Origin of the sequence: Roseivirga seohaensis subsp. aquiponti, assembly GCF_001267955.1 — a bacterium.
Classification (GTDB): Bacteria; Bacteroidota; Bacteroidia; order Cytophagales; family Cyclobacteriaceae; genus Roseivirga; species Roseivirga seohaensis.
On the sequence record NZ_JSVA01000010.1, the window covers coordinates 57,672 to 115,342 of the forward strand.

Sequence of the window (57,671 nt, forward strand, 5' to 3'; positions counted from 1 at the left end):
AACAATGCGAGCACCTCAGGATTAGAGAATTTTGCTTTTTTTAGGCGATTATCATTCGGGTTGAATTGGTAACCATAAGCTTCACGAAAATCGGTTTTGGATAAATTACAGTTCACGAAAGTGCTACCTACCAAATTTGAGCCTTTGAAAATGGCGGCAGATAAATCGGTGTCTATAAAATCACATTCCTTGATTTCACTATTTAAAAAACGGGTAGAAGGAATTTTCAACCCTTTGAAATAGCAATAACTGATTTGGCAATTTTCAAACGAGAAAGACAGTAGCATTTTACTGATGGGCTCGAAATCAATCCCACTAAGCTTACAGCCCTTGAAGCTAATGTCATCCCATTTGGCACTCACCACTTTCACCGCAGTGAGGTTGCAGCTTTCGAAAGTACAGCCCTCAAACGAGCTACTTCTAAAATCGGCACCAGTTAAATCGCAGTTAACAAAGTGGCATTCATCATAAAATTCACCATCAAACAAATGACCTTTAAAGTCTTCGTTCTTAAATGTGATTTCGCTGTGTTCTTTCATGGGAATGTTTTTATCGTTGAGTATTCGATCCTTCCCCTAATTCTCGAGGTTAGGATAGAAAAATGAGCGGACGGGTTTCAATTGGTTTTTGAAGTATATTCAATCATCATTTTCTACAAACATTAAACTTTTTCTTGTAAGCTCATCATAAGTTATGTGCACAATGCTTTTCATCCTGACGCAGGAAGGATCTAAACTTCTCGATTAGCAATACAATTTCTAGATCCTTCGCTACCACTCAGGATGAAAAGAAGAGTGCGTAGAATAACAGTTGAGCTTAATTTTGACAATGTAAGGTATAAGAAATTGGATAGTGAGAGTACACTTACTTCATTGCCAATAACTGTGTGGAAGTAAACTGCCCATTTTCTTTTCCTGACCCCGGGAATTCGGGAGAAGAAACTAGAAACCGATCCTGAATAGAAAATTCCGATTTACCAATTCCTCCTAACTCATTCCTCTTAACTAGTAACTATTTACCTTTTCCTGAGCCAAGCGTCTCTTCTCGCTTTTGCCTTGGCGTCCGCGTTGGCGTCCATTGCGGTTGACCAAGCTTGAGCTTCTTCTAAAGTAAGTTTCGAAGTTTTCTCTTCGCCCCAAATTTTGCGGTACTTAATCTCAATAGTATCGCCCGGTTTGTGTGCGGCTATAATTTCGTTGATGTTAGAGTCATCAGTCAATACGGTTCCGGCTAGGCTCAAAATCACATCTTCTGATTCTACACCAGCTTTATAGATTGGCGAGCCCACTGTGGCGTTGCCTGTCAGTTGCCAGCCGTCTCTTTGCTTGCGAATGTTGCCGCCTATGCTTGCACGGCCTTCCGCTCGATTAGTGTAGGTCACGCCCATTTTCTTGAACAAGCTTGCGTAATCTGGCATTTGACTGTCCAAAATGTATTTTCCGAAAAACTCATTGGCGAAGCTTTCTCCGGCATATTCAGCCATTCGGGCCTGTAAGTCGCGAACGGTGTAAGGAATTTCCGTTTTGCCGTGCTTCTGCCAAACGTATTTCATGTAATCATCTAAGTTTTTACCATTGTCCATGGTGCGTAAGGACATATCCAGCGCCAAGCCCAATACCGAACCATAGGTGTAATAAGAAATGAAAATATTGCTCAGGTTGGTGGGGTCAATCGATGTGGCTGCATCAACAAATGGCGCCTGGTAACTCATTTCAATTGGGTTGTGGTAATTTCGGCCTGGGGCTGTCATTACATAACCGACACTTCCGCCCAATCCGTTTACATATTGATCAGTGGAAATACTTCCAGAACGCGCCTGCATTAAGGCAGTGTAATAACTGGTAAATCCTTCGGCAAACCACAATTCACCCGACATGTTGGCGTCTTCAAAACTGAAAGGTTCTAAAGATTTAGGCCGAATGCGTTCCACATTCCAGTTATGGAAAAACTCATGCGACATGGTGCCCATCGAGGTGGAGCCTAGCGGCCTTTCTACTGGCAATCCACTTACTACATAAGTTGAGTTTCGGTGCTCCATACCATCGCCACTGGCATTGGGCATATAGCAAGAAAGGAAAGTATACTGACCGAAATCATAAGTAGCCAATTCACCAAAAACTGCTTTTTGCTGCATTACAATACCCATAGTTTCTTCAAAATAAGCATCCACTTCTACATCGGTAGTGCCGTCTTTATGCAAGGCCAAACGTATGGTTTGTCCATCTACATTTCTTTCTCTGAAATACAAATCGGCAATTTCGGTGGGGCTGTCCATTAAGTAATAGGTGTTTGGCGCGTAGAATGTATTATTGCCCAAATCTTTGAGTTGAGTAGCTACTTTCCAGTTTCTGTCTTCCCTCACATTGAACTTTACTTTTACCGGACGTTGGTCTAAACCTCTGGCCCAAGCCAAAGTAGCGGGCATGTTGAGGTGGGCGTGGCTTTCATCAATGCCAGAATAAGTACCGCCCGCGCGGTTGGCATAAAGCGTATATTCAAAGTTGACTGTCCCGTTATGCCCAGCCACATTCCACTGATAAGGGTTTTCTCTGGTAATAGGCAAAGCCTTTCCATTGCCATCTGTTGCCTTAACGTTGTACACGTTTTTGGCAAACTCATGCACGGCATAACGGCCAGGCGAACTGCGGCTCATGCGCACTTCCAATACTTTGTTTTCTAAGTTGCTGAACTTGATTTTAATATTTGCTTCGTGGTGTACTGCATTGTCAAACGAAAGTTCGTATTCGTTGTAGGTTTGGGCTTGTAGGCTGATGGCCAAGAAGCTCAGTAAGGCTATGGTTAGGTTTCTTAGTTTCATGTTTTCGACTCAAAGTTGGATGTTGTTGTATTAATCTTCTCTTCCAAAGATTGCTGTATTCTGGATACAAAGGAATCAAAATAAAGAGAAAAGCAAAATGTAGAAAGTTGCCTCAAAACCAAACTGCTATTCCTTAGCAGTCACGGATAGTTAATCGTTAGCTAGAATTCTTATGTGACTGTTATGTGACTAAGCCTAATAATAATAGCTATATTTGCTCATAAACAACAATTTTAATATGATTTATGAGTGATCGAGAACTGAACATCCTGTTGAGTGAGTTGCGTTCACTTCCCAATGAAACAGAGTGGCTTGAATTCAAGGTTAATAATGATGTTGAACTTGGAGAGTATATTTCAGCATTATCAAATTCGGCATGTATTCATGACAAACCACATGGGTATATTGTGTTCGGCATTGACGACAAAACTCACAGAATCGTTGGTACAAACTTTAACCCCAATAAAAAAGGTAAAGGCAATGAAGATCTAATTCCATGGATCACTAGACTTTTGAATCCAAGAATTCATTTTGAAGTATTCACTATAAATCACGCTGAAGGAAACGTAGTTATATTCCGAATAAAGGCAACAACGAACACTCCTGTTGCATTTCAAGGTACTCCTTTTGTCAGGATTGGCTCTTACAAGCAAAAACTCTCGGATAATCCTGAAAAAGAAAGACTGATCTGGACTAAAAAGCCAGTTGTTCAATTTGAGAATGAAATAGCAGAAGATAATTTAGACATAGACCAAGTATTAAAACTATTAGATTATCCATCATACTTCGATTTAATGAATATCCCACTTCCATCGGATAAAAGTGGGATAGCTGAAAAGCTAATAAATGAGAAGCTTATTCTGAAGGAAGGTTCTAAATATGCCATCACAAACCTTGGAGCCATACTATTTGCAAAGGAAATAGAACATTTTGAAACTCTTGAAAGAAAGGCTGTTAGAGTCATTATATATGATGGAAAGAATAAAAGAAAAACTATAAAAGAACAAACAGGAAAAAGAGGTTATGCTGTTGGGTTTGAAGGCCTAGTAAACTATATAGATGACCAACTTCCATCTAATGAGATAATAGATAGTGCTTTAAGAAAAGAGGTGAAAATGTATCCTAAATTGGCGATTAGGGAACTAGTAGCGAATGTAATTATTCATCAAGATTTTAGAGAAAGGGGTACTGGTCCGATGGTAGAATTATTTTCTGACAGAATCGAGATTTCTAATCCAGGCAAGCCATTAATTAATACGCTCAGGTTTGTAGATCATAATCCTCAGTCAAGAAATGAAAGATTAGCACACTTTATGCGGAGATTGAATATATGTGAGGAAAGGGGAAGTGGAATAGACAAGGTTCTATTCGAATGCGAATTTTTCCAACTTCCCGCTCCAAAGATCATTGAAGGCGAGAACTACACTAGGATCATTTTGTACTCCTATAAGACTTTACGTCAAATGGATAAAGAGGATAAAATTAGAGCATGTTATATGCATAGTTGCTTAAAAATTGTATCCGGAGAATACATGACAAATCAAACACTCCGGGAGCGGTTTGGGATTGATGAGAAGAATTATTCTATAGCATCAAGAATAATATCAGAAACGATTAAATCTGGTTTAGTGAAAGACTATGACCCTGATAGTAGCTCTAAAAAACACGCTAAATACGTTCCATTCTGGGCTTAGTTTAAGTGATGCTAATGTGACTGAGCTAGACAAATCCTCTTTAAAAGGGCAGAGAAGCAATTTCTTATGTGATAAAATCTTGCTAATCGAGTACCACCTCGCCAATTGTAACTAACGAGGTGCGGCTCTCACATCTCATAAAAAAACGATCAATGTTTTAGTAAACCCTACTTTGATAGTATCAAATGATACTATCATAAAACCCCAAACGATTACTTATAAACCGCCCTTACCTCCACCTCAATAAAGATATTTGGGTTGACCAAAGTGTAAACGCCAATGGTTGATCGGGCTACTTTATTGGGGTTTTCTTCGGTTGCGAAGAATTCAGCATAAGCTTTAAACCAGCCATCAAAATCAGGTTTGTTGTCGTTTTCTGGGTCGGGAGCAACATACACTTTCATGGCTACTACATCTTCTAAACCCAAACCTTCTTCGCCCAAATAATCCGCAATTCGCTTAAGGGTGCTCACGCTTTGTTCATAGGTATTCCCAAATCGCTCGCGGTCGCCTTCGGGCTTGGTTTCATCTTTTGGATTGGCCACTATGCCACTGGCAAAATAGATGCTTTTTCCCGCAGGTACTTTTACTCCTTTTAGAATAGAAGAGCCTTCTCTTTCGAAGCGAACAATCTCCTCTGTGGAGTGCTCATTATCATCATCGTTGTCTTCGGTTTCACAAGAAGGAAGGACAGCTAAAATAATAAAGAGAAGTAAAAGGTGTTTAGCTTTTAGTGTCATTGGTTTAGATTTTAAGTTGAAGATACAAAAGTTAATATATGGTTCGAATTGGAGCCGCCTTAATTCCTATAATCTGACCTTAGGTAAAAAAACGCCAGCCAGATCAGGCTTTCTGTATTATCTTAGAAAAAAATATTTATTCTAGAAGAAGGGAGAATGCGAAAGCAGTGAAGCATTGGATAGATATTTGCAGAGCCAAAAAGAGTTTTGATAATGTGTTGGCTTGGTATTAATTGATCAACGGGAGCGCAAATATTGCTTCTTCCCAAAAAGAAGAGATAATTGGAAAGGAACATAATTGAAGAATTGGGCAGTTTAGCTTTGGCTACTCGCCTGAAAAACTTAAGCGAACGGTTGGCCAAAGATGTGGCCGCTATTTATAAAGAATCTGACTTCGATTTTGAACCCCGTTGGTTTGCTGTGGTTTATGCCCTAAAGAATGGGGAAGAGCTGGCAGTAACAGAGCTGGCAGCCAGTTTACAACAAACCCATCCTGCCGTAAATCAAGTCGCAAATATTTTAGTAAAGAAGAAGTTGGTGATAGAATCGAAAGATGATGCCGACCAAAGAAAGCGCCTTTTAAAGCTGAGTGATTCTGGAATGGAATTGGTAGGTAAAATGGAAGGCCTTTGGCTTAAAATTAAAAAGGCCAACGATCAGCTTTTAATCGATAGCAAGCAAAACTTCCTAGACGACATAAAGACCATAGAATCTGCATTAGATGAAAAATCCATGTATGACAGGGTGAAGTCGCTATTGTAATTCTTACCATATCAATTCGAACCGCTTAAAGCTCATAAAATCTTCTTTATTCTCGGAGTTTTCTGGATGGTTAATGGAAATGTAAAGACCATCTTTTCCAACAAATGAATTGTAGGGAGCCAGCTTTGCGTTTTTCCCGAAGTACGTTTCTCCAACTGGACTCAAGTCCTTATCCAATATTAGAATTGAAAAAGTTTTAGGGAATGACAAAAGCTGAGAGATATTGTCTCCCTCTTGTATTTCAACCGCTGGAAAGCAAAACCTGTAATATACCTCTCGGTATTGATCATAAATAATGTTTCCATAATGAGGTGTCACAATCGGATACATCCCTCTATCCTCTGGCGAACCATCTGTAGGGTAGCGGTCGATACTTTTCTTAAAATATTTACTTTCTGCTAGTACAGGCGTGAGTTTTGAGTTTGGCGAATCTGAATAATAAACATTATGATCTCCAAAAAATGAATAAACAAACTTAGAGCCAGCGCTCATACTGAAACGGAAATAAGTCTTTTTGTCTCCCCAATATCCCTTCGGGAAAAAATGTGGAAGGGGAGTAGTCCGGCCTGAATTAAGATCAATAGAATATGCTAAATGTGTAGAGGCCATTTGATCGTCTGAGAGTAAGTATGGATTCCCCATAAAACTAGTTTTCACTATGAGATTACCGTTTGTTAATGCCGAGTTCGAGGGAAAAGCACTAGGTCTAAACGAGGCATTGGTATAGCCCAAAGGGGGTTCATATTTCAATCCTTCCACCGAACCCTTTAAAATGTTGGACTTGTAAACTGAATTTTTGTTAGCAGGGAAAATAATGATACTGTCGAATCGAACAATATGAAAGGCTGAGATTTCTCCTACTCCCTTTGGTCCATCAATATCATAAGAGTGTTGGTAAACCAGTTTCTGCTCATTAAGGGAGTAAGCCTGAATTTCATTGGTTTGCTGATTTAGGGAAAACAACAAACCGTCCTCAGAATTATCGTGGTAGGCTAAGAAGCTACTGACATTTGAGGTACTATTATCTATGGGGAAGTTAATAGTTTCACTGGGGACTAAGCTTGCCTCAGGCTTGTCTTTTGGCTTGGAGTTTCCACAGCTGAAGATCAAAAAACTAAAGGCTATAATAGCGAGAGTGTAAAGGCTTTGTTTCGTTTTCATAAGGTGAATCTAATGTAAACTAATTTTATAGTTTTATGTAAGGTTGAACAAATATTTCTGCTCTAGAATCGTGCAGCCTACTGTTCGTGAACGTTCATTTTTCAATGCTACTCTATCTGAATAATTTTTTAAGGTGTTGTTTAACAGTGGATTATATTGATGAATCGAATTAGGTATGTTTTTTGGTAAGCAGTTACGTATTAACTTAATAAACATGCCAAGAATCGTCATTTCTCTTCTTATAACTTTTTGTTCGGTTTGTTTACAAGCTCAATCATTTAACCGAACGGAAGTGGTTACTCAGCTTGCTCAAATCATGGATCGCAATTATGTATTTCCAGAGAAGGGAAAGGCCATGAGCGACCTGATTTTATCAAAACTGAAAAACGGAGAATACAAAGCCATTGAGTCCCTTGACGATTTAGCCAAACAGCTTGATGCCGATTTAAAGTCGGTGGCCAATGACAAGCATATTCGGGTAACTTATAACCCTACACGTTTTAAGGCCATTCAGCAAGGTAGCCCGACAGGCGGCAGGCCAGCCCAAGGAAATTACGGATTTGAAGAGGTAGATATTCTTGAGGGAAACATTGGTTATTTGGACCTAAGAGGTTTTTCGGATATCCGCTTTGCGGAAGAAGTAGCAAAGGCAACAATGGATGAACTGATTCAGTCCGATGTTATAATCTTCGACCTAAGAAAAAACGGTGGAGGTTCTCCGTCCATGATCAGGTTTATTTCTAGCTACCTTTTTGGTGATAAACCTGTTCACTTAAATACTTTTTATTGGCGACCAAGCGACAGGTATTCAGAAACATGGACATCCCCAGACTTAGCGTCTGTTTATAAACCGAATGTGCCGGTTTATGTGCTCACCAGTAGTTACACTTTTTCGGCTGCAGAAGAGTTTACCTACAACTTAAAAAATTTAAAACGTGCCACCATTATTGGGGAAACCACTGGCGGAGGGGCGCATCCAGGTGGACCAATGCTGCTAACAGATGGTTTTATTGTCAATGTACCTCAAGGCAGAGCCATTAATCCAATTACCAAAACCAACTGGGAAGGAGTGGGGGTGAAACCCAATATTGAAATCAAAGCTGATGCCGCTTTGGATAAGGCATTGGAGCTTATTAAAGCAAAGAATTAGGAAGTCAAGTTTTTAAGTATGATCAAGAACTACATCAAAATCGCATTCAGAAGTCTATTGAAAAGTAAGGCTACTTCTGTTATTAATGTACTAGGTCTTTCAATTGGTATGGCCTGTTGCATTGTTATTTTCTTATTCGTTCAGAATGAAATGTCTTATGACAGATTTCATTCTAAATCAGACAAAATATTTAGGGTGCTCACTATCGACAAGGCACTAGGGGTAAGTAATAGTTTAGTAGGGATTACACTTCCTGTTTTAGGTGCTTCTATGGAAGATAATTTTCCGGAGGTGGTGAATAGAGTAAGAATGCTGCCGCAAGGAAGGCAACGGATTACCTACGAGCAGCAAGGCTTCTATACCGACCATTTTGCTTATGCCGAACCCTCAATTTTTGAAATGTTTGATTTTAAACTGGTAGACGGAGATGTAGAGAATGCTTTGAAAAACCCCAATACTGTGGTGGTAACTCAGAGTATGGCCGAGAAGACTTTTGGCTCAGATAATCCTATTGGAAAGCGAATTGATATTGGAGGTCAGCCGGGTTTGGAAGTGGTAGCAGTAATGAAAGATGTAACCGAAAACAGCCACCTTAATTTTGATGTAATTGTTTCTATGCAGCAAGCAGATACTACATCGGGCTTTGCGCAATTCCTCAATTCTTGGCGAAGCATCAGTATGGTTACTTATGTGGAGCTGGCCAATCCGGCCAGTGAAGAAAGTGTGGAGGAGAAAATGGAAACCTTGATTAGAGCGAATAATGTAGGAGAAAACTTTAGTGTTACACTACAACCACTAAAGGATGTCCATTTAAAATCGAGCGGAATTCTTTTCGAGAACTACAACTTGAATAAAACTGATGAAGGTTATGTATATACACTGGCAGCAGTTGGGCTTTTTGTAATGTTGATCGCGTCTTTCAACTTTATGAATTTATCTACGGCCAGATCGGCCAATAGGGCGATGGAAGTGGGGGTACGAAAAGTGTTTGGGGCAGTGAAAAAACAGCTCATCAATCAATTTATGGTGGAATCAGTTTTCCTTTGCCTTTTCTCTCTGTTCGTAGCCATAGGTTTAGTCGCAGCTTTAGGCTCTTTTGTCAACCTTCCGTTTAGTAATAACTTGGCCATTCACTTTATTTCTAACCCAGTCTGGGTTGTTGGGGCATTGGTTTTTACTGTAATTCTAGGCTTGTTTTCTGGGAGTTACCCAGCCTTTATGCTGTCTAGTTTCAGTCCAATTAGTATTCTTCGTGGTTCATTTAAAACCAGCGGAAAAGGAGTTTTACTAAGAAAATCCTTGGTGGTTTTTCAGTTTATGGTGTCCATAGTGATGATTATTGGAACCGCCATAGTGTATGACCAACTGCAACTTTTACGCAATGCCGACAAAGGTTTTGATACGGAGCAAATTCTCACTTTAGATGTAAGTCACCCAAGCCTGCAACCTTCCATTCAAGTGCTTAAAAACAAGCTAGAGCAAAACCCTTCCATTTTGGCCACAGCCGGAACCGCCTCTATGCCAGGGAGAACCTTTGGCCGAAGAGGTGTGCGGCCTGAGGGTGCTGCGCCAGATGATACCTGGATTGTTAGTGTGCTAAATTTCGATGAACATTTTGTGGACTTAATGGGGATGGAAATTGCCCAAGGAAGACTTTTCAATCGAGAAATAACTACAGATCAGCAACAGGCAGTAATGATTAATGAGGCCATGGCAAAGCAGCTGGGTTGGGAGAATCCTATTGGTAAAAAACTAACTTTTGGTCAAAACGAGTCTACCATTATTGGCGTAGTGAAGGATTTTCATTTCGCTTCACTTCGCTATCAAATAGAACCGCTGGCTATGTTTTACAGTCCTGATGGAGGAGGTAGTTTGGCCATTAAATTGAATGCCGCAGATATAAGCAAAACAATGGCTTTTGTGCAATCTACTTGGGACGAAGTGTTTCCGAATAGCCCTTTGGAATATCGTTTTTTTGATGAAGAATTTGGTCAGCAATATCAGTCCGATGAAAAGTTCGGCACCCTAGTTTTTAGCTTTACTTGGCTCGCCATTTTTATTGCTTGCTTGGGTTTGTTTGGCCTTTCGGCTTTTACTGCACAACAAAAAATCAAGGAAATAGGAGTAAGAAAAGTGTTAGGAGCTTCTGTTTTGGGTATTGTTGTATTGCTTTCAAATCAGTTTACTAAGCTTATCATTCTTGCTGTGATTTTGGCCAGCCCTTTGGCTTATTATATGATGGAATACTGGTTGAGTGATTTCGCCTATCGTGTAGAAATTAACTGGCTTTGGTTTTTAGCATCTGCCATCGTGGCATTGCTTATCGCTTTAGCTACGGTCACCTATCAATCCGTAAAAGCGGCAATGGTTAATCCTGCCAAATCATTGAGGTATGAATGAGTAGAATTTAGCAAACTTTAACATAATGGAGAGTAAGGGTCGTAACCTAAATGCTTAGAATTGGTTTAATTGTTGTTACCCAAAGAATGTGACCATCGGTAAAGACGAAAAGCGCTTATTTTCGTTAGATTTATATCCTTACCTCTATTTGGGTTTTTTGAGTTTGAAAAGCTTACTACGTATTATGAAATTGTTTAAAAAGTTAATTATCATACCTGCTCTCATACTATTGGGCAGCACCAATATTTACGCTTCCGATGCGGCTGATACTACAAAATATTTGCAGCCGAAAGCTGAGCACATCAAGGAAGCCATTATGGTCACGCAAATCCTTGATTATTTCCACTACCGAGATGTTGATTTAAATGACTCATTGTCATCTGTCATCCTTGATAATTTCATTGAATCACTAGATGCGAGTAAAAATTACTTTTTGGCTTCAGATATCAAGTCATTTCAAAAATACCGATTTGCCTTTGATGATGATTTGAAACGAGGAAATCTAGTGCCAGCATTCTACATTTTTAATATTTATAAGAAGCGTGTTGAAGAACGCTTAAAATATGCGTTGGCAGAATCAAAAAAGAAATTTGATTTTACGAAAAACGAAGAGTTTGTTTTTGATAGAGAGAAGGCTCCGTACCCACAGTCACTTCAAGAGCAAGATGAGCTTTGGAGAAAAGTTGTAAAACATCAGGCTTTGAGTTTAAAGCTTAGCGGTTCTGATGATAATAAGATTTCTGAAACGCTTGTTACGCGTTATGAACGTTTCAAAAGCAATGTAGATAAATACAATAGCACGGATGTCTTCGAGATTTTAATGAACTCTGTTACCGAAGCCTTCGATCCACATACCAATTATTTTGGACCAAGAAGTGCCGAAGATTTTCAGCGTGAAAGCTCTAAAGCCATGGAAGGAATTGGAGCAACTTTGCAGCAAGATGATGATTTCACCAAGATTGTTGAGTTGCGCCCTGGTGGTCCGGCTTTCTTAAGTGGCCAAATCGATATTGACGATAGAGTAGTAGGTATAGCTCAAGGAGCCGATGGTGAAATGGTTGATGTTGTAGGCTGGAGGTCTGATGAAGTGGCAGGTCAAATTAGAGGACCCAAAGGAACCTTGGTTAGAATTGAATTTTTGCCTGCCGGTAGACCAATTGGTAGCCAAACCAAAATAGTAAATATTGTTCGAGATAAAATCAAGTACGATGAAGCCAAGGCGAAAAGCCAAGTGGTGCAGTATGAAGAAGGTGGTAAAACATACAACTTAGGTATAATTACCCTTCCCGATTTTTATTTGGATTCAGAAGGTCTTGAAGAAGGCGAAAAGGATTTTAGTAGTGCCACCAGTGACGTTAAAAAGTTAATCACTCAACTGCAAGAAGATGGGGTTGATGGCGTGATGCTTGACCTTAGAAATAATGGTGGAGGCTCTCTGCTTGAGGCCATAAGTTTATCAGGGCTGTTCTTGCCAGGTGGGCCAGTGGTTCAAATCAAATACGCCAACGGGCAAATTGCCAAAGAAGACGATAAAGAGAAAATGTTTTATTCGGGGCCATTGAGCGTAATGACCAACCGTTTTTCAGCTTCGGCTTCTGAGATTTTTGCTGGAGCATTGCAGGATTACAAAAGAGCGGTGATTGTTGGTGAGCAAACTTACGGAAAGGGTACAGTTCAAAACGTAAGAGGTTTGAATGATTTCTTAAGAGAACCGACTACCGATGAATTAGGCTTGATTAAATACACAATTGCCAAGTTCTATAGAGTATCGGGAAGTAGCACTCAACATTTAGGGGTTTCGCCAGATATTAGTCTACCGTCTGCTTTTAGTGCCGAAGAATTTGGCGAAAGTTCTAAGCCAAGTGCCCTACCTTGGGATAAAATTCCAGCAGCAAAGTTTACTCCTCTTGATTATGTAGACAATGATTTGATTGCTCAGCTGAGAAAATCGCATGAGAAAAGGTTAAAGACGGATCAGAGCTTAATTGATTACCAATATGATATTAATGAACTGAACAAAGCAAGAGCGAAAACTACAGTTTCATTAAACTATGAAGTGCGTAAGAAAGAAGCTGCAGACTTTGAAGCTAAAAGAGATGCTAGAGTGAAAATCGGAGACTCATTAAAAGAGCTAGGCTCAAGCAAAGGTGTGAAAAACCATGCTTTAGACGAATTGAAAGACCCTTTCTTAAAAGAGAGTATTATACTTCTGGCAGAACAGATTGCCGCCAAGAGAAGTAAAGGATAAGTAGATAAAAGATTTAAAATAAAAATGGCTGGACTTCAGAAGAGGTCCAGCCATTTTATTTTTCCCCAGATCAAAACCTAATTAGAGATTCGCGATCTGGATATAGTTTTATTTAGCATAGTTAACGGCTCTCATTTCACGAATCACCGTCACCTTAATTTGTCCTGGGTATTGCATGTCTTTTTCGATTTTCTGCGAAATATCAAACGAAAGCTGACCAGCAGTAGTATCAGAAACCGAATCGGCATCTACTAAAACTCTAAGTTCTCTACCTGCTTGAATTGCGTAACATTTGTTTACACCATCAAAGTCTAGGGCGAGCGCCTCAAGGTCTTTTAATCGTTTGATGTACGATTCCATCACTTCTCTTCTAGCACCTGGGCGAGCTCCTGAAATGGCGTCACAAGCTTGAATAAGTGGAGAGATCATTGAAGTCATTTCGATTTCATCGTGGTGTGCTCCAATTGCATTACAAATTTCAGGATGTTCCTTATATTTTTGAGCCAATTCCATTCCTAATAATGCGTGAGGAATTTCTGGCTCTTCTGGCCATACTTTCCCAATATCGTGAAGTAACCCTGCTCTTTTTGCACGCTTGGCGTTTAAGCCTAGCTCTGAAGCCATTGTGGCGCAAAGTCTGGCTACTTCTCTTGAATGTTGAAGTAGGTTTTGGCCATAAGAAGATCTGAACCTCATTCTACCAACTAATTTGATGAGCTCAGGGTGGAGGCCATGAATACCTAAGTCAATCACGGTTCTTTCGCCAATTTCTACAATTTCCTCCTCAATATTTTGTGTGGTTTTGGTAACGACTTCTTCAATCCTTGCTGGGTGAATTCTACCATCGGTAACTAGCCTATGTAATGAAAGTCGAGCGACTTCTCTTCTTACTGGATCGAAGCCAGAAATGATGATGGCTTCAGGCGTATCGTCAACAATGATTTCTACTCCAGTTGCCGCCTCTAGTGCGCGAATGTTCCTTCCTTCCCTACCAATGATTTTACCTTTAACATCATCGCTTTCTATATTGAAAATAGATACACAGTTTTCTACTGCGTGTTCTGTAGCTGTTCTTTGAATAGATTCAATGACAATCTTTTTTGCCTCTTTTGCGCCCGTAAGCTTGGCTTCATCAATAATATCTTTGATGAGTACTGATGCTTTCGATTCTGCTTCAACCTTTAAGGTTTCCATCAGTTGTTCGCGGGCTTCGTCAGCTGAAAGTTGGGCTACTTTTTCAAGTGCTTTTACTTTTTCATCTACCTTTTTTTCTAGGTCTTCTTTTCGTTTTCTAACGATTTCTAGCTGAGCTTCTACATTCTCTTTGGCGCTATCAACTTCAGCTTCTTTTCGCTTTAATTTTTCTAGTTGCGCATTGAGAGTAGCTTCTTTTTGTTTCAGCTTGTTTTCATTGCTAATGATTTGGTTTTTCTTACGATTAACCTCGTCTTCAAATTCAGATTTTAGCTGTAGGTACTTTTCTTTGGCCTCAAGAATTCTGTCTTTTTTGAGGGTTTCGGCTGTAAGTTCAGCCTCTTTCATTATTAATTTGCCTTTTTCTTCAAGTTCTTGGGCGGCCTTCTTGTTAACTTTTTGTAACAGAAGTCTCCCTATGAACACCCCTATAGCCAACGCTCCGATGGCCGTAATGAGGATTGTAACTGTTTCTCCCATATGTGAATCTATAGGTAGAATTGGAAGTGTACTGAAACGTATTCTAAAGCGATATTTAAGGAATTAGGAGAGGGCGGTTTTAATTATGTTTTCAAGTTGATCTAATTGGTCAGAGGTGGTAGAATCTATTGATGCTACTTCGCTTTCCACTTTCATCTTTGCGATTAAACTATCAAATGCAACCATTGCCAATAGATCTTCTTTATCATCTATGCCAAATTGGTCTCTGTAAGATCGTAATTTCTCATTTATAATCTTGCCTGCATTACGTACCCTTTGCTCCTCTTCAGGTTTAACTTTCATGGGGTACTCTCGGTCCCCAATTTTGATTTTTATTGATAGAATGTCTACCATATGATAATACTACTCACTTAAATGAGCAATACATTTATCTATTTCCTTAATGTACTCGTTTAACTTATGTTTCAACGCTGTAGACTCTTCCTTTTCTACGGTTGTGTTTGATACAATTTTAGTGATTTTATCCTGATTTTGAAAATCAGCAATTTGAGATCGAAGACTAACAATTTGTCCTTTTAGCTCAGTGTTTTGGTTTGCTAACGCTTTGTTCTCTTGCTTCAATGCTTCATGTTTATTCACCAGTTGCTTCAACTGTTGTTGTACATGATCTAAACGTTGAAAAAGCGATAATTCTGCCATTTTATTTTCTTATTACTGCCCCAAGCTCGCGCTCAAAACCTTGCATTAATCGGCTCATACATTTGTCAATCACCTTGTCGGTCAATGTCTTTTCTTGGTCTTGAAGATAGAAACTGATGGCGTAGGCTTTTTTGCCTGCGTCAATTTTATCGCCTTCATAAACATCAAAAACACTAATACGATTGACCAGTGATCGCTCAAGCTTTTCTGCTAACTTCCGAATGTCATCAAAATTTACGGCTTTATCAACAACTAATGATAAGTCTCTTTTTACCTCTGGGTATTTAGAGATGGGCTGGAAGGTAAATTCAGAAGATGATAGCTTTTGAATATAGTCCCAATCGAAATCAGCAAAGAAAACTTCGGTAGATACATCGGCTAACTTGGCAACTTCTGCATTTACCTTTCCAAGCTGCACGATTGGTTTTTTATTGGTAGAAATGCTTAGCCCATAACCGAATAAATCACTGTCAGTTTCTTGGCTTTCAATTTTATGAATACCAAACTTGGCCAATAATTTAAGTACAATGGCCGATAGATCATGAAAATTAACTTTTCTGCTTGGTGCCAGCCAACTTTCAGGCGCGGAATTTCCTGTTATAAACAATGAAAGCCTAGAACGCTCTACATATTTTTCTTTGATGAAATGATAGGTGGTTCCGAACTCGAAAAGTTTTAGGTCACCGTTCTTACGTTTTACATTTCTATCAATAACCTCAAGGCCATGGAATAAAAGTGTTTGGCGCATTACGTTCAAATCTTCACTTAAATAGTTGAGAATTTTAACGTTTTCATTTTCGTCAATAGCTGCTGTTCCAGTTGAATAGCCATCTTTAGTAAGCGAGTTAGTGACTATTTCATGAAATCCTGCACCTGCCAATAAGCGAGAGGTTTCTTTTTTAATTCCGTCTGCATCTGTAGAAGGAAATTCCGATAGGAAAGTGCTGCTTAAATGGTCATCAATTTCAATATTGTTGTAACCATAAATTCTCAATACCTCTTCCACAATATCAGCTTCGCGCTGAACATCTACACGGTATGGAGGAACAATGGCAGTAAATCCAGTTTCAGTTTCATTCTGAATTTGAATATCTAGGCTTTCTAATATTGACTTGATTCTGTCATTACCTATTGCTTTTCCAATCAGTCGGTCAATGTTCGCAAACTTTACGTCTACTTTAAAATCCTCGATAGGTGTTGGGTAGAAGTCGGCAAGAGGTGATGAAATTTCGCCTCCGGCAAGCTCTTTGACAAGCAATGCAGCATATTTCAAAGCGTAAACGGTAATGTTAGGGTCAGTTCCACGCTCATAGCGGAAAGAAGCATCCGTTTTTAATTGATGCTTCTGAGCGCTTTTTCGAATGTAATCGGGAGAGAAATAAGCGCTCTCTAAAAATACATTTTTCGTAGTTTTTTTAACACCTGACTTGATGCCCCCAAATACCCCGGCAATACACATTCCGCCAGCTTCATTACAAATCATCAGGTCTGTATCGGCTAGTTTCCTTTCTTTCTCATCAAGGGTTGTGAATGATGTTCCTTCAGGAAGCGTTTTTACGGTCACTTTGTCGCCAACAATTTCATCTGCATCAAAGGCATGCATTGGCTGACCAAGGCTATGGAGTACAAAGTTGGTAATGTCAACCACGTTGTTCGTAGGCTTAATTCCAATGGCATTTAGTCTAGCCTTTAACCAATCAGGGGAATCAGTTACAGTAACTCCAGTAATGGTAAGGGAAGAATACCTTGGGCATGCTTCGGTATTTTCAACGGTTACCGGAACAACTCTTTTCTCAATATCTACTTTGAAGCTTTCAACTGATGGGAATGTAACAGGTCTATTTAGTAGAGCTTTTAGGTCTCTGGCCACACCAATGTGTGAAGCACCATCGGCCCGGTTTGGTGTTAAACCAATTTCAAAAACGAAATCAGATTCTAAATTGAAATAATCTGCTGCGGGTGCTCCGTTTGGCAAATCTGTATCGAGTACTAAAATACCATCATGAGATTGGCCAAGGCCTATTTCATCTTCGGCACAAATCATCCCTTCAGAAACTTCTCCTCTAATTTTGGCCTTTTTTATTTGGAATGAATCGCCAGAGCTTGGATAAAGAGTAGCGCCAACAGTTGCAACAATTACTTTTTGACCTGCTTTCACATTTGGAGCGCCACATACAATAGGAGAAAGTTGCTCTTCACCAATGTCAACGGTAGTTACACTTAATTTATCTGCGTTGGGGTGTTTTGCACAAGTGATTACTTCACCTATTACCAAGCCTTTAAGGCCTCCTTTTACAGATTCTACTTCCTCCCAAGTTTCTACTTCTAATCCTGAGCCAGTTAAAAGTGCTGCAATTTCTTCTGCAGATTCAGTGATTTGAATATATTCTTTAAGCCAGTTAAGGGAAATCTTCATGCTGTTATTTTACTTGTTCCACCCAATTTAGGTGAAAGAGCAAAATTAATGATTTAAGCTTTCCAACAATGTGCTTAGTCGTTTTTGTAGAGCTTTTCGCCTGCTTTAATCGGAACTTTCAGCAAGTTTTCGGCAGGAGGGATGGGACAGCTATATTCTGGGTTGAAATGGCAATAAGGATTATAGGCGGTATTGAAGTCTAAAACCACAGAATTTGTGCCGTTTTCCATCAAATCAATATATCTGCCACCTCCATAAGTTTCATCACCGCTGGTGTCATCTGCAAACATTAAAAACAGCCGGTTTGGGTTAATATCGTCCCAATCTTTGTAGAGCAATAGCCTTTGTGGTTTTCCTTCTAATTCAAACTCGGCATGAGCAAATGGAATGTATTTTTCTTGTTCGCCAGTAGTGGTAGTGATAAAGATTGGTACCTTCTTTTCGATTTCAACTAGTCGCGCCAAGATTTTATAATCTTCGTTTACTGGGTAGTAGTTCAACTTGGTGAAAGTTCTCTTGTCTTCTTCAAGTAAAGGAGAGCTAGAAGCCAGCATACGCTTGTCTTTGTCCTTTCTTTCTGTTTCAATACGTGCGATGTATTCTTTCGAACTTTCCCCGACAGTGAGAAAGTTAAATACGGTTACACCTAAAAGCAAAACGATCAAAATAACGAAAATAGTGCTCCTTTTCATGCTGTAAAGTAAGGTTGAAAAGGCTGAAACTCAAATGGAAAATTGATTTAAGTATGGGTTAAATTAAACTTTCGTCAGCGAAACTGAAATATCCATCATCTGTAAAAATGATATGGTCTAGAACAGGAATTTCTAGCAGATTTCCCGCGTTTTTCAATTTTTCAGTGAGTCGAATATCTGCTTGGCTAGGTTTTAGGTTGCCCGATGGGTGGTTGTGAACCAAGATGATTCCACTGGCCAAATCTTCCAATGCCTTTTTAAAAATTACTTTGGGGTCGGCTACTGTGCCTGAAACTCCGCCTAGGCTAATTACTCTTTTTTGAATTACCTCATTGTTTCTTTTGAGCATAACTACCCAAAACTGTTCAACCGGTTGGTCCATCAGCTCGGGTTTCATCAGCTCGTATACATCTCTTGAATTGGTGATTTTTAATTTCTTATCCGACTCAAATGATTTCCTCCTTCTACCTAATTCTAAGGCGCTCACAATAGAAATGGCTTTTGCTTCACCAATACCTTTGAATTGTTGAAGTTCAGTTACCGACTGTTTGGCTAATGTGTTGAGGTCGTGATTGGAGTGGGCGAGAATTTTTTTAGAGAGGTCTACAGCGCTTAATTCACGTGAGCCAGAGCCGATAAGAATGGCTATTAACTCAGCATCGGACAGGGCTGCCTTGCCTTTTAATAGTAGCTTTTCGCGTGGCCGGTCTTCTTCAGCCCATTTAAGAATATTCAGTCCTTTTTCCATTTATATTAGAATGGGAAGACTGAATATAATAAAAGTTGATGGATATTAAATGTTGGACAACAAAAAAAACCGAACCCTGAAGAGTTCGGTTTCAAGTATCGTTAGTAATTAACTCTTAAAGGCTGTTTACCAGCTTGGTTAATTTTGATTTGTTATTGGCAGCTTTGTTCTTGTGGATGATATTGTTCTTTGCTAGTTTATCAACCATTGAAATAACTTTTTTCAATAACTCTTGAGCCTCAGACTTATCTGAAGTATCTCTCAATCTCTTGATGTAAGTACGAGTGGTTTTGTGCTGATAACGGTTTCTCAATCGTTTAGCCTCGTTCGAACGTATTCTTTTTAATGCAGACTTATGATTTGCCATGTATTTATTACTTACAATTTCTCAAATTCGGGACGCAAAGATAGGTCTTAAAATAATATTAACAAATACATGCTGTTAAAATTATTCTGAATAAATAGCTTTGCTTTCACCATTCTATTTACTTGAGGTTTTTTTGAGTTTGAATGTTTCAGTTCCAGATTTGCTGATAAAGCCCTTAGGCCTATCTGCTTCGGGGTCATCAGATAAAAGCATCATGATTTCATTTTTGCCGCTAAACTCGAAAATGCCCTTTATTCGAGAGAACTCTACATTGAACATGGTGAAAACAATGTCGATTTGGTGAGGAACAACATCCATGTTTAATTCATAACTAAGTCCAGCTGGAATATCTTCGATTTCAAAATTCTCACCTCCCATTACTTCATCACCCGAAATTATGGTGATAACATTGTTGTCTTCAAATGTTATCTCTACATCTTCAGCATCCCCCAAACTTGTTCCATTCCAAACACCTGTTATTCTAGGGTTTGTTGAGTTTTCAGGAGCACTATATGGTTTTGTCGTTTCAGTTGTTGGCTCTGGTTCTGCTATTTCTGGCTCTATTTCTGATTCTATTTCTTGATGCCCTACACTTGTGATGTAATAGTCAGATTCCCAGTGTTTTCTGATTTCTTCCTTAGGAAAGCTCTCTGAGGTTATAAGTTGTTGGGATCTATTGTCGGTGTATTTTGAAAGAACTAATACCCATCGATCGTTTAGGTATTCTAGTTGAGTAATAGAGTAACCCAAGGCTAAGTTTTCTTCAATTTCTTCTGTTGGGAATGTTTCAGAAGTACGCCATCTCTGCAAGGTGATATCATCGGTTTTTGAGCCTACTAGCGCCCACTTTCCTTGACCATAAGCCAATTTAATAATGCTTCTTCCCTCATCCCAATACTCTTTAATTTTATCTTTTGGAAATTCAGTGGTTGTAGACCATTTTTGACCAGAGTAACTGCTGCCCTTAGACATAACTAAGGCCCAAACATTATTACCATAGGTTAACTCCGTAATAGCATATCCAGCATCCCATAATTCTGTTATTTCATCTTTTGGGAAATCTACGCGCGTTCTCCATGACTGTAAACTATAATCTGAGGTTTTGGATGATATAACAGTCCATAAATTGTTATTATAGCTTAGGCTAGATAAATAATAATCGTTGTCCCAATCATCGCTTATTTCTTCTTTAGGAAAATCAGTTCTAGTTTTCCATTTCTGAGCTGTAATGTTGCTACCATAGGTCATTACTAAATGATACTGTCCAAAACTTATGTTCGCAGTCAATACCAATATGGTTACAATGAGTATTAGAGATGAATTCTTACGCATTTCTTTTTATTGGGGAAGCCTAAATTTATTTATTCAAAACTGAAATTCCATATTTTATTGTCTGCAATGAATACTGAATTAGGTTTAATTCTAAAAATCTGTATTAGAGTCAGCCTTGATGAGTCTAGAAGTAATGTTCAGTTTACTGAAGAAAGCCTATTAGCTTAGCTCCTTTTGTAGGTATAAAACTTTGGCATGGAAATGGGAAGAGAGCTATAAATGCATTAATAAAATGGTCGACCCTTGTTGAAAATTTAAATATCAAGGTTATGAAAAGAGTAATACTGTTTGTAGGAATAATGGTGGTTGGGCTTTTTGCCGAAGGAGAGATACAGGCTCAGAGGCGAAGTAATGAAAGCCGTAACAACCGAGATAAGGGTAGAGTTGAAAAGCGTGATGACAATCGTGGAAGAAACGATAACCGCAAAAAAGTATACAGTTCTAGAGCAAAAAAGAATGGAAGAACTGAAACCGTTGTAAAGAAAGTGGTAGTCAGAAATAATGGTTATCGTTATTCAGATAATAGAAGAGATAATAGATGGAGAAGAGTCGATAATTCATATTATGACTATGACTTTAGAAACGGAAGGCGAAATGTGGTTTACAGAAATGCCGCACCTAGCAGCAGACATATATGGGTAAATGGTTATTGGGAATACAACAGAAGGCTCAGAAGAGATGTTTGGGTGCCAGGCCATTGGGCAGTTAGACGCGACTATCATAGATGGCAAGAAGGCCGCTACAGTGTTATAGGTGGTGTTCGAGTTTGGGTGCCTGGTGTGTGGATCAGGGTTTTCTAAAATTAGACATTGATAAATGAAAAGAGGCGCCATTGGCGCCTCTTACATTATACGTGAACATGTCTTTCTGCGTGATACGATGATCTGACCAATGCGCCAGATTCTACATATTTAATTCCCCGCTTTAAGCCTTCTTCTTTAAAGAACTCGAATTTATCAGGGTGAACGTATTCAATTACTTCGTGATGCATTTTGGTAGGCTGCAAGTACTGGCCTAAAGTCAAGATGTCTAGCTTTACTTCAGCCAAATCGTCCATTAGTCTGAAAACCTGTTCGTCAGTTTCGCCTAAACCTAACATAGCCCCTGACTTTGAGCGTTTTCCGTATTCCTTAATGCGTTTTAATTCTTCTAAGCTTCTAGCGTATTTGGCCTGTGGACGAACTCTTCTATAAAGTTCTTCAACAGTTTCCATGTTATGCGAAACCACTTCTTGACCTGCATCAATCATTCTATATAATGCATCCCAGTTTCCTTTTACATCAGGAATTAGCGTTTCTATGGTGGTTTCTGGGCTTAGTTTTTTCGTTTCTACTACCGTTTGGTACCAGATTTCAGCACCTCTGTCTTTAAGCTCATCTCGGTTTACCGAAGTAAGGACTGCATGCTTAACTCCCATCAGCTTAATAGCTTCAGCTACTCTTTTAGGCTCCTCGGTGTCATACTCTGGTGGGCGGCCCGTGGCTACTGCACAAAAAGAGCAACTTCTGGTACATACATTACCCAATATCATAAAGGTGGCCGTGCCGGCTCCCCAACATTCACCCATGTTTGGGCAATTGCCACTTTCGCAAATGGTATGAAGTTTATATTGATCAACCAGCTTGCGGACTTTAGCATACTCTTCTCCAATCGGGAGTTTTACACGCAACCAATCCGGTTTTTTTCTTCTGGTTTCTTTTTCTTTGGAAATTACTGGTAGTTCAATCATCCTTTTTTGCTCTGACTAACAATACCACAAAGGTACGTCAAAGGTTCCAAAATGATATGAAAGTAGCTTATCTTCTTTTGCCAAAATAAACTGCAATAAATGCAGCAGAGTAAATACTCTTTCCTTCGGCCTCAGGAAGAATGTCGATTTTACGAGTAAAGGCCTCTATCACAAAACCTGCCTGAATACCAAAAACCCTATTTTTTGTGGAATTGGTCTCAAAGGTCATTGATGTTTTAAGATGAAGTCCTGGAACAATATTCGATTCAAAAAGCCCTTTTAATGGGCTAGAGGTTCCGTTAATGTTATTTACCGAATGTATGTTTGGGTCATACTGTTCTTTTCTACCTCTATAATTTACATAGTAAGGGGTTTCTAAGCCAATTGTAGGGCCTGCGGAAGCCATAGCAGAAACTCTTACGCCCTGTTGTGGTGATTTTTGGAAGAGCACTTTTTCTCTTCCGTAATAAGGGCGAATAGAAATGAGATAATTAGATTTTCCAATAACGAAACTACTTCCTGTAATTGTGGTTTGTCGCGATTCTCTAGGGTGGCGAGTATTGGCCAACTCAATGCCATAGTGCGCTAAATTTTTCTTGTCAAATGAGTTTGAGTGCCTCCAAAACAAAGAGCTTATGAGGCCACTGTTAGAGGCATGTGAGCCACCAAAAACATTTTCAATTTCATAATTCTCGTCTTCGATCCTCGTGTCAAAGCCAAAGCCCGACTGACTAAAACCAGTGTTACAGATAAATAATAACAAGACGACTGTAAAAACTTTGACACTAATTTGCATACTTGGCGTTGTAGCTCTGTTTGAGATTGCTAAATTAACGAAAAAAAATACTGCTTAGTTTATGATTACTGTGAAATCAAAATATACGGGAAACCTAAGTACCGAAGCCGTTCATGTTAAATCTGGAAACGGTATTGTTACTGATGCACCTGTAGATAATAATGGAAAAGGAGAAGCATTTTCACCTACTGACCTTGTGGCGGCTGCATTGGGTAGTTGTATGATGACCGTTATGGCCATTGCTGGAGAGCAAAAGGGTTTAAATATGGAAGGAATGAATGTGGAATCGACAAAGATAATGAGCGCGAACCCTCGTAGAATTTCTGAAATCAAAATGGATTTCTTTTGGGAGAATTGTACGTTGTCTGACAAAGACAGGGAGTGGATAAAGAACATTGGTTTGACATGCCCTGTTGCGCTAAGCTTGCGTGAAGACCTTAAACAATCTATCGAGTTTCATTTTTAAATGGATACTGCATGCTTAGAAATAAAAATGCCTCATTGATTATCAGTGAGGCATTTTTTATGAATTGAAAACCGATTAACTCAGTTTCTTATATTTAATTCTGGTTGGTCCAGTATCTCCCAATCGTTTCTTACGGTTTTCTTCATATTCTGAATATCCACCTTCGAACCAATACACTTGAGAGTTACCTTCGAAAGCTAGAATGTGTGTACAGATTCTATCTAAGAACCACCTATCGTGAGAGATAATTACAGCGCAACCACCAAAGTTATCCAAACCTTCTTCCAATGCTCTTAGTGTATTTACATCAAGGTCGTTGGTAGGTTCATCGAGTAATAAGAGGTTAGCGCCTTGCTTAAGGGTTAGTGCCAAGTGCACTCGGTTTCTCTCTCCACCAGAAAGCTGGCCCACCTTTTTGTTTTGGTCTGTTCCGTTAAAATTGAATTTACTTACGTAGGCCCTAGAGTTCATTTCTTTCCCTCCCAGTGTAATCAATTCATTTCCTCCAGTAATTACTTCCCAAACCGATTTGTTAGGGTCGAGATTATCATGCTCTTGGTCTACATAAGCAATGTCTACTGTAGGCCCAACAATGAATTCTCCTTTGTCTGGTGTTTCTTTTCCCGTAATCATGTTGAAAAGGGTGGTTTTACCAGCACCGTTCGGACCAATAATCCCTACAATACCGCCTTGAGGAAGTGAGAATTCAAGGTTTTCATATAGAAGCTTATCTCCGAAAGCCTTGGCTACATTATGTGCTTCAATCACTTTCGATCCTAACCTTTCTCCTGGCGGAATGTAAAGCTCCAACTTAGCTTCTTTTTCCTTACCCTCCTGACCTAGTAGTTTGTCATAAGCGCTCAAACGTGCCTTGGCTTTGGCCTGTCTTCCTTTAGGCGACATTCTTACCCATTCCAACTCGCGCTGTAAGGTTTTTTGTCTTTTCGATTCAGTTTTTTCTTCACCAGCTAAACGGGTTTGTTTTTGGTCTAGCCACGAAGAATAATTTCCTTTCCATGGAATGCCTTCACCTCGGTCGAGTTCAAGAATCCATCCGGCTACGTTATCAAGGAAATAACGATCGTGAGTAACGGCAATTACGGTTCCTTTATAGCGCTGTAAATATTGCTCAAGCCAATGCACAGATTCAGCATCCAAATGGTTGGTAGGCTCATCGAGTAATAATACATCAGGTTCTTGAATCAATAAGCGGCACAAGGCAACTCTTCTTTTTTCTCCCCCAGAAAGGTTTTTAATTGAAGCATCTGATGGAGGCGTTCTTAATGCATCCATTGCTCTTTCAAGTCTGCTGTCTAAATCCCAAGCGTTGATGTGATCTAGTTTCTCCTGAACTTTTCCTTGCTCTTCAATCAGCTTGTTCATTTTATCTGGATCATCGAGAATTTCAGGGTCAGCGAATTTGGCGTTGATCTCTTCAAACTTGTTCAGTAAATCAACAGTTTCTTTAGCGCCTTCTTCAACTACCTGCTTTACCGTTTTGTTGGGGTCGAGCTGAGGCTCTTGCTCTAGCATTCCCACACTATAACCTGGTGAGAAAACCACTTCGCCTTGGTATTCTGTGTCTACACCAGCAATAATGCGAAGTAGAGAGGATTTTCCCGAACCGTTGAGTCCGAGCACACCAATCTTTGCTCCGTAGAAAAACGAGAGGTAGATATTTTTTAAGACTTGCTTTTGTGGGGGGTAAATCTTGTTGACCCCAGCCATTGAAAAAATAATTTTTTCGTCACTCATAGTCTGTATCGTTCTATTTTGGAGCAAATATGCTAAAAATTCTGCTTGGGAATTTCTCTCTTAGGTTATTTAGCTAATTTCGGGCAAAATTCAATCTTAGCGTTTTGGAAGAAAAAGAATACGGGTTTATCAAAGAAGGCAAGGTTTTCAGAAAAGCATTTCTCGATTATACAGATAAAGTGATCGGGGAAGTGAAAGAAACCGAAGAGGCCGCTATGCTTTATTATACGGAGCGATTTGCTTTAGCGCAGGCCAAAGTTAATGAGGTAGAGGGAAAAATTAATTCAACCGAAAACAAGGGATCCTACCTAATGAAGGTACTTCACCTTAAAGAAACCTTGCATGACTTTGATGCCATTGGCGACTTTGAATCCCTTTATCAAAAATTGAATTTGTTGGAAGAGCAGCTAAATAGCTTTATTCAGCAAAACCGATTAAAGAATCTGGAAATAAAAACGGCACTGTTAGCTGAACTGGAAGAAGCGGTAAAAAGCAGCGAATGGAAATCGGCAACAGCGGAAGTAAAAGAGGTACAGCGCAGATGGATAAAAACTGGCGCAGTTGACGATGCTGAGAAGGAAAGAATAGAAGGAACGTTTAAGTCATTACTTGATGGTTTTTTTGAGAGAAGGACTGCTTTTTATGCCGACCTCGAAAAAATGATGAAAGAAAAAGAAGCCAATTATCTGGATTTCTTAGAAGAAGCAAAAAAGATAAAAGAGATTGAAAGCTATTCTGTTTTGGTTGAAAAAATCAGAACGCTTAAAGAAGAATGGAAAGACTTAGGTAGAATCAAAACTGATGTCCGCACCGATTTTTGGAATCAATTTCAAACGATAATCAAAGGAGCTTTAGCAAAAGCTAAAAAGGAGGGGAAGGCAAAAGGGAACACAGGCAATAAAAAAGAGAATCTAGAGAGTCGTTCTGCTTTTTTGAAAGAGTTGGCTGTTTTGAATGAGAGTATTACCCCAAAAGCCAATGTTAAATCACTTCGAGAGCAATGGAAAAGCTTTGGGCCAGTTGGAAAGGTAGAAATGGAAAAGCTTCAGGCTGAGTTTCTGTTTTTGACAGACCAAATTGCTGAAAAGCAGTTCATAGAAAGCTTACTTCATAAGAAAATTAAGGGTAAGCAAAACGAAGCTGATAAAGAAAGACTTAGGCTAAAAATCATTTACGATTTACTCAACCGAGATAAAAATGAACTTTCCACATTTCAAGAGAATTTGGATAAGTTCAACACGAGTTCGGGGCTTGATAGGCTGATTGGCGGCAAGCTTGAACTCCAAGAAAGAAAGGTGAAAGTAAAAGAAGAGATTTTACGACAGGTTAAAGCTGGCGCATAGCTTTAAAAGTCAGGAGGTTGCGATTCTGAAACGACCTTTTTGTTAATAATAAAATAATTAGGCACATAGGTTTGATTTTTAGAGTTTAATTCATTCTTTTGCACGCCATTAAAAAAGATAAGAAATGTATTGGACACTTGAACTAGCTTCTTACTTGGAAGACGCCCCTTGGCCTGCGACTAAAGATGAATTGATTGACTTTTCAATCAGGTCTGGAGCCCCACTTGAGGTGGTTGAAAACCTCCAAGAATTAGAAGACGATGGTCAGCCTTATGAAAGTATCGAAGAGATATGGCCTGACTATCCAACAAAAGACGATTTCTTTTTTAACGAAGATGAATATTGAAAATCAACCCCGGTAATTCGGGGTTTTTTTTGCTTCATACTTTTTAGCCACTTGAAAAATTAGGTAGGCTTTTCCTTCTAGATGATAATCGCTGAGATTACGATTGATAATTCTTATATTTCTAGTCGGTCAGTAAAACCCACATGGGTTCGACCGCACTATTTTTTGAAATAAAAAGAAATTGAATGAATCTAAACCTAAAGTCTAAGGAACAACGAACTTATGATGCCATAGTGGTTGGGTCTGGTGTAAGTGGAGGTTGGGCTGCAAAAGAACTCAGTGAAAAAGGCCTTAAAACTGTTGTAATAGAACGTGGCCGAAAAATTGAACACATTAAGGACTATCACACTGCCAATATGGATACTTGGGATCTTCCTAACCGCGGTAGAACCAATCCAGAAATTATTGAGAAGGATTACCCTAAACAAGATAGGACAGGCTATACTACCAATGTAGCCCATCGTCATTTCTTTGTCAAAGATTCAGAACACCCATACCAAGAAGAAAACACGCGTTTCGACTGGATGAGAGGCTACCACTTGGGTGGGCGGTCTATTACTTGGGGGCGCCAAAGTTACCGCTTGAGCGATATAGATTTTGAAGCCAATATTAAAGATGGCTTTGGGGTAGATTGGCCAGTTCGGTACAAAGACATTAAACCTTGGTATGATTATGTAGAACGGTACATTGGCGTAAGTGGCGAGAAACGTGGGTTTAAGCAATTGCCTGATGGAGAGTTTCTTCCCCCAATGGAAATGAACTGTGTGGAAAAAGATTTCCAGAAAGCGGTAGAAAGCAAATGGAACAACCGCTGGGTTACAGTAGGACGAACAGCACATCTTACTGAAGCGCTAAACGTTAATCAGCCCGACCATAAGAACCCAGGAGCTAGGAGCCAATGTTTGATGCGAAACCGCTGTATGCGCGGTTGTCCGTATGGAGGTTATTTTTCTAGCCTTTCGTCTACTTTGCCTGCTGGTGTGGCTTCAGGAAACCTCACTGTAATTACCGATCAAATTGTGAGCGAGGTGATTTATGATGATAAAACCGGAAAAGCTACTGGAGTAAGGGTTATTGACCAAAACACTAAGGAGCAAACAGAATTTTATGCGAAAGTCATTTTTTTATGTGCTTCGGCCATTGCTTCGACAGCCATTTTAATGCAATCGAAAAGCGAGCGTTTCCCCAATGGCCTAGGAAATGATAGCGGAGAATTAGGCCATAACATTATGGACCACCACCTTGGTGTTGGAGCAAGCGCAATGGTAGAAGGCTATGAAGATAAATATTACAAAGGCAGAAGGCCGAATGGGCTTTATATTCCTCGGTTTAGAAATTTGGGAGGAAGTTCTGATGTTAAAAACTTCGTTAGAGGCTATGGGTATCAAGGCAGTGCTTCTCGCCAAGGTTGGGGCAGAAACATTGCTGAAATGAACAATAAAAGAGTTGGAGGACCGGTAAAAGATGCTTGGATGACGCCAGGAGGCTGGACGATTGGCTTTATGGGCTTTGGCGAAACGCTTCCGCAGCATAAAAACCATATGAGATTAGATTATGAAAACCTCGATGCTTGGGGTTTACCACAAGTGATTTTTGATGCGGGTAATTTTCATGAAAACGAATACGAAATGCGAAAAGACATGGCGGCCTCAGGCGCTGAAATGTTAGAAGCAGCAGGCTTTAAAAATGTAAGCACCTATGACAACGGGCCAAATATGGGCTTGGGGATTCATGAAATGGGAACAGCAAGAATGGGGCACGACCCTAAAACTTCGGTACTGAATAAGTGGAATCAGATTCATGCGTGTAAGAACGTTTTTGTTACCGATGGCTCTTTCATGACCTCATCAGCATGCCATAATCCATCTTTAGGCTATATGGCTTTTTCGGCTAGGGCCGCCAATTACGCTGCAGATCAAATTCAAAAAGGAAATTTATAAACCATGGAAAGAAGAGACGCATTAAAAAACTTAGGATTCGGATCGATGGCTTTGTTTACCTCTACGGTTTTTCTTGGCGCATTGCAAGGTTGTTCTTCTGCCGTTGAGCTAGATTGGAAACCGGTGTACCTAAGCCCCGAAGAGGCAAGCCAATTGGGGAAGGTTTGTGAAGGAATTATGCCCAAAACGAGTACGCCAGGCGCTATTGAAGCCGGAGTGCCAAGTCACTTGGATTCAGCTTTAGCCAATATTTACAGAAACCGTGAAGCGGAATATTTCAAGAGAGGACTCAATGTTTTTGTGGCTAATTTTAACGCAAATCAGGAGGTGAGTTTTGATAAGGCAACCACCGAACAAATGGCGGAGGCTATTAATAGCTACTTTGACAAGTATGAGGCTGACAAGGATATTCTGAGAAACTACCGAGCTGAATTCAGAAAAGAAGGAGAGAAAGACGATGTGTTTGTGGAAACTTACTTTGTGACGAACGTGGTGGATTCTACCATTTGGAGTTATTTTTCTTCAGAATTAGTAGGGAAAGAAGTGATGGCATATGATCCTATTCCTGGTAAATATGAAGGCTGTATTCCTTACGAACCCGGTCAAAAGGCTTGGTCGAATGTTTAAGAATTTAATTCCGCTCTTTTTGGGGCGGAATTTTTTATTCCATTAAAGCTCGATCACCTCGTTTTGAATCGCCCATTTTACAAGGCCGACTGAGTTTTTAAGCTCTAACTTCAGCATAATATTTCCTCGGTGACTTTCTACGGTGTGGGTGCTGATGGATAGTTCGTCTGCAATTTCTGCAGTGGTTTTTTCTTGACATATCAGTTGAATAATCTGGATTTCGCGCTTGGTGAGTAAGTCTTTTTTTGAAAAACTGCTCGATGTTTTTTTATTATCCGCATCAAAAAAGGTAGACATCAGCATAGGGTCGAAGAAATTTCGTCCCTGCATTACTTCCGATATGGCTGTTAGAATATTGGCTTTGCTCGAATTCTTGAGCAGAAAGCCAAATGCTCCGTTTTTAATCATTCGCTTGGCCAGCCTCGGGTTGTCGTGCATGCTCAATGCAATTACCCTAATGTTTGGGTAGTTTTTACTCAGGTATGCCGTGCATTCCAAACCGTCCATTTCAGGCATGTTGATGTCCATCAATATTAAGTCAACAGGCTGAGATTCTACTTTAGAAATCACTTCTTTTCCGTTCGATGCGCCTCCTATAAATTCAAGATGCTCGGTAGTGCTAATGATGGCCTCTAAGCCATCAATAATTACTTGATGATCGTCTGCTACTAAGATTTTAATTTTATCCATGTTGTAACGGAATATTTATTTTGAAGCTTACGCCATTTCCTTCTGTACTATCAAATGTGAGCTTTCCTTTCAAAATGTCAATTCGAGAAGCGATACTCTTGAGTCCAAGTCCATTCTTAATTTTGGTTTTGTCAAAGCCAACTCCATTGTCTTTGTACTCAATAATATATTCATCTTTGATTTTTTTCATTTCAATTTGAATGCTAGAAGCTTGTGCGTACTTAAGAGTGTTGTTTACTAGCTCTTGAATTACTCGATAAATGAGTACTTCACTAGACTCTTCGAAATCGCCTACTTCATAACTTAACTTTTCTTGAATTTCAATTTGAGATGAAGCCGTTACATTGTCAAAAAGATCGAGCATGGCTTCTTCTAAGCCTAATTTGCTTAAGCTGGCAGGAACCATATTGTGCGAAATTCTGCGTACTTCCGAACAGGCATTATCAATTTGGCCTAGCGAGTTTTGAAAGGCATCTTTGTCTTCTACCTTATCTTCAAAATTACTTAAACGCATTTTTATACTTGTAAGCAGAACACCGATTCCATCATGTAAATCTTTGGCCACACGCTTTCTTTCGTTTTCTTCACCCAAAACCATTGCTCTTAAGTTTTCTAACTTTTTGCGTTGAATGGTTCTTGAAAAAAGGAGGTAACTAATAATCAGAAGCATGATTAAAGCGATGGTAATTCCTCCAAAAATTTTAGCCCTTTGTGTTGCCCAAATGGCTGTTTCTTCTGCTTCATCCAGCTGTTTATCGGTTCTGTAATCTTCAGTGATTTTGGCTACTGATTCTGTTCTTTGTTTTGCTAAAAAACCTACTACGGTGTCGTACCGTAATTTTTGATACGCCAAGGCATTTTTATAATCTTCCAGCCCTTCGTATGCTTTAGAAAGCTGTGAGTAGGCGGCCATGTATTTCTGCCAATCTCCGTTTGAAGCTAACAGCTTAATGTTATTTTCCAATAAAGGAATGGCTTCAGAAAATCGTTGCTCATTAATCATGGCTTGAGCAATGGAGTTTGCCGTGTTGATTTGAGAAACTACCTGATTGGTTTGGTCATAAATGGTTTTGGCCTTAAGAAGAAAATATATGGAGCTATCATTTTGCTTCAATATGTTATAGGCCGTGCCCATCATATAGTTTAGGTTTGCCTGAAAATTGATATCGCTTTTCTGGTTTAATAGCGCGAAACTCTTTCTGTAATTATCGACTGCTTCTCTGCTTTTCCCGGTTCTAAATAAGAAGTTTCCCAAAGAGTAGTGAGATTTATAAAGTTCAGAGGCTAGTCTGTTTTCTTCCCTAATTTTTTTAGCCCGATTGATAAAATCGAGTGATTGGTCGTTTTCTCTAAGCGTTAGGTAAACTCCACCAATATTGTCTAAAATATCGGCCTCTAACCTTATATGTTCCGGTTTTCCTTCTAGTATTCTCAATAAGCCAGTATAAATCAAAACAGCGCTGTCATACTGGCTAGTAACCGTAAAAAATCTGCCTTTTACTTTTTCGAAATGAATTCTGTCTACTTCAGAAAGCGATGTTTTATCTACCTGTTGTAGAAAGTAAAGTGCAGAATCGGTATTGGTTAGTGTAAATATTTCAGCCAATTCAATGGCGGTACTCGGCTGCTTATTTTGGGTGTAATTTTCCTTTAGGCTGTCGGTTTTTTGCGATTGGCCAAAAGAAAGGAAGGGTGTAATCACCATTAAAGCGATTACACCTATGAATATCCTATTTACAAATCTAGACATTAGGCTGTTGGTGGAGGGGGAATGTTAACATCGCACTCTTCTGTAAAGAATTCAGGCGTAAATGCCATTGAAACACCATTAGCCAAAGGCAGTCTGTTATCTCTATTGGCTAAGTTGTATTTTACTTTATCCGATTCGCTAATGTTCATCTTAAACTTAAGGGTTTCACGTCCAAGTTTTACATTGAAGTAATAGGTTGTTCTGATTACGGAATAACCTACTTCTTCCTTAAAATTTGATTTGAAAGTTAGAGTAGAATTAGGTGGCATTTCATCGAAAACATGTCCATTCTCATAGCCATCTTGACTAAATACATCTAGGTTTTTGAAGATGTATAAAAAGTGCATTGGAACATAAACTTCACCACCAATCACAGGTCTGTTTGGAGCGAAAATAATAAAAGGCATATGAGTGATAACATCTTTGGGCAAATCCTTGAATGTTTCCATTTCGTAGCCCATTGGAATTTTAGGTGTTTTCTCAGCTTTCATGTTGTATGGTTTTGGTTGATTTTCAGTGTTTTAGAGCGTTGTTTTGCCAGAAAATATGCCAGTACACTTGATGTACTCACCGACTAAAAACATTCTTGAACCCAATATAAACTTCGTCTAGCGGAAAACCACTAGTTTTTTTTTCAGTCTAAAACCTTGATAGAACCGGGCGGTGGTTTGATGTACTTTGAAATACTAAATCAGAGACCATGCACCACCTAGAACTACGACTGGATTTCACGGCCAGGGAATTCGAGATTATTAACCTTTTGGCTGAGGGAAATAGCGCTAAAGAAATTGCTGATGAATTGTTTGTGTCGGTTGATACAGTTAAAACTCACAGGAAAAATATTCTGAGGAAATCGGAAGCAAGAAACACCACCGATTTGGTAGTGAGGTGTATTAGAAGGGGAATTATACAATAACAATATTATGACTGAGTCTCAATCGATTTTTACGGGAAAGAAAACCAATACTGCCAATGGATCGAAAGAGTTGCGAAAACAACTTGCCCCGTTCGGAAATATTATAAAGACGGTTAACGCCAATTTTGAACTGTTTTTATTAATAACAGTGCTTGTCTCAATCTTGGTGACTTCAATTTTTTAAGAAAACTATTCTTAGTAGTGTGAGAATAGGGAGCCGAGGTGTTTGACAGGACATCCTCAACCAATCAATCAGAGGGCATTTTCTACCGAAGATGCCCTCACTTTTTTTATAGCTCCCTCAACCAAATATTTCGGAACCTCACTGGGTTACCATGGTCTTGCAGAATAATAGCGCCATCGCCATGGGCTGGGTTTTTAGGAAAACCAATGTATTCTGTAGTGCCCAAAAGTCTTTGATGGTTTTGGATTACAACTCCATTATGGATAACGGTTACATATCCATCCGCTACTTTTATTCCGTCTATATTGAATTGAGGAGCTTTGTAGATAATATCGTAAACATTCCATTCGCCTGGGGCTGCAGTAGCATTTACCAACGGTATGCTCTGTTTGTAAATTGAACCAGCCTGCCCATTTGAATAGGTTTTGCTTACATAACTGTCTAAAATTTGCACCTCGTAGCGCTCCTGTAAGAAAACTCCAGAATTCCCTCGGCCTTGGCCTTCACCTACTATTTCAGTAGGAGCACTCCACTCTAGATGTAATTGAATATCGCCAAACGCCTTTTTGGTCATAATGTCACCAGCGCCCCTTGCTACTTCCATGTAACCGTTTTCTACTTTCCAGCCTGCTGGTTTATCTTCGTTGCGAGACTTCCATGCATTGAGGTTTGAGCCATCAAAAAGCACAATGGCATCGGAAGGAGCGCCTCCATTTTTTGCAGGGTTTACTTTTTGTGGAACGGGTTCCCACACTTCTGTGGCTTTTGGGTCGGTGATTTGCGCAGAAGCCGACATTTGTGTCAGTAAAAAGATAATCACTGCAAGGGCTTGTGTTCCTACAAATGCTTTGGTAATCCATTTTTGAGAAAAAGCCAAAATAGGATAAGGAGCGTTGGTTTGGGTTTTTTTCATGTTAGTCTAGACCTAATAGTTTTTTAAATTCTTCATTGCTAATGCCAGCATCAGCAAAGTCATCAAAGTTCTTTTCTGTGGCTTCAATAATAAATTGATCAATGTATTGAGCACCTTCTCTTGCGCCCTGCTCAGGCGATTTTATGCAGCATTCCCATTCTAATACTGCCCAGCCATCATAGCCGTGTTGAGTTAGTTTTGAGAAAATGCTTTGGAAATCTGCTTGTCCATCGCCAATCGAACGGAACCGTCCTGGTCGTTCTCGCCAATCTTGATAGCCGCCATAAACTCCCGATTTTCCTGTTGGATTAAACTCGGCATCTTTTACATGGAACATACCAATGAACTCGTGGTAATGGTCGATGTAAGTCAAGTAATCCAACTGCTGAAGTACAAAATGGGAAGGATCGTAAAGCATTTTAACACGATTGTGTTTGCCAGTAGCCTCGTAAAACATTTCGAAGCTGATGCCATCGTGAAGGTCTTCACCTGCATGCACTTCATAGCAAAGATCGACTCCGTTTTCATCAAAATGATTTAAGATGGGAAGCCATCTGTTGGCCAATTCAGAAAAGCCTTTTTCGATTAAACCAGCAGGACGTTGCGGCCAATTGTAGAAATAAGGCCAAAGCAATGCGCCTGAAAACGAAGCATGAACTTTTAAACCTAAATTCTTAGAAGCGACAGCCGCTTTTTTTACTTGGTCAATCGCCCAAACATTTCGTTGTTTGGCATTCATTCCTTTTGGGGCAAAACCCTTAAAGAGCTCTTCATAGGCAGGGTGAACGGCCACCAATTGCCCTTGCAGGTGAGTAGAGAGTTCACTGACTTCTAAACCATAGTTGGCCAAAGTACCTTTCAGTTCGTCACAATAGGTTTTGCTTTCGGCAGCTTTGTCAAGGTCAATTAAGCGAGCATCCCAAGTAGGAATTTGAACGGCCTTATAGCCTAAACCACTCGCCCATTTCGCAATGCTATCTAAAGAATTGAAAGGGGCTTTATCGTCTGCAAACTGTGCCAAAAAAATGGCGGGTCCTTTAATTGTCTTCATGCTCATCCACTATTTCTGTCCAACTATTTCCGTTTTGGGTAGATTCTAAAACCGCTTCTATAAATTTCATTCCTCTTACGCCATCATGAATCGTAGGGAAAGCACCTTTTTGATATGCCTCAGCTCGAATGGCTTTTGCTGCTCCGTTGTAAATATTGGCCATAGAATCAAAAATTCCTTCTGGGTGGCCAGACGCCATTTTTGTGCTTTCTTTGGCGAAATCACTATTATAAACATGACCCGGTTTGAAAACCTGAACGGGCTTGTCTTCTTGTAAGAAGTAAAGGTAATTGGGGTTTTCTTGCTCCCATTTCAGCGCTCCTTTTCGACCGTAAACCGCAATTTTGAGATTGTTTTCTTCCCCCGTAGCAATCTGACTAGCCCTAACAATACCTCGAATTCCATTTTCAAAACGCAACAAAGCCGTTCCGTCAATATCTAAAGGGTTGTCGTTGTAGAGTGTGCTTAAGTCAGAAAGTACTTTGGTGGTTTTTAAACCTGTGGTGTATTCAATCATGTTGAAAGCGTGTACGCCAATATCGCCCATGCAGCAACTTTGTCCCGCTTTTTCGGGGTCTAATCGCCAAACGCTTTTGCGCTTTTCTTTATCGTGAATCACAGGGTTGATCCAACCTTGGTAATATTGCGCATCTACTTTTTGAATGTCACCAATCATGCCTTCAGCAATCATGGTTTTCATTTGGCGCACCATGGGGTAGCCCGTATAGGTATGCGTTAGGGCAAAAACTACTTTGTGTTTGTTGACCAACTGCTCTAACTCAATGGATTCCGCAGCAGTATTGGTTACTGGTTTTTCGCAAATAACGTGAAAGCCCGCTTGAATTAATTGCTTGGCCATGCTGTAGTGAAGGAAGTTGGGCGTAACAATTACTACTACTTCAATTCTCTCAGGCTTTGGTAAGGCGTTTTCACCCGCAATAAAGTCGTCAATATTTGCATAGCACCTTGACAAATCAAGCCCTAAGGTTTTGGCAAAATCCAGTGCCTTATTATGGTCTCTTTCGAAAGCGCCTCCAACTAGAGTGAAATTTTCACCCATAGCAGCCGCTATTCGATGCGTAAGGCCGATAAAAGAGCTGCTGCCACCCCCAATCATGCCTAGTTTGATTTTGTTTTGACTCATTTTTCTTCGTAGTGTATTTCTTCGTTTTTGAAAGTGGCCGCAAAAATCAAGAATACCAATACGGCAAAGCCTGCTGGCAATAGCCAGATATTCTTCCACTCATGCACATCGCCAACAGTATAGAATTGAGAAATTTGGCCCGCTACCCAAAATCCGATCAACATACCTACGCCATAAGTAGCCAAAGTAATAAGGCCTTGGGCAGAACTTTTGAATTTCTCTCCGGCTTTTGAATCGGTATAAATTTGACCTGAAACAAAGAAGAAGTCGTAGCAAATACCATGTAAGGCAATTCCAGTAATCAGCATGAAAACAAGCTCATCTGCGTTACCAAAAGCAAACAATACATAGCGTAGCGCCCAAGCTAACATACCGAAAAGGAGGGTCTTTTTGATGCCGTATTTTTTAAGGAAAATAGGAAGCAAGAGCATAAACAACACTTCTGAAATTTGGCCAATGGTCATTTTTCCCGTTGGGTTACTTACTCCAATTTCGGCCAGAAACGGATTGGCGTTTTGATAATAGAAGGCCAGTGGAATACAGATAAGCACAGAAGAAAAGAAGAATACAGCGAAGTTCTTATTTGTTAAAAGCTTAAGTGCATCTAGTCCGAGAATTTCTTTTAGTGTGATTTTCTCACCTTTTTCTACACGCGGAGGCGTTTTAGGTAATGTAAAACTGAATACTCCCAAAATGGCCGATGCGATTGCTGTCATAAGAAATGTGTTTTTCAACATACCTTCAGCAATTGCTTCTTGAGAATCCCAAGAAAACACAAAGCTAATTACGAGTCCAGCTAAAACCCACCCAATTGTTCCCCATACTCTAATTCTAGAGAATTGCTTTGAAGGGTCGGTCATAGTTCTAAAGGCCACTGAGTTTACCAAAGCCAATGTGGGCATATATAACACCATATAACCGAGCACATAAGGATAGAATACTTCGAATTCGGTCGTTTCTGCCATTAAATACATCAATACGGCTCCTGCTAAGTGTAATAGGCCTAGAATTTTTTCCGCATTAAAATACCGGTCTGCTATTAAACCGATAATGAAAGGAGCGATAATTGCCCCCCAAGATTGAGTTGAAAAAGCTTGGGCAATTTGGCCATCTGTGGCATTAATATTATTGCCTAAAAAAGTGCCAAGGGTAACAAACCAGCCGCCCCAAATAAAAAATTGTAGAAACATCATAACGCTGAGGCGTGTGGTGATGCCAGAATTGCTTGTATTCATAGTTGGTAAATTAGATTGAGTAGTACAAGGTATTAATCTTTCGATAAATCTTTAATGCTCACTTTCCTGAATTGAATAGGGTGACTTTCGCTTTGTAGCGCGATATAACCCTTGGTCAGTGGTGTGTCATTTATTTTTGCTTCTGGTTTAAAGCCAGTCACCATTCCATCGCCTACAATGGGCTTTGAGTATTGAATGACTGTGTCGCCTTCCACAATATGCGCAATGTATTCATCGCCCATCACCAGCAAGTCAATGCTAACCCATTGGTCGCCATCAAATGTGGGGCCTTCAATGGTTTGGCAATGTCGGGTAATCAGTTTGCCGCCCATTTCTACATGAGTACCAGGAGTGCAAAGGTTGCCGGTTGGACGAGGGCCATTGCCTAAGCCACCTAAAAACTGAGCTTCTAAAGAAATCGGGAAGTCCTGATTCAGGCCCATACTTTCGGCAGATTGAGAGTGGAGCATTACACCGCTGTTTCTGGTGGCCCAACCTTCTCCGCCATTGGCTTGCTCACCAATAAATCGGTATTCGATATGTAATAAATACTTTGAAAATGGCTTTTCATAGAACAGTACGCCATACCGATTATTAAAAGTATCATATTCATCGTAGGCCACGGTAATCATTCCGTCCTCTATCCTAAAAGTATTTCCGAAATTGTCTCCAGCCTCGTAACCTCGGATTTTGGGTGTCCAGCCTGTTAAATCTTTACCGTTGAATAACTCTATCCATTCTTCTTCTTTTTGGCAAGAAGATGCGATGACAATAATGGCGAGTATAAGTGTTAGTTGAAGGTGCTTCACATCGAAAAAATTAAGCCAATAAGTTAATGATTTTCTACACCAATTCAACTGAATATTATGCTTTCAGAATGGCGTTTGCCATAATTAAATCTTCAGCGGTGGTTATTTTGATGTTCTTATAGTCTCCCTCAATCAAATTGATTTTTTCACCCATGTGTTCTAATACTGAGGCATCATCGGTAAATGTGTGGTTTTCTTTTACTTCGAAAGCCTTTTTAATCAGTTGAATCTGAAAAGTTTGAGGGGTTTGAATAAGCTGGAATTGACTTCTGTCGACAACCTTGTTGTTTTCACCTTCGATAAATCGAATGGAGTCTTTCAGCGGAACACTGGTTACGGCATTTCCTTTATCTGCGGCTACTTTGAAAGATTCTTTAATGATTTCGGTAGAAACAAAAGGTCGGACACCATCATGAATCGCTACCAAGCCATTACCGTGAATGGCGTTGAGCCCATTTTTTACAGATTGAAATCGGCTATTGCCACCATTTACAATTTGATGCTTAATAGTGAATTTATGCTTTTCGCAAAGCCCTCTCCAAAATGGTATTTGAATTTCGGGCAGAACCAAAATCAACTTTAAACTTGCAAAGGCCTCAATGTAAGCCTCAATGGTGTGCATCAGAATGGGCTTGCCACCAATCTCAATAAACTGTTTAGGAATATCAGACTTCATTCGGGTACCACTACCCCCAGCTACTATGATGACGTATTTTTGCATGAACGAAATTTACGAAAACGAATTAATTGTTCATTACCTCAGAAATGTTTATCTCTGTATTTATAGACTCATTCAGGGTAGAATTTTGTGAATATGATCTCAGATAAAAAGCTTCGCCAGTTACTTTTAGAGAAAAGGCAGAAGGGCAAATGGCCTTTGCAATTGGTAGTATTTACTCTTGTTTTTGCTTTGGTGTTTGGTGTCGTAGAATATGCTTTCTACGGTTTTACTATGGAAGGTCACACCATTGATGAGTTACTGGCAACCATGGGTAAGGGAGCAGTAGTGGCTTTTCTAATGACAATTATTCGCTTTGGCAGAACCAACTACCAGCTTAATAAATATAAAGTTGAACTCGATACATTCGAAAAACAGCAAACCGAAATCGACAAGCTCTTCTAAAACCAAAAAGCCTTCCCTAGTATAATACCAGAGAAGGCTTTTGTCTAAAACCTAAAGTCTACAAAATCAGATAATCAACATGGCATCGCCATAGCTGAAGAATCTATACCCTTCTTTTTGAGCTACTTTGTAGGCGTTCATTGTTTTTTCATACCCTCCAAAAGCGGCTGCCTGCATTAGCAAAGTAGATTCTGGCAAATGGAAGTTTGTAATCAAAGCGTTACAGATTTTAAATTCATATTCAGGAAAAATGAATTTGTCTGTCCAAGCTTCGTTGGCTTTCAATCGGCCACCAGCAGAAACAGACGATTCTAAAGCACGCATAGATGTTGTTCCTACAGAACATACCCTTTTCTTATTGTCTAAAGCCTTGTTTACCGCATCGGCTGTAGATTGAAGGATAGTATAGTTTTCAGAATCCATTTTGTGTTTGGTAAGGTCTTCAACATCAACCTGACGGAAAGTGCCTAAACCAATATGGAGTGTTATTGAAGCAATGTCAACACCTTTAATTTCTAAGCGCTTCATTACTTGTTTTGTAAAGTGCAAGCCTGCTACTGGAGCCGCTACCGCACCTATATTCTTAGCATATATTGTCTGAAAACGCTCTCTGTCTTCAGGTTCTGTTTCTCTCGGAATAGTTCTAGGAAGCGGTGTTTCGCCTAAAGTGTCGATGGTTTTATAAAACTCTTCATCAGTTCCATCAAAAAGGAAACGAATTGTTCTACCTCTCGAAGTGGTGTTGTCGATTACTTCGGCCACTAATTCGCCCTCGCCAAAATAGAGTTTATTACCTACTCGTATTTTTCTAGCAGGATCTACAAGAACATCCCATAGGTGCATTTCTTGATTAAGCTCTCTAAGCAAGAAAACCTCAATTTTAGCCCCTGTTTTTTCTTTTTGGCCATAAAGACGAGCAGGAAAAACTTTGGTGTCGTTGTTCACCAGCACATCACCTTCGTCAAAATAGTCCACAATATCCTTGAACATCTTGTGCTCAATCTCTCCCGTATCGCGGTGCAAAACCATTAATTTTGATTCGTCTCTGTTTTCGGTAGGATACTTTGCAATCTTATCTTCAGAAAGATCGAATTTAAATGCTGATAACTTCATTCTTTATATACTAGCGTTAATTGCGTTTTTTCAAATAGCTGGCAAAGATAATAATAAATGGCTGAGTGTCATAGGTGAGGACTGTATATAATTACGTAACCGTATATACGACCGAGAAGCAACTAGCTCTTTTTGCTTTTGCTCAAATAGGTCTGGCCATTCAGGCGCACAAATGTCCGATCACTAACAAGAATGATCTTTTTAACCAAAATGCGTTGATAGCTGTTTACTTTTTTCGATTCTTTGCGTTTGTTAAGAAAAACAGAAGTCACTCATTTAAAATAAGCAACACGTGGGAATGTTTTTAAAGCTGCTTGGGGAAAGCATTAGGTTTGCTTGGCAAGTACTGTCGACCAACTTACTTAGAACAATGCTCTCTCTATTGGGGGTCACTATTGGTATCATGCTCATTATTGCGGTGTTTACAGTAGTAGATTCTCTAGAGAAAAATATTAAGGACAGTTTCTCCTTTTTGGGTTCGAATGTAGTGAGTGTAGATAAAATGAGTTTTGTGGAACGTGACCCTAACGTTCCGTTCTATGTCTATTTTAGAAGACCATCAAACACTTATGATGAGTTCGAGTTTTTAAAATCAAATTTAAAGAACGCGAGCCATGTTACCTTTTATGGTACACGAAGTAGCACCATGAAATATAAGAGTAGCAGTATCAATGGGATTAGCATCTTTGGAATTAGCAACGAATACAAGGATGTATATGAAGTTGATATTCTAAATGGACGCTATTTTACTTCTCAGGAGATTGAAGGAGGGCGGAATGTAACTATTATCGGAGATGAAGTGGCAAAATCACTATTCCCTTATGAATCTCCAATTGGTAAGAGCATTACCACTCGCGGTCAGAAATTGGTGGTAATTGGTGTATTGGCCAAGGAAGGGAAAAGCCTTTTGGGTACGCCTAGTAGCGATGAAAGAATTTACATTCCTTATAAAATGTTTACCAAAATGTTTTACGTGGGTAGGTTTGGAGTGAGCCCAACAATTGCTGCGAAGGGTTATGTAGAAGATATTGGCTTAGTTGAACTTCAGAATGAAATGGAGGGAATGCTAAGAAAAGTAAGAGGTTTAAAGCCGAAAGAAGAATCTAATTTTGCGTTAAACAGGCCGGAAGCCATTGCCGATGCTATCGGTCAAGTATTTGATATTGTGGGGTATGCCGGCTGGATTATCGGTGGTTTCTCAATTTTGGTAGGAGGCTTTGGTATTATGAATATTATGTTTGTTTCCGTGCAAGAACGAACCAAAATAATTGGTATTCAGAAGTCATTGGGAGCAAAGAACTATTTTATTCTTTTTCAATTTCTGTTTGAAGCCATTTTCCTCTGTCTGATTGGAGGGGTCACGGGGGTTTTAATTGTCTACCTGCTCACCTTTATTCCAACTGGCGGATTGGAAATTGCTCTAAGCTTTAAAAATATACTGCTTGGCGTAGTGGTGTCGTCTGTTATTGGTGTGGTGTCTGGTATTGTGCCATCTGCTAAAGCAGCTAGATTAGACCCTGTAGAAGCAATGAGGGCTAGTTAACTTCCTGAAAATTGAGATATAAAAAAGGCCGAATTGCAAGATGCAGTTCGGCCTTTTTACTTTTAGTTTTCAGATGTTATTTTTTTGCTGGAGCAGTTTCCTCTATATCTTCACCATTGATTCTGGCTTTAATTTTTCTTTCAAGCTCGTCCATTAACTCCGGATTATCCTCAATTAAGGCTTTAACAGAGTCACGGCCTTGGCCAAGTTTTTCTCCATTATAAGAGAACCAAGAGCCTGCCTTTTTCACAATCTCCATTTCTACGCCTATGTCGATAATCTCACCAGCCTTAGAAATTCCTTGGCCGTACATGATATCGAATTCTACTACCTTAAACGGAGGCGCTACTTTGTTCTTCACTACCTTAACCCTCGTTCTGTTTCCCAGAATATTATCGGCACTTTCTTTAATCTGCCCAATTCTTCTAATATCAAGTCTTACAGAAGCATAGAATTTAAGCGCGTTACCACCCGTAGTCGTTTCTGGGTTTCCAAACATTACTCCAATTTTCTCTCTTAATTGGTTAATGAAAATACAGCAACAGCCTGTTTTGTTAATTGCTCCCGTTAGCTTTCGTAATGCTTGAGACATCAATCTGGCTTGTAGCCCCATTTTGCTATCGCCCATTTCGCCTTCAAGTTCTGCCTTAGGAACCAAAGCGGCCACAGAGTCAATAACAATGATATCTATAGCGCCAGAACGAATAAGGTGTTCAGCAATTTCTAAAGCTTGCTCTCCATTATCTGGCTGCGAAATCAGTAGGTTTTCAGTATCAATGCCTAGCTTTTCAGCATAAACTTTATCAAAAGCATGTTCTGCGTCAATAAAAGCCGCAAGTCCTCCTTTTTTTTGTGCTTCTGCAATGCAGTGCATTGAAAGTGTAGTTTTACCAGACGATTCTGGGCCATATACTTCAACTACTCTACCACGAGGAATTCCTCCAATGCCAAGGGCTATATCTAGCCCCAACGAACCAGTTGAAATAGAAGGTAAATCAACCACTTTTTCATCACTCAGTTTCATTACAGCACCCTTCCCGTATGACTTCTCGAGTTTATCTATGGTTAACTGTAATGCTTTTAATTTTTCAGACTTATCACTCATTATTGATTGGGTATTTTGTTCAGAATAGTTTGTGAAGATAGTGGGAATGCTTTCAATTCACAACCCAACTTTTTAATAAATAAGGCTTATTTTCGTATGATTATTTGGTATGAAGAAGTGGCTAAAAAGGATTGGTTTAGGAGTGATCACATTGATCATCGTTTTTTGTGTATGGAATTTTCAGTTGATCAGATATGGCTTATTTCAATTGAAAGGCCAATTACATGTAGTAAATAACACTGTTCCACTCGATGAATTTATTGAAAATCCACAAACCCCTGACTCCCTTAGGCAGAAGGCACTTTTGGTAAATCAAATTAGGTCTTTCGCTTTCGATTCCCTTGGAATCAATTACTCAGAAAACTATACCGAAATATTCGACCAGCAAGGAAAGGCGTCTATGTATGTGGTTACCGCTTGCGCCCCTTACAGTTTCACACCTAAAACATGGAAGTTCCCAATTGTAGGTAGTTTTCCCTATAAGGGCTTTTTCGACCGACAAAAAGCAGTGGACTTGGCCAATGAAATTAAAGCGAAAGATAGTTTAGATGTTGGTGTGAGAACTGCAGGAGGTTGGTCAACCTTGGGCTGGTTTAAAGATCCCATTCTTTCAAACATGTTAAATCGATCGGAAGGTGATTTGGCCAGTTTATTAATTCATGAACTTACACACGGTACCTTGTTCGTTAAAGACTCGGTTACTTTTAATGAAAACTTAGCCTCGTTTATTGGTGATAGAGGTGCAATAATGTATCTCAGTTCAAAATATGGAAAGAATTCTCCTGAGGTAAGTCAATATCAAAGTGAAATTGCAGACGAAGAACTCTTTAAAGCGTATATTCTAAAGGCTGCAAAAGCGCTTGACTCTCTTTATACTTCCATTAAAGAGTTGCCGGCTTCTGAGAAAAAAGAGCTCAAGAAAAATAAAATTGATCAGATTAGAACCAACTTTGATACACTGGGTTTTAAATCGGAAGTATATAAAGGCTTTTTCGAGACATATGTGCCTAATAACACCTTTTTCATGTCTTATTTAAGGTATAATTCGCAGCAACAAGTGTTGCAAGACGAATTAAATTTGAAGTACAAGGGTGATTTAAAACGTTATCTTGAGTACCTTAAATCAAAGTATCCTTCACTGTAATTAGAGTTTTTGGTATGGCCTTTGTCAAAGAGAGTATAAAATATATAATGAAGCACTTTCTATTAATACTTTTCTTAACCACTTTTTCTTTACAGTTAGCCGCCCAGGGGTATCCTTTGGCTAAAGAAAAGCCCTTTAATTCGGGTGAAGAAATCGAATTAAAAGCTACAGTAGGCTTTATAAAAGCAGCAGAGGCGCAGCTAAAAGTGAGTGACATAATTTATACAATGAAGGGCAGGCCAACTTTCAAAATAGATGTCTTTGCCAATACATCGGGTATTTTTGATTTCTTTTCTCCTGTGCGCGATAATTGGGGCACTTACTTCGATACCGCCCGTTTCGTACCGCATCAATTCTACCGCTATATTTCTGAAGGCCGATTCCGTAAAAACGAGATTCTTTATTTCGATCAGAGTGATAAAAAAGTGACCGTTGCTAAGCTTGAGAAAGAGAGCAGGCAGCTCAAAGAAAAAATTGAGCACGATATGACCACTGATGAAATGCAAGACATGGTGAGTGGTTACTATTATTTACGGATGATTGATTTTGATAAAATCAAAGTAGGTGAAATTATTACCATAAACACGTTTTTTGATGACAAGGAAAAACCCTTTAGTATCAAATTTATGGGTAGGGAAGTGGTGAAAACCAAACTAGGAAAAGTAAATGCTTTGATCCTTGTCCCCATAATGAAAAAGGATGGGCTGTTTGAAGAAGATAACACTTTGAAGGTTTGGCTGTCGGATGACTATAATAAAATCCCATTAAAGTTTCAGGCCAAAATATTCGTTGGCTATTTAGAAGTAGACGTAAAGAGTGTAAAGAACCTGCGACATCCTTTGTCAATTGTTCAGTAAATCTGCTTTTTTTGAGATTGGGCTCTTTTTTTTTAGATATATTTGCTCATATCGAACTGAGGTAAATACTAATTTTTGAATTATGGGTGCTAAGCAAAACCACCGAGTGCTTGTGGTAGACGATGATCCGGATATCCTTGAACTACTTAAATACAACCTTGTAAAAGAGGGCTACGAAGTAAAAGTAGCTGAAGACGGCAAAAAGGGAGTGCAAATAGCAAAAACATTTCAGCCAGAATTGGTTTTGTTAGACATTATGATGCCCAACCAAGATGGAGTTGAAACTTGTCGACAAATTAGAGAGTTACCAGAAATGGTAAATGCTCATATTACTTTTTTGACAGCTAGGGCAGAGGAGTATTCTGAAGTAGCGGCATTTGATGCAGGCGCTGACGATTACATTACCAAGCCAATTAAGCCTCGTGCTTTAATGAGTCGTATTAGCGCTCATTTTAGAAAGGAGAAAAAAGGAAAGTCTATTCCAAAAGTTTCTATTGGTGATCTTACAATCGATAAAACCAGTTATACAGTAACTATATTAGACAATCAATTTACCCTTCCAAAAAAGGAATTCGAATTGCTCTATTTCCTTGCTCAAAATCCAAACAAAGTTTTCAGCCGTGATGATTTATTGCAGAACATTTGGGGAACCGATGTTTATGTATTGGCCAGAACGGTAGATGTACACATTAGAAAGGTGCGCGAGAAAATTGGAGATGGTTATATCACTACTGTTAAAGGGGTGGGTTATAAGTTTGAATCTAATTAAAAATGCTTTTTAACTCTAAGGCAGTTGCATTGCTTTTGGCTTTCGTTGTGGGGCTTATTACCACAGCGTTTCTGTCTTTAGTTTCCGGAACACCAGTTCAGGCGCTCATTATTGGGGGCCTGATTTCTTTTGCGGCCACCTATATTTTTGCCTACATAACTTTTGAGTTTTTGGTTTTTAGAGAAATCAGTAAAATTTATGAGGTGCTCAATAAAATCCGTAAGAAAAACTTTTCCTTTATTGAAGACGAAGAAGAGCGCAAGTACCTTAATCCGCTAAAAAGAATAAACCAAGAGATTTATACTTATGCTGCGGGTCGTCAGCGCGAAATTGAAGAACTGAAAAAAGTTGAGGCATTTAGAAGAGAATTTTTGGCAGATGTAAGTCACGAACTGAAGACTCCAGTATTTGCTGCCCAAGGTTTTGTTCATACGCTTTTGGATGGCGCCATTGACGACAGCAAAGTAAGAATTAAGTTCTTGAAAAGGGCTGCAAAAAGCCTAGATAGCCTAGATGCGCTGATACACGACCTGCTAACACTCTCGCAAATTGAACTGGGTGAAACTAAAATGCACTTTGAGCATTTCGATATTGTTGAAATGGCCAATGAGGTTTTAGATCAGTTTGAAAACAAAGTAGAAAGGAAGGGCCTGTACATTGGTTTCGATCAAGAATACAACCATCCGATTTTCGTATATGCCGATTCTGAAAAGATTTACCGTGTACTGACCAACTTAGTGTCGAATGCCAATAAATACACAGATGAGGGCGACATAATCCTTGGTTTTACAGTTTCTTCGGGCGGTCATGTAACCGTATCGGTAAAAGATACTGGAATGGGAATTCCACCAGAAGATTTAGGGAGAGTTTTTGAGCGCTTTTTTAGGGTAGAAAAAAGTCGATCTAAAGGAAGAAAAGGCGGTACAGGGTTAGGTTTGGCTATTGTGAAACACATTATGGAAGCCCACAATTCTAAGGTATCGGTGATTAGTACCTTTGGTAAGGGTTCTACATTCAGTTTTAAATTACCTTTGTCGAAAGAAGAAGACTTAGATTCGACAGATGATGACGAATTCGAGTCTGAGGATTAATTCCATTATTCAGACTTTACCCATCCATGAAAATTAAATTTGAAGATTTAATCTGCTACGAAAACGATCATTTTTTGGTAATTAATAAGCCAGCACATATGGCTTCACTTGATGATCGGAATGACCCAAAGAATGTTCAAAAGCTTGCTAAGGACTATTCAGAACACCTTTCTGTTTGCCATAGACTAGATAAAGATACTTCTGGATGCTTACTGCTGGCCAAAGGTGCAGAAGCATACCGGCATGCTTCTATTCAATTTGAGAAAAGAAACATCAATAAGATTTACCATGCTTTTGTAGATGGACTTACAGAATTCAGGGAAGAGCGAGTTGCGTTATCTATTTTACCTTTAGATAAAGGAATTGTGGTGATTAATAAAGAAAAGGGAAAGGAAGCGGAAACCTATTTTACCACGCTTGAAAATTTCAAATCAAATTCACTGATTGAGTGTAGGCCTATTACTGGTAGAATGCACCAAATCAGAATACATTTAGCCACTCTGAAGGCACCAATTATTAATGACGAAATGTATGGTGGAAAGCCGTTGTACCTTTCGCAGCTCAAGAAAAAATTCAACTTAAAAAGGGAAGAGGAAGAAAGGCCAATTATACAGCGTTTCGCGCTTCATGCTTACGCACTCTCTTTCAATAATTTTTCTGAACAAATTACCGTCAAAGCAGATTACCCTAAGGATATGCAGGTGTTATACAAACAGCTGAAGAAATACAGGTAATAGATTATTATGAAATCAGGTTTTTTTGCTTTCCTTCTTTTAGGATTAAGTTTTTCTATTCAACTCCTCGGTCAAACTCAAACAACACTTCAGGGCTACGTTTATTCAGCTAAAGACCAACAGCCTTTAGTTGGGGCAACGGTGAGTTTAGCGGAAACTAGTTTGGGAGCAGTTACGGACGCCAATGGTTTTTTTAAAATAGAAAAGGTGCCCACGCAAACCTATAAAGTGGAGGCTCGGTTTGTGGGGTTTCAACCTCAGGTTAAATTCAATGTGATTGTCCGTTCTGCTGGTAATGCCGAATTGATTTTTCAACTTGAAGAGATTCAAGATGAATTGGGCGAAGTGGTGGTTACAGCCAGTCCGTTTCCTTCAAGAATAGAAAATCCAAATTCGATTCAGAATTTATCTAGGGAAGAGATAGCTACATACCCTGGTGGTAATAACGATATAGCCAAAGTAGTTCAGTCTTTACCGGGTGTTTCTGGTTCGGTAGGTTTCAGGAACGATATTATTATTAGAGGAGGCGCACCTAGCGAAAACGTCTATTATTTAGATGGAGTTGAGATTCCTAATATCAATCATTTTGCCACCCAAGGCAGTGCTGGTGGACCGGTAGGTTTGCTCAATGTGTCGTTTATAGAAGATGTAACGCTGAGTACTAGCTCGTTTTCTGCCAAGTATGACAATGCCCTTTCTGGAGTTCTACAATTCAATCAGCGTAACGGAAACTCGCGAAACAGAAACCTTAATTTTAGACTTGGTGCTAGCGAAGCCGCATTAACTTTTGAAGGGCCATTGGTACTGCCAAAAGAAGATGAGCAAGCGAAAACTACCTTTATTATTTCTGCGAGAAGATCTTACCTGCAGTTCCTTTTCAAATTGATAGACCTTCCGTTTTTACCCGATTACTGGGATTACCAATACAAGGTCGATCATAAAATTGATGACAAGAACGAAATATCATTGATAGGCGTTGGTTCCATTGATGATTTCAGCGTAAATATTCCAGATGATATTACTGAAGAACAGCGTGCTACTTTAGATCAAATTGCCATCATCAAACAATGGACTTCAACTTTAGGGTTTAGTTGGAAACACAAGATGAATAATGGTTTTTTAAGAACCACGTTAAGCGCAAATGTATTGAACAATGATTTTGTGAGGTACCAAGACAATATCAACGAAACGGGCTTATTGTTCAGTAATAACTCTAGAGAAACCGAACAAAAACTAAGGGTTGAAGCCACCAAGTTTTTAGGAGAATGGTCATTGTCTTATGGCTTGAACCTTCAAAAGTCGGCTTATGAAAACACTACTTTTGACAACGATAATGGGCTTAGTTTTAACTCTGAGATTGACTTCTTTAAGTATGGGCTTTTTGTGCAAGCTGCTAAAGCATTCTTCAACAATAAGTTAGAAGCCTCATTTGGAATTAGGAATGATGCTGATTCGTTTACCGATAATGGCTTTAATAACATAGCCCATCTTTCGCCTCGACTTTCCTTAGCTTATCGTTTGTCAGAAAAATTCACATTGAACGCTGCCACTGGGCGCTATTTTAAAATCCCTCCATACACCATTTTGGGTTTCCAGAATAATGCAGGTGAGTTTGTGAATCAAGATGCTGATTACATTCAAACAGACCATTATGTATTGGGTTTGGAGTATTTACCAAGGCTATCTACCCGATTTACCATTGAAGGGTTCTACAAGCGCTATTCGAATTATCCTGTATCCATCAGAGATGGAGTTTCTTTGGCTAATTTGGGCGGTGACTTTGAGGTGTTTGGGAGTGAAAATATTTCTAGCATCGGGAAGGGACGTGCTTATGGTGCGGAGTTTTTATATCAGCAAAAGCTGAACAAACGATTCTACGGCATTTTGGCTTATACCCTGTTTTGGAGTGAATATACTGACTTGAATGATTCGGGTTATCGCCCAGCATTATGGGATAATCGTCATTTATTGACCTTTACTGGTGGCTATAAGCTTAATAACAATTGGGAATTAGGAATCCGAAATCGTTTTTTGGGTAGAGCACCTTTTGTGCCTGTAGATATAGAAGCAACGGAAGATTCATATCCCACTATTATAAACGATTACGATAGGCTTGGCAATGAACGTTTAAGGGCTTACAATTCTTTGGATGTAAGAATTGATAAGAAATGGAATTACAGTAAATGGTCATTGAACTTGTTTATTGAAGTAACCAATCTGTTGGGAAGTAGATTGCCTCAATCTCCTCAATACGGCCTTGATTTAGACGATAACGGTGAAGTGATTATGCCGCGAAACCTGATTGAAATTCCCGATACCAATAACGGATCTACAATTCCAACTTTTGGTATTGTGATTGACTTTTAGCCTATTTTAACCCAACAATATAGATTTCAAACTTGGGATTGGTGAGGTTTACTTTTTTTCTTCTAGCAATCTTCATGGTATATCCCGTGAGCATTAGTATGCCTGCTGTTGTTGTAGTGCTGCGGTCAAGAGAGAATTTTTGACCGTCTACAACGGTATGATTGAACAAATCAATGGCCATTAGTCCAATTCCTACGGTAGGCAATAATGTTTCAGATGCGCCTAGAAATTTTGAGCGATTAGATTCAGCACCTCTTACATCAATCTCTGTAATTTGGCTTGTATGAAGAATATTGTTCTCTAAAACTAAAGTGCTGTCTGCAAATTCCGTAATTCGGTCGGTAAAGAATACCTCTTGACCCTTCTGTTTATACACAATTTTAGAGCCTACAAAGTACTCGTATTTACGCATCGAACCTTTCTTTCTCACTACAAGGTAGGTTTGAGAAAAGGCTGCCTCAGACAGAAGTAAAAGGCATATTATAAGGAATGGCCATTTTGCTTTCATAGGCCTGCAATTAAAGAAAAAAACTGGTTAAGGAATGTTAAATTAAACCTTTAGCATCCAATTAAATTTATCTTCTGCCTTACCTGTTTTAATTCTATCTAGTTCGAAAAGCACTTTGTTTGAAAACTCTCTTTCTTCGATTGGCCCCAAGTTATAAACTTCATCTTCGAAACCAATGCGGGCTATATGAGCAATAGTAGCAGCAGTACCCACGCCAAAAGCTTCTTGAAGAGTACCGTTTTTAGCTGCCTCAACCACTTCTTTTACAGAAACTTTGCGCTCTTCCACTTTCATGCCCCAGTCACGCGCTAGTGTCAATACACTGTCTCTAGTAATTCCTTTAAGAATAGTGCCGCTGGCTGGCGCAGTAATAATTGTATTGTCAATAATGAACATTACGTTCATGGTACCTGATTCTTCAATGTACTCGTGCGTTTCGGCATCTGTCCAAATCAGCTGATCAAAACCTTGAGCTTTGGCTAGTTTAGCAGGATAAAGGCTGGCCGCATAGTTTCCACCTGCTTTAGCAAAGCCAGTTCCACCAGGCATAGCTCTAGAAAATTTCGTTTCAATTTTTACATTGACAGGGGCGGAATAATAAGCTCCTACCGGGCAAGTAATAATCATAAACTTGAAGGTGTCAGAAGGTCTGATTCCTATATATTCGTCTGTTGCGAAAATGAAAGGACGAATGTATAAAGAAGTGCCAGGTACAGATGGTACCCACTGGCTGTCAAGTTTAATTAACGTTGTTAAAGCTTCCATAAAAAGCTCTTCGGGCAATTCAGGAATACACATTCTTTCTGCAGAAATATTCAACCTTTTGGCATTGGCCTCTGGTCTGAAAAGCAATACTTCACCAGCGTCATTTTTGTAAGCTTTCATGCCTTCAAAAACTGTAATGGCATAGTGCAAAGTGTTGTTTGCCGGGCTTATTGAAATATTTTGGTATGGTACAATCCTGAAGTTTTTCCATTCCCCGTCTCTGTAGTCTGCTTCAAACATATGGTCAGAATAAATCTTCGCAAATGGGATATTGTGAACGTCAAGAGTGCCAATATTTGATTGGTTTACCTTGTTTATCGAAATATCAATTGTATCTGTCATGTACCGATGGGTTAAGGGGAAATGAGTTCAAATTTAAGAAACTTCAGGGTTTGAACAAATAAGATCAAACCGTGAAATATTCTAAAAGAAGAGGGGTTAATACTGAGTGAAGAAATAATATTTTGAAATAAAAATTTATTCAGAATATTGTTTTTGATTACTGTAACTTTTGTTGGTGAGAAGTCTGTGGTTTTAATATTTTCCAAAATGGAAAGCCGACACATTTAAATGGTAAATACTTACTTAATTTTCCTAGGTTCCCACTTTACTTCTTCAATACCAAGCTCTTGTGCCATTTTTCTTCCCAACATAAAAAAGAAATCTGAAAGGCGATTAAGGTACTGAATCACTAAACCGTCCACGGGTGATTCGTCATTTAGGGCAATGCAAATGCGCTCGGCCCTTCGGCATACGCAACGAGCTACATGGGCAAATGAAACGGAGGGATGACCACCCGGAAGAATGAAATTTTTTAACGGCTCAAGATGTTTTTCCATCTCGTCCATTTCTTTTTCAAGCAACTCAATGTCTGAAGGAAGAAGATCGGGTTTTACCACTTTATCTTTTCCTGGTTCTGTGGCCAGTTCGGCTCCAAGAGTGAAAAGTCTATCTTGAATTTCTTTAAGTAGATCCAGTCTCTTTTCATTCACGGGCTGATCTCTTAGTACACCCAAGAAAGAGTTGAGTTCGTCTACCGTTCCGTAAGCTTCGATTCGGAGATGTGCCTTAGAAACACGAGCACCACCCAATAATGAGGTGGTGCCTGAATCTCCTGTTTTTGTATAAATTTTCACAATTCAATTAATGTGTTGCGGCTTCTGCTGCTGCCTTAGCGGCTGCTTCTTTCATAGGATTACCCCTTGTAGGATTTTCGTTGATAGTGTCGGTTTCAACTAAGCCATCTCGCATTCTAATAATTCTGTGAGAATATTGAGCAATATCATCTTCGTGTGTTACCATGATAATGGTGTTGCCTTTGTCGTGTAGGTTGGCAAACAAGTCCATAATGTCATAAGAAGTCTTGGTATCCAAGTTACCTGTTGGCTCATCGGCCAAAAGGATCGAAGGGTTATTTACCAATGCTCTTGCAATTGCAACTCTTTGACGTTGACCCCCTGAAAGTTCGTTAGGTCTGTGATGGGCTCTTTCGGCTAATCCAACACCGTCTAGAGCAGCTAATGCTTTTTCTTCTCTTTCTGCTTTGCTATAGCCAGCATAAATTAAAGGAAGCGCAACGTTTTCTAATGAACTAGCACGTGGTAATAGGTTGAATGTTTGGAAAACGAAACCAATTTCTTTGTTTCGAACTTCTGCCAATTCATTTTCGGTCATGTCACTAACGTCCATTCCGTTCAGAACATAGCGTCCACCAGAAGGTGTATCAAGACAGCCGATCATGTTCATCAAAGTTGATTTACCAGAACCAGACGGTCCCATGAAAGAAACATACTCTCCTTGCTTAATTTCAATGGTTACCGATTTTAGGGCGCGAATAGTTTCGCTTCCCATTTGGTAGATTCTAGATAAATCTGTTGTACTGATTACTGTTTTCATATTCGTATGACGGATGTATGTTCAATAAAGTTTAAATCAAGACTAAAAAAATAATCAAAAGTTTAATCCCGACTCAATATCTGTTGGGAATCAACAAACAAAACAACGCAATCTAGAGCGGCTAACAATATTTATTCCTTGAGCGGATACTCAAATGGATTGAAGGGTTTATTGGCGAGTCATTTTCAGTCGTTTAGGCTTAAAGCTCTTTGCTGAATTTGCTTTTCCTTTTGCTCAAATTGATTTTTAATCCTTTCAAACTCCACTTCCTTTGCAAATGTTGATAGCGTTTCTAAAGCAGATTTACCAAAAAATGGGAGGCCTACCTCTAAGGTTTGATAAATGTAGGCTTCATATAAAAGCACACTTCTTTTGTTAACGGAAATGGCTTTTTGAAGTAATTCATAAATTTCTAGGGGAGTGGTAGAATCCATAATTCTAAGTGAGTCAACTGCCTTTAAAGTGCCTTCCTCATCAAAGCTGTTCTCACGGGCTATGTCCAATAAGAGGGCTTTTCTTTCTTCCTGATTCAAGTTTTCTCTTTCACTCTCATATGTTTTCCATTTTTGCAGAAGGCCAGAAGAGGGTTGATCAACGGTTTTTGCTAGAAAATCTGAATAGGTAGTAGCAATAATATTTCTGTCGAAATTATAGGATTGAGCTTCGCCCAAAAACACGAAGCTGAGTTCATAAGCGCCCTGTTGGTATGCCCAAATGGCTTTCATGTAACTGTAAAGCCCAGTATTTTGGCCATAGGAAGCAATGAGTTCATCCAGTAAATTAAAAGTTTCATTCACTCTACCTGAGTTATAAAGTTGAATTACCTTCCCTAGCATGAGGTAATCCTTTATGGCTATGTTTCTTGGATAGGCAATGTATCTATCGAAAGTCTCGATAAGTTCTTTATTGCTCGTTTTTGAGTTGAGCGCAGCGTTATACAAATAGTAAAGTTCATCAAGCAGTAAGAAAGAGTCGGTTGGTACTTTTAGCTTTAATTCTGGCTGAATATTTACAGCATTTGCGAATGCTTGTCGGTTGGTAAGTGTATGAAGATCTTCAAAATGAGCAGTGCTTTGCAAAACCGAATCAATATCAAGGTTATTCTTGATGGATAAATCTAAAGCCAGAAAATTACTGGTGATTTCGGAAGTAGGTTTGTTTTGATATGCCTTTTCCAACAATAATAAAGCTGTATCCAAATGGCCGAACTCATAATGTGCTATGGCTAGGTTGTTAAGAACTCTTTGGTCATTGAGCCCGTTTTCTATCTCTTTTAAGGAAAGTAATTTATTGAAGAGTTGGTCTTGATCAGAATAAAACCTGGCCAAGCCTAATGATGGTTTATGGTTTTCACTTCTTAAAATAGCTTCCTTAAATCTTTTAGTGGCCTGAGCAGGATTTCCGTTGGCTTTTTCAATCATGGCCAAGCCATAGTTTGCCCTAACCCCATAGTAATCATAGAATAACGATTGCTTGTAGTATTGTTCAGCCAATAAATCATTTTCCACTTTTTCGGCCAGTGATCCTAAAGTATTGTATTGGCCTGCTTTGATTTGGTAATAGGGACGATAGTTTAAGTAGAATAATACCCCAATCAGAAAGAAAATAACCCCTAATCTAGCTGTCAATAATGGAGCTCTTTCGCCTCTAAAAAAGGATTTCCAGGCGGGAGCATTTGCCAATAAAGCAGGGGTAAAATTCATGAAGCAATACACATAGTACACCACAGCGAAAGCTAAGTGTGAAGCTACAATTGTCATTTTAATGGCCAATGTCAACGAGTCGTTAGCAGTGATTTCAGCATAGGCTATTACCGCCAATGAGATGGCTGCCAAGGCAGGGTAAAGCAATTTCTTAATCAGTAGAATTGGAATTTGTGATTCTACAACCGCTAGCTTGGTTTGTAAAACAAAATACCCTGAGATTACGGAGATGAAAAGAATTGTATAAGGGTTAATCAGGATTATATTTAATGAAATCTGACCCGTAAGGTTCAAGAATAACAAGGTAAGCACGAGGATATATACAGCGCCAATCACTAAGAAATGGATTAATGCGTTTTTGCCGGAAGGTGCGTTTTGTGTGGCAACCTTAAAGAGGTAGAAAAAGTTATCTCCAGCCACAAAGAAAATGAACAATGCAGCTAATATAAGCGGAGCAAGTATGCCATAAGAAAACCAAACTAGCGTAGGGCTTGGTACAGGTGAAATAAGAGCGGCTACAAGGGTAAAACTACCAATAAGAATGAGAATCGAAATTAGCCTTGTTGTAAAACCAATATTGGTTTTAATACTTTGGAAATAGTAGCTCAAGAGCAAAAAGCCTCCAATAAAGGCGTATCCGAAGTACTGATTGCCTATGGCCAGCTCGTCTAAGCCAAAATTAATAGATACAAATACTAAAATGCCTGCGCAGACCAAGTACCAGAAACGCTCCAAATAGGTAATGGTTACTGTACAAATTACAAATCCAATAAGTGTTAAGGCAAAAAGTAAATATTCAGGCCATTCTAGAAAAAGGTAACGTCCCGTTTTAAATTGCTGCCAAATTAAGATTTGATCAAGCTCAAAACCCATTGGCTTTCCGTTAATCGAAAAGTACTCTAAAAACAGGGGTGATTTAACGTATTCTGTGTCGGTAACCCATGGTAAAACCAAGCTATCGCCTATAAAAAAAGTAGAAAGCAGCAGTAATCCGGCAATGGATACAGTAGCCCAATTAAAAAGGCTAAAATACTTAATAAGAAGGTGGCTCTTTTGATTTTCCAAGGGTGCTATTTTAACACTTTTGGTACTTTGAAAAACTTAGAATCTTTCACCGCAGCATTTTTTAGCGCCTGTTCCTGACTCATACTGATTTCCGCTTTGTCTTTCCTAAAAACGTTTACTTCTTCTGTCATATGAGTTAAGGGTTCAACACCTTCAGTGTCTAGTTCATCCAGTTTCCCTACCCAAGTTAGTATTTCGCTCATGTCATTCAAAAGCTGAGTTTCTTCCTCGGGCTTAATGTTGAGTCGGGCTAAATGAGCTACTTGGTGTAATGTTTTTTTATCTACCTGCATGGTGTGTCAATTTCAGTTCTTCATCTATTATCGAACGTACTTTCGCCATTAAATCGTGCACTGCAAAATCATCAGTGCCTGTTGGCCAAATGGGTTTGTGCACTTTAAGCGAAATAGTACCTCTGTGCATGATTAAGGGTTTTTTGTCAGGTAAAAGTAGGTGATTGTTGTGAATTGTTACCGGTACAACTGGGATTTGTTCTTCCACAGCAATTTTAAAACTGCCCTCTTTAAAACGACCCAATTCAGGCGGGTTTTTGCTTAAAATTCCACCTTCGGGAAAAAAGGTGATACTATAACCATTCGCAACGGCTTCCTTACATTTTACCCAGCTTGCATGTCGATCTCTTAAACTATTACGATCTACCAAAATATGTAGCTTGCTGTACATATAGCCCCATAATGGAATTTTTCTCAATGAGCTTTTACCGATAAATTTAAAGTTATGGTTAATAAGCCCCATGGTTGGGATGTCCAGAAAAGAGAAGTGATTGGCGCAGAAAATATAGCGTTGTTTTCGGCTCAGTTTTTCTTCGTAAACAATTTTAGAACGGTTTAAAAAGAGAAAGAAAAAAAGTAGCCTGGCCCAAACATGATTGAGAAAACCAGCAGTTTTTTCTAAGGGCTTCACAAAAATAGCCAACAGAAAAAAGGGCAGAAGGACAATGAAAACCAATGCAAAAATAACTAGGCCGTAAGTAGAATAAATTTTGAGTAGTGTTTTCATCGCGTTTAAGCTGCGAAGATAAAATAAAATGAGTTGCTGCTCAGGTAAATACTGTTAAGATTAAAGGAATGGCTGAGGATTGAATGATGAGAGGCGCATAGAGGTTAATTATCATTCTTTAATTTTTTGAGCGGAGCACTCTTAAGCAAAGATTGCATTTGTATGATGGCCATTTTATTCAGTTGTATCAATCGATCGCTTTGGGATAAGCCTTGGCTTATAAATACTGCATTCATACTTTCCATATTGCTTAATACCACCAGCTGCTCAATGGTGGCTTCGTCCCTTATGTTTCCTTCCGCAGTTGGGTTT

At 39.3% G+C, this 57,671-nt stretch carries 54 protein-coding genes (2 of these 54 cut by a window edge); 20 read left to right on the top strand and 34 right to left on the bottom strand.

Features of this window, described 5'->3' with window-relative positions; translation table 11 throughout:
• On the bottom strand, nucleotides 1–539 hold the 5' portion of the coding sequence (locus OB69_RS09775) for a pentapeptide repeat-containing protein (RefSeq protein ID WP_053223544.1). Its footprint begins 28 nt before the window's first position; the window shows 539 of its 567 coding nt (coding positions 1–539); its start codon is at nucleotides 537–539; the stop codon falls past the left edge of the window.
• Nucleotides 540–1,015: 476 nt separating this feature from the next.
• A complete protein-coding gene (locus OB69_RS09780) occupies nucleotides 1,016–2,818 on the bottom strand; it encodes a M61 family metallopeptidase (protein ID WP_053223545.1) in 1,803 nt (600 codons plus the stop codon).
• A 245-nt stretch (nucleotides 2,819–3,063) separates the two neighbouring features.
• Here OB69_RS09780 and OB69_RS09785 point away from each other — a divergent pair, with 245 nt between their 5' ends.
• Nucleotides 3,064–4,512, top strand: a complete 1,449-nt coding sequence (locus tag OB69_RS09785; RefSeq protein ID WP_053223546.1) for an ATP-binding protein — start codon at nucleotides 3,064–3,066, stop codon at nucleotides 4,510–4,512.
• Between the two features lie 212 nt (nucleotides 4,513–4,724).
• Here OB69_RS09785 and OB69_RS09790 read toward each other — a convergent pair whose 3' ends face one another.
• Complete coding sequence (locus OB69_RS09790) at nucleotides 4,725–5,252, bottom strand: RidA family protein (protein ID WP_053223547.1); 528 nt, start codon at nucleotides 5,250–5,252, stop codon at nucleotides 4,725–4,727.
• Between the two features lie 282 nt (nucleotides 5,253–5,534).
• Here OB69_RS09790 and OB69_RS09795 point away from each other — a divergent pair, with 282 nt between their 5' ends.
• Nucleotides 5,535–6,014: a MarR family winged helix-turn-helix transcriptional regulator gene (locus OB69_RS09795; RefSeq protein ID WP_053223548.1), complete on the top strand. Its 480-nt coding sequence runs from the start codon at nucleotides 5,535–5,537 to the stop codon at nucleotides 6,012–6,014.
• A gap of 3 nt (nucleotides 6,015–6,017) precedes the next feature.
• Here the strand turns inward: OB69_RS09795 and OB69_RS09800 are convergent, their stop codons facing one another.
• Nucleotides 6,018–7,175 carry a DUF4221 family protein gene (locus OB69_RS09800; RefSeq protein ID WP_053223549.1) on the bottom strand — a complete coding sequence of 386 codons (1,158 nt, stop codon included), beginning with the start codon at nucleotides 7,173–7,175 and terminating at the stop codon, nucleotides 6,018–6,020.
• 214 nt (nucleotides 7,176–7,389) lie between these two features.
• Between OB69_RS09800 and OB69_RS09805 the strand changes: the two genes are divergently transcribed.
• The 3 genes from OB69_RS09805 to OB69_RS09815 all read left to right on the top strand — a co-directional run bounded on the left by OB69_RS09805 (nucleotide 7,390) and on the right by OB69_RS09815 (nucleotide 12,973).
• Complete coding sequence (locus OB69_RS09805; protein WP_185096895.1) at nucleotides 7,390–8,325, top strand: S41 family peptidase; 936 nt, start codon at nucleotides 7,390–7,392, stop codon at nucleotides 8,323–8,325.
• A gap of 18 nt (nucleotides 8,326–8,343) precedes the next feature.
• Nucleotides 8,344–10,725: an ABC transporter permease gene (locus OB69_RS09810; RefSeq protein ID WP_053223551.1), complete on the top strand. Its 2,382-nt coding sequence runs from the start codon at nucleotides 8,344–8,346 to the stop codon at nucleotides 10,723–10,725.
• A 184-nt stretch (nucleotides 10,726–10,909) separates the two neighbouring features.
• The gene (locus OB69_RS09815; protein WP_071426768.1) at nucleotides 10,910–12,973 is read left to right on the top strand and encodes a carboxy terminal-processing peptidase; all 2,064 of its coding nucleotides are present in this window, start codon (nucleotides 10,910–10,912) and stop codon (nucleotides 12,971–12,973) included.
• A gap of 108 nt (nucleotides 12,974–13,081) precedes the next feature.
• Here the strand turns inward: OB69_RS09815 and rny are convergent, their stop codons facing one another.
• The 8 genes from rny to OB69_RS09855 all read right to left on the bottom strand — a co-directional run bounded on the left by rny (nucleotide 13,082) and on the right by OB69_RS09855 (nucleotide 20,862).
• Entirely contained in the window at nucleotides 13,082–14,647 is a 1,566-nt protein-coding gene (gene rny, locus OB69_RS09820; protein WP_053223553.1) for a ribonuclease Y, read from the bottom strand.
• A 63-nt stretch (nucleotides 14,648–14,710) separates the two neighbouring features.
• Nucleotides 14,711–14,950 (bottom strand): cell division protein ZapA, encoded by a 240-nt coding sequence (locus tag OB69_RS09825; RefSeq protein WP_245620799.1) that lies wholly within the window; start codon nucleotides 14,948–14,950, stop codon nucleotides 14,711–14,713.
• 60 nt (nucleotides 14,951–15,010) lie between these two features.
• The gene (locus OB69_RS09830; RefSeq protein ID WP_053223555.1) at nucleotides 15,011–15,307 is read right to left on the bottom strand and encodes a hypothetical protein; all 297 of its coding nucleotides are present in this window, start codon (nucleotides 15,305–15,307) and stop codon (nucleotides 15,011–15,013) included.
• A gap of 1 nt (nucleotide 15,308) precedes the next feature.
• Nucleotides 15,309–17,723: a phenylalanine--tRNA ligase subunit beta gene (gene pheT / locus OB69_RS09835; RefSeq protein WP_053223556.1), complete on the bottom strand. Its 2,415-nt coding sequence runs from the start codon at nucleotides 17,721–17,723 to the stop codon at nucleotides 15,309–15,311.
• Between the two features lie 74 nt (nucleotides 17,724–17,797).
• The gene (locus OB69_RS09840) at nucleotides 17,798–18,415 is read right to left on the bottom strand and encodes a DUF1684 domain-containing protein (RefSeq protein WP_053223557.1); all 618 of its coding nucleotides are present in this window, start codon (nucleotides 18,413–18,415) and stop codon (nucleotides 17,798–17,800) included.
• Nucleotides 18,416–18,473: 58 nt separating this feature from the next.
• Entirely contained in the window at nucleotides 18,474–19,163 is a 690-nt protein-coding gene (radC, locus tag OB69_RS09845) for a RadC family protein (protein WP_053223558.1), read from the bottom strand.
• Nucleotides 19,164–19,278: 115 nt separating this feature from the next.
• On the bottom strand, nucleotides 19,279–19,530 hold the full coding sequence (gene rpsT / locus OB69_RS09850; RefSeq protein ID WP_053223559.1) for a 30S ribosomal protein S20: 252 nt from the start codon (nucleotides 19,528–19,530) through the stop codon (nucleotides 19,279–19,281).
• Nucleotides 19,531–19,644: 114 nt separating this feature from the next.
• The gene (locus tag OB69_RS09855; RefSeq protein WP_157608540.1) at nucleotides 19,645–20,862 is read right to left on the bottom strand and encodes a DUF7477 domain-containing protein; all 1,218 of its coding nucleotides are present in this window, start codon (nucleotides 20,860–20,862) and stop codon (nucleotides 19,645–19,647) included.
• A gap of 269 nt (nucleotides 20,863–21,131) precedes the next feature.
• Here OB69_RS09855 and OB69_RS09860 point away from each other — a divergent pair, with 269 nt between their 5' ends.
• Nucleotides 21,132–21,662 carry a YXWGXW repeat-containing protein gene (locus OB69_RS09860; RefSeq protein WP_053223561.1) on the top strand — a complete coding sequence of 177 codons (531 nt, stop codon included), beginning with the start codon at nucleotides 21,132–21,134 and terminating at the stop codon, nucleotides 21,660–21,662.
• Between the two features lie 47 nt (nucleotides 21,663–21,709).
• Here OB69_RS09860 and lipA read toward each other — a convergent pair whose 3' ends face one another.
• Together lipA and OB69_RS09870 are read right to left on the bottom strand one after the other, a co-directional pair.
• Entirely contained in the window at nucleotides 21,710–22,591 is an 882-nt protein-coding gene (gene lipA, locus OB69_RS09865; protein ID WP_053223562.1) for a lipoyl synthase, read from the bottom strand.
• Between the two features lie 67 nt (nucleotides 22,592–22,658).
• A complete protein-coding gene (locus OB69_RS09870) occupies nucleotides 22,659–23,387 on the bottom strand; it encodes a hypothetical protein (protein WP_053223563.1) in 729 nt (242 codons plus the stop codon).
• A 61-nt stretch (nucleotides 23,388–23,448) separates the two neighbouring features.
• On the opposite strand from OB69_RS09870, the gene OB69_RS09875 reads away from it, so the two are divergent.
• Nucleotides 23,449–23,853 carry an OsmC family protein gene (locus OB69_RS09875; RefSeq protein WP_053223564.1) on the top strand — a complete coding sequence of 135 codons (405 nt, stop codon included), beginning with the start codon at nucleotides 23,449–23,451 and terminating at the stop codon, nucleotides 23,851–23,853.
• Nucleotides 23,854–23,928: 75 nt separating this feature from the next.
• On the opposite strand, the gene ettA is transcribed toward OB69_RS09875, so the two are convergent.
• Nucleotides 23,929–25,608 (bottom strand): energy-dependent translational throttle protein EttA, encoded by a 1,680-nt coding sequence (gene ettA, locus OB69_RS09880; protein ID WP_053223565.1) that lies wholly within the window; start codon nucleotides 25,606–25,608, stop codon nucleotides 23,929–23,931.
• A gap of 104 nt (nucleotides 25,609–25,712) precedes the next feature.
• Here ettA and OB69_RS09885 point away from each other — a divergent pair, with 104 nt between their 5' ends.
• From OB69_RS09885 to OB69_RS09900, 4 genes are all read left to right on the top strand, one after another.
• On the top strand, nucleotides 25,713–26,951 hold the full coding sequence (locus OB69_RS09885) for a DUF349 domain-containing protein (protein WP_053223566.1): 1,239 nt from the start codon (nucleotides 25,713–25,715) through the stop codon (nucleotides 26,949–26,951).
• Between the two features lie 124 nt (nucleotides 26,952–27,075).
• Nucleotides 27,076–27,297, top strand: coding sequence for a DUF2795 domain-containing protein (locus OB69_RS09890; protein ID WP_015329640.1), 222 nt, complete (start codon nucleotides 27,076–27,078; stop codon nucleotides 27,295–27,297).
• A 185-nt stretch (nucleotides 27,298–27,482) separates the two neighbouring features.
• Nucleotides 27,483–29,237 (top strand): GMC family oxidoreductase N-terminal domain-containing protein, encoded by a 1,755-nt coding sequence (locus OB69_RS09895; RefSeq protein WP_053223567.1) that lies wholly within the window; start codon nucleotides 27,483–27,485, stop codon nucleotides 29,235–29,237.
• A 3-nt stretch (nucleotides 29,238–29,240) separates the two neighbouring features.
• Nucleotides 29,241–29,864 (top strand): gluconate 2-dehydrogenase subunit 3 family protein, encoded by a 624-nt coding sequence (locus tag OB69_RS09900; protein WP_053223568.1) that lies wholly within the window; start codon nucleotides 29,241–29,243, stop codon nucleotides 29,862–29,864.
• A 42-nt stretch (nucleotides 29,865–29,906) separates the two neighbouring features.
• Here the strand turns inward: OB69_RS09900 and OB69_RS09905 are convergent, their stop codons facing one another.
• From OB69_RS09905 to OB69_RS09915, 3 genes are read right to left on the bottom strand one after another with little or no spacing between them, the layout of a single operon-like run.
• Nucleotides 29,907–30,554, bottom strand: a complete 648-nt coding sequence (locus OB69_RS09905; RefSeq protein ID WP_053223569.1) for a response regulator — start codon at nucleotides 30,552–30,554, stop codon at nucleotides 29,907–29,909.
• Entirely contained in the window at nucleotides 30,547–32,304 is a 1,758-nt protein-coding gene (locus OB69_RS09910; protein ID WP_082338145.1) for a tetratricopeptide repeat-containing sensor histidine kinase, read from the bottom strand. Before OB69_RS09910 ends, OB69_RS09905 begins: the two co-directional genes overlap by 8 nt.
• Nucleotides 32,304–32,795 carry a hypothetical protein gene (locus tag OB69_RS09915; protein WP_053223571.1) on the bottom strand — a complete coding sequence of 164 codons (492 nt, stop codon included), beginning with the start codon at nucleotides 32,793–32,795 and terminating at the stop codon, nucleotides 32,304–32,306. The genes OB69_RS09910 and OB69_RS09915 overlap by 1 nt, the downstream gene beginning before the upstream one ends.
• Nucleotides 32,796–33,004: 209 nt before the next feature.
• Here OB69_RS09915 and OB69_RS09920 point away from each other — a divergent pair, with 209 nt between their 5' ends.
• Nucleotides 33,005–33,220, top strand: coding sequence for a response regulator transcription factor (locus OB69_RS09920; RefSeq protein WP_053223572.1), 216 nt, complete (start codon nucleotides 33,005–33,007; stop codon nucleotides 33,218–33,220).
• A gap of 290 nt (nucleotides 33,221–33,510) precedes the next feature.
• Here the strand turns inward: OB69_RS09920 and OB69_RS09925 are convergent, their stop codons facing one another.
• The 6 genes from OB69_RS09925 to OB69_RS09950 all read right to left on the bottom strand — a co-directional run bounded on the left by OB69_RS09925 (nucleotide 33,511) and on the right by OB69_RS09950 (nucleotide 39,277).
• On the bottom strand, nucleotides 33,511–34,200 hold the full coding sequence (locus tag OB69_RS09925) for a 3-keto-disaccharide hydrolase (RefSeq protein ID WP_053223845.1): 690 nt from the start codon (nucleotides 34,198–34,200) through the stop codon (nucleotides 33,511–33,513).
• Between the two features lie 118 nt (nucleotides 34,201–34,318).
• Nucleotides 34,319–35,368: a sugar phosphate isomerase/epimerase family protein gene (locus tag OB69_RS09930; protein ID WP_053223846.1), complete on the bottom strand. Its 1,050-nt coding sequence runs from the start codon at nucleotides 35,366–35,368 to the stop codon at nucleotides 34,319–34,321.
• Entirely contained in the window at nucleotides 35,355–36,512 is a 1,158-nt protein-coding gene (locus OB69_RS09935; protein WP_053223573.1) for a Gfo/Idh/MocA family protein, read from the bottom strand. The genes OB69_RS09930 and OB69_RS09935 overlap by 14 nt, the downstream gene beginning before the upstream one ends.
• Complete coding sequence (locus tag OB69_RS09940; protein ID WP_053223574.1) at nucleotides 36,509–37,747, bottom strand: nucleoside permease; 1,239 nt, start codon at nucleotides 37,745–37,747, stop codon at nucleotides 36,509–36,511. Before OB69_RS09940 ends, OB69_RS09935 begins: the two co-directional genes overlap by 4 nt.
• Nucleotides 37,748–37,779: 32 nt before the next feature.
• A complete protein-coding gene (locus OB69_RS09945; protein ID WP_053223575.1) occupies nucleotides 37,780–38,556 on the bottom strand; it encodes a 3-keto-disaccharide hydrolase in 777 nt (258 codons plus the stop codon).
• 55 nt (nucleotides 38,557–38,611) lie between these two features.
• Nucleotides 38,612–39,277, bottom strand: a complete 666-nt coding sequence (locus OB69_RS09950; RefSeq protein ID WP_053223576.1) for a 2-C-methyl-D-erythritol 4-phosphate cytidylyltransferase — start codon at nucleotides 39,275–39,277, stop codon at nucleotides 38,612–38,614.
• A gap of 93 nt (nucleotides 39,278–39,370) precedes the next feature.
• On the opposite strand from OB69_RS09950, the gene OB69_RS09955 reads away from it, so the two are divergent.
• Complete coding sequence (locus tag OB69_RS09955; protein ID WP_053223577.1) at nucleotides 39,371–39,679, top strand: hypothetical protein; 309 nt, start codon at nucleotides 39,371–39,373, stop codon at nucleotides 39,677–39,679.
• A 66-nt stretch (nucleotides 39,680–39,745) separates the two neighbouring features.
• Here the strand turns inward: OB69_RS09955 and queA are convergent, their stop codons facing one another.
• On the bottom strand, nucleotides 39,746–40,792 hold the full coding sequence (gene queA, locus OB69_RS09960) for a tRNA preQ1(34) S-adenosylmethionine ribosyltransferase-isomerase QueA (RefSeq protein WP_053223578.1): 1,047 nt from the start codon (nucleotides 40,790–40,792) through the stop codon (nucleotides 39,746–39,748).
• A 298-nt stretch (nucleotides 40,793–41,090) separates the two neighbouring features.
• Between queA and OB69_RS09965 the strand changes: the two genes are divergently transcribed.
• On the top strand, nucleotides 41,091–42,335 hold the full coding sequence (locus OB69_RS09965) for an ABC transporter permease (protein WP_053223579.1): 1,245 nt from the start codon (nucleotides 41,091–41,093) through the stop codon (nucleotides 42,333–42,335).
• A 76-nt stretch (nucleotides 42,336–42,411) separates the two neighbouring features.
• Here OB69_RS09965 and recA read toward each other — a convergent pair whose 3' ends face one another.
• The gene (gene recA, locus OB69_RS09970; protein WP_053223580.1) at nucleotides 42,412–43,440 is read right to left on the bottom strand and encodes a recombinase RecA; all 1,029 of its coding nucleotides are present in this window, start codon (nucleotides 43,438–43,440) and stop codon (nucleotides 42,412–42,414) included.
• A gap of 109 nt (nucleotides 43,441–43,549) precedes the next feature.
• Between recA and OB69_RS09975 the strand changes: the two genes are divergently transcribed.
• The 6 genes from OB69_RS09975 to OB69_RS10000 all read left to right on the top strand — a co-directional run bounded on the left by OB69_RS09975 (nucleotide 43,550) and on the right by OB69_RS10000 (nucleotide 50,402).
• A complete protein-coding gene (locus tag OB69_RS09975; RefSeq protein ID WP_053223581.1) occupies nucleotides 43,550–44,584 on the top strand; it encodes an aminopeptidase in 1,035 nt (344 codons plus the stop codon).
• Between the two features lie 47 nt (nucleotides 44,585–44,631).
• Nucleotides 44,632–45,441 carry a DUF3108 domain-containing protein gene (locus OB69_RS09980; protein ID WP_053223582.1) on the top strand — a complete coding sequence of 270 codons (810 nt, stop codon included), beginning with the start codon at nucleotides 44,632–44,634 and terminating at the stop codon, nucleotides 45,439–45,441.
• An 82-nt stretch (nucleotides 45,442–45,523) separates the two neighbouring features.
• Nucleotides 45,524–46,210 (top strand): response regulator transcription factor, encoded by a 687-nt coding sequence (locus tag OB69_RS09985; RefSeq protein ID WP_053223583.1) that lies wholly within the window; start codon nucleotides 45,524–45,526, stop codon nucleotides 46,208–46,210.
• A 2-nt stretch (nucleotides 46,211–46,212) separates the two neighbouring features.
• The gene (locus OB69_RS09990) at nucleotides 46,213–47,301 is read left to right on the top strand and encodes a sensor histidine kinase (protein ID WP_053223584.1); all 1,089 of its coding nucleotides are present in this window, start codon (nucleotides 46,213–46,215) and stop codon (nucleotides 47,299–47,301) included.
• A 26-nt stretch (nucleotides 47,302–47,327) separates the two neighbouring features.
• Nucleotides 47,328–48,035, top strand: coding sequence for an RluA family pseudouridine synthase (locus OB69_RS09995; RefSeq protein ID WP_053223585.1), 708 nt, complete (start codon nucleotides 47,328–47,330; stop codon nucleotides 48,033–48,035).
• Between the two features lie 9 nt (nucleotides 48,036–48,044).
• Complete coding sequence (locus OB69_RS10000; protein ID WP_053223586.1) at nucleotides 48,045–50,402, top strand: TonB-dependent receptor; 2,358 nt, start codon at nucleotides 48,045–48,047, stop codon at nucleotides 50,400–50,402.
• Nucleotide 50,403: 1 nt separating this feature from the next.
• On the opposite strand, the gene OB69_RS10005 is transcribed toward OB69_RS10000, so the two are convergent.
• The 8 genes from OB69_RS10005 to OB69_RS10045 all read right to left on the bottom strand — a co-directional run.
• Complete coding sequence (locus OB69_RS10005) at nucleotides 50,404–50,910, bottom strand: hypothetical protein (RefSeq protein WP_053223587.1); 507 nt, start codon at nucleotides 50,908–50,910, stop codon at nucleotides 50,404–50,406.
• A 42-nt stretch (nucleotides 50,911–50,952) separates the two neighbouring features.
• Nucleotides 50,953–52,017, bottom strand: a complete 1,065-nt coding sequence (locus OB69_RS10010; RefSeq protein ID WP_053223588.1) for a branched-chain amino acid aminotransferase — start codon at nucleotides 52,015–52,017, stop codon at nucleotides 50,953–50,955.
• A gap of 239 nt (nucleotides 52,018–52,256) precedes the next feature.
• Complete coding sequence (locus tag OB69_RS10020; protein ID WP_053223590.1) at nucleotides 52,257–52,811, bottom strand: cob(I)yrinic acid a,c-diamide adenosyltransferase; 555 nt, start codon at nucleotides 52,809–52,811, stop codon at nucleotides 52,257–52,259.
• A 7-nt stretch (nucleotides 52,812–52,818) separates the two neighbouring features.
• A complete protein-coding gene (locus OB69_RS10025) occupies nucleotides 52,819–53,571 on the bottom strand; it encodes an ABC transporter ATP-binding protein (RefSeq protein WP_053223591.1) in 753 nt (250 codons plus the stop codon).
• A gap of 185 nt (nucleotides 53,572–53,756) precedes the next feature.
• Nucleotides 53,757–56,339, bottom strand: a complete 2,583-nt coding sequence (locus OB69_RS10030; protein WP_053223592.1) for a tetratricopeptide repeat protein — start codon at nucleotides 56,337–56,339, stop codon at nucleotides 53,757–53,759.
• Between the two features lie 5 nt (nucleotides 56,340–56,344).
• A complete protein-coding gene (gatC, locus tag OB69_RS10035) occupies nucleotides 56,345–56,632 on the bottom strand; it encodes an Asp-tRNA(Asn)/Glu-tRNA(Gln) amidotransferase subunit GatC (RefSeq protein WP_053223593.1) in 288 nt (95 codons plus the stop codon).
• Nucleotides 56,619–57,359 carry a lysophospholipid acyltransferase family protein gene (locus OB69_RS10040; RefSeq protein ID WP_053223594.1) on the bottom strand — a complete coding sequence of 247 codons (741 nt, stop codon included), beginning with the start codon at nucleotides 57,357–57,359 and terminating at the stop codon, nucleotides 56,619–56,621. Before OB69_RS10040 ends, gatC begins: the two co-directional genes overlap by 14 nt.
• A 104-nt stretch (nucleotides 57,360–57,463) precedes the next feature.
• A protein-coding gene (locus OB69_RS10045) for a KilA-N domain-containing protein (RefSeq protein ID WP_053223595.1) crosses the window boundary here: on the bottom strand, nucleotides 57,464–57,671 show its 3' portion. It continues 617 nt past the right edge of the window; only the last 208 of its 825 coding nucleotides appear in the window; the start codon falls outside the window, past its right edge; it ends in the stop codon at nucleotides 57,464–57,466.

Bases quoted from the DNA above. Each gene is read 5' to 3' on its own strand.
- OB69_RS09780 (WP_053223545.1), bottom strand. From the start codon at position 2,818: ATGAAACTAAGAAACCTAACCATAGCCTTACTGAGCTTCTTGGCCATC.
- OB69_RS09785 (WP_053223546.1), top strand. From the start codon at position 3,064: ATGAGTGATCGAGAACTGAACATCCTGTTGAGTGAGTTGCGTTCACTT.
- OB69_RS09790 (WP_053223547.1), bottom strand. From the start codon at position 5,252: ATGACACTAAAAGCTAAACACCTTTTACTTCTCTTTATTATTTTAGCT.
- OB69_RS09800 (WP_053223549.1), bottom strand. From the start codon at position 7,175: ATGAAAACGAAACAAAGCCTTTACACTCTCGCTATTATAGCCTTTAGT.
- OB69_RS09805 (WP_185096895.1), top strand. From the start codon at position 7,390: ATGCCAAGAATCGTCATTTCTCTTCTTATAACTTTTTGTTCGGTTTGT.
- OB69_RS09810 (WP_053223551.1), top strand. From the start codon at position 8,344: ATGATCAAGAACTACATCAAAATCGCATTCAGAAGTCTATTGAAAAGT.
- OB69_RS09815 (WP_071426768.1), top strand. From the start codon at position 10,910: ATGAAATTGTTTAAAAAGTTAATTATCATACCTGCTCTCATACTATTG.
- rny (WP_053223553.1), bottom strand. From the start codon at position 14,647: ATGGGAGAAACAGTTACAATCCTCATTACGGCCATCGGAGCGTTGGCT.
- OB69_RS09825 (WP_245620799.1), bottom strand. From the start codon at position 14,950: ATGAAAGTTAAACCTGAAGAGGAGCAAAGGGTACGTAATGCAGGCAAG.
- OB69_RS09830 (WP_053223555.1), bottom strand. From the start codon at position 15,307: ATGGCAGAATTATCGCTTTTTCAACGTTTAGATCATGTACAACAACAG.
- pheT (WP_053223556.1), bottom strand. From the start codon at position 17,723: ATGAAGATTTCCCTTAACTGGCTTAAAGAATATATTCAAATCACTGAA.
- OB69_RS09840 (WP_053223557.1), bottom strand. From the start codon at position 18,415: ATGAAAAGGAGCACTATTTTCGTTATTTTGATCGTTTTGCTTTTAGGT.
- radC (WP_053223558.1), bottom strand. From the start codon at position 19,163: ATGGAAAAAGGACTGAATATTCTTAAATGGGCTGAAGAAGACCGGCCA.
- rpsT (WP_053223559.1), bottom strand. From the start codon at position 19,530: ATGGCAAATCATAAGTCTGCATTAAAAAGAATACGTTCGAACGAGGCT.
- OB69_RS09855 (WP_157608540.1), bottom strand. From the start codon at position 20,862: ATGCGTAAGAATTCATCTCTAATACTCATTGTAACCATATTGGTATTG.
- OB69_RS09860 (WP_053223561.1), top strand. From the start codon at position 21,132: ATGAAAAGAGTAATACTGTTTGTAGGAATAATGGTGGTTGGGCTTTTT.
- lipA (WP_053223562.1), bottom strand. From the start codon at position 22,591: ATGATTGAACTACCAGTAATTTCCAAAGAAAAAGAAACCAGAAGAAAA.
- OB69_RS09870 (WP_053223563.1), bottom strand. From the start codon at position 23,387: ATGCAAATTAGTGTCAAAGTTTTTACAGTCGTCTTGTTATTATTTATC.
- OB69_RS09875 (WP_053223564.1), top strand. From the start codon at position 23,449: ATGATTACTGTGAAATCAAAATATACGGGAAACCTAAGTACCGAAGCC.
- ettA (WP_053223565.1), bottom strand. From the start codon at position 25,608: ATGAGTGACGAAAAAATTATTTTTTCAATGGCTGGGGTCAACAAGATT.
- OB69_RS09890 (WP_015329640.1), top strand. From the start codon at position 27,076: ATGTATTGGACACTTGAACTAGCTTCTTACTTGGAAGACGCCCCTTGG.
- OB69_RS09895 (WP_053223567.1), top strand. From the start codon at position 27,483: ATGAATCTAAACCTAAAGTCTAAGGAACAACGAACTTATGATGCCATA.
- OB69_RS09900 (WP_053223568.1), top strand. From the start codon at position 29,241: ATGGAAAGAAGAGACGCATTAAAAAACTTAGGATTCGGATCGATGGCT.
- OB69_RS09905 (WP_053223569.1), bottom strand. From the start codon at position 30,554: ATGGATAAAATTAAAATCTTAGTAGCAGACGATCATCAAGTAATTATT.
- OB69_RS09910 (WP_082338145.1), bottom strand. From the start codon at position 32,304: ATGTCTAGATTTGTAAATAGGATATTCATAGGTGTAATCGCTTTAATG.
- OB69_RS09915 (WP_053223571.1), bottom strand. From the start codon at position 32,795: ATGAAAGCTGAGAAAACACCTAAAATTCCAATGGGCTACGAAATGGAA.
- OB69_RS09920 (WP_053223572.1), top strand. From the start codon at position 33,005: ATGCACCACCTAGAACTACGACTGGATTTCACGGCCAGGGAATTCGAG.
- OB69_RS09925 (WP_053223845.1), bottom strand. From the start codon at position 34,200: ATGTCGGCTTCTGCGCAAATCACCGACCCAAAAGCCACAGAAGTGTGG.
- OB69_RS09930 (WP_053223846.1), bottom strand. From the start codon at position 35,368: ATGAAGACAATTAAAGGACCCGCCATTTTTTTGGCACAGTTTGCAGAC.
- OB69_RS09935 (WP_053223573.1), bottom strand. From the start codon at position 36,512: ATGAGTCAAAACAAAATCAAACTAGGCATGATTGGGGGTGGCAGCAGC.
- OB69_RS09940 (WP_053223574.1), bottom strand. From the start codon at position 37,747: ATGAATACAAGCAATTCTGGCATCACCACACGCCTCAGCGTTATGATG.
- OB69_RS09950 (WP_053223576.1), bottom strand. From the start codon at position 39,277: ATGCAAAAATACGTCATCATAGTAGCTGGGGGTAGTGGTACCCGAATG.
- OB69_RS09955 (WP_053223577.1), top strand. From the start codon at position 39,371: ATGATCTCAGATAAAAAGCTTCGCCAGTTACTTTTAGAGAAAAGGCAG.
- queA (WP_053223578.1), bottom strand. From the start codon at position 40,792: ATGAAGTTATCAGCATTTAAATTCGATCTTTCTGAAGATAAGATTGCA.
- OB69_RS09965 (WP_053223579.1), top strand. From the start codon at position 41,091: ATGTTTTTAAAGCTGCTTGGGGAAAGCATTAGGTTTGCTTGGCAAGTA.
- recA (WP_053223580.1), bottom strand. From the start codon at position 43,440: ATGAGTGATAAGTCTGAAAAATTAAAAGCATTACAGTTAACCATAGAT.
- OB69_RS09975 (WP_053223581.1), top strand. From the start codon at position 43,550: ATGAAGAAGTGGCTAAAAAGGATTGGTTTAGGAGTGATCACATTGATC.
- OB69_RS09980 (WP_053223582.1), top strand. From the start codon at position 44,632: ATGAAGCACTTTCTATTAATACTTTTCTTAACCACTTTTTCTTTACAG.
- OB69_RS09985 (WP_053223583.1), top strand. From the start codon at position 45,524: ATGGGTGCTAAGCAAAACCACCGAGTGCTTGTGGTAGACGATGATCCG.
- OB69_RS09990 (WP_053223584.1), top strand. From the start codon at position 46,213: ATGCTTTTTAACTCTAAGGCAGTTGCATTGCTTTTGGCTTTCGTTGTG.
- OB69_RS09995 (WP_053223585.1), top strand. From the start codon at position 47,328: ATGAAAATTAAATTTGAAGATTTAATCTGCTACGAAAACGATCATTTT.
- OB69_RS10000 (WP_053223586.1), top strand. From the start codon at position 48,045: ATGAAATCAGGTTTTTTTGCTTTCCTTCTTTTAGGATTAAGTTTTTCT.
- OB69_RS10005 (WP_053223587.1), bottom strand. From the start codon at position 50,910: ATGAAAGCAAAATGGCCATTCCTTATAATATGCCTTTTACTTCTGTCT.
- OB69_RS10010 (WP_053223588.1), bottom strand. From the start codon at position 52,017: ATGACAGATACAATTGATATTTCGATAAACAAGGTAAACCAATCAAAT.
- OB69_RS10025 (WP_053223591.1), bottom strand. From the start codon at position 53,571: ATGAAAACAGTAATCAGTACAACAGATTTATCTAGAATCTACCAAATG.
- gatC (WP_053223593.1), bottom strand. From the start codon at position 56,632: ATGCAGGTAGATAAAAAAACATTACACCAAGTAGCTCATTTAGCCCGA.
- OB69_RS10040 (WP_053223594.1), bottom strand. From the start codon at position 57,359: ATGAAAACACTACTCAAAATTTATTCTACTTACGGCCTAGTTATTTTT.